Genomic DNA, 55,107 nt, shown 5'->3' on the forward strand with positions numbered 1-55,107 from the left:
GAGAAGCCGTCCAAATGGCCGCCCATTTTGCCGTCTCGTTCCAAGCCAACACCTCCGACGTTCATGCGCACGGAGATTGGCCCGTTCAGATCACCAGCGGCAGGAGGGGATCAGCGTCGCGCTTACCCATAATGTGTAAGATGTAGGACAGAAGTCCTAAAAAATCGTTTCCACATTGCATCTTTTGCGGGAATTGCCTGCATTTTTGCAGGCTGGACACGATAACGCACCGCCGCCACGGGCAGCGATGCGTTGCAGGCCTATTGGCGGGACCCGAAAGCCGGACCCGAAGGTCGGGCTTTGCGGGGCCGGTCAGTGCACGCTGACCGGGCTCAGCTCATTCTGGCGCGCCAGCAGAAAGGCGAGGTTGCGGTCCTTGACCAGCGCCAGACGTTCGCCGTCGATGCCATGCACGGCATAAAGCGCGTCCACGTCGGGCACCTGACGGCGCACCTCGTCGGGCAGGCTGTCCAGCGCGACGCGGCGGATATAGACGGTGTTGCCCGAAGCTTCCGGGCCGAAATCAAACTTTTCGTTCATTGCGATCCCCTTTCATTTGCGGCTGATCGGTATGGTCTGCACGATGCTGTCGGGAACCGAGCGGTGCAGGTCCACGTGCAGCAGGCCGTTCTGCAGTTCTGCGGCGACGACTTCGACGCCATCGGCCAGCACGAAGCTGCGCTGGAAGGCGCGGGCGGCGATACCCCGGTGCAGGAAGACCCGCTCGCTGTCGGTCTCGGCCTGCCGGCCGCGCACGACCAACTGCCGATCTTCCAGCGTGATGCTGAGATCCTCGTCCGAGAAACCCGCCACCGCCAGAGTGATCCGGAACCCGTCCGGGCCCAGATGTTCGATATTGTAGGGCGGATAGCCCTCGGCGCCTTTTGCAGCCCGCTCCGCCAGGCGTTCAAGCTGGTCAAAGCCCAGAAGGAACGGATGCGTGGCCAGCGAAATCTTGGTCATGTGCAGCCCTGTCATCGTCAAGCGACTGTTGCGGCAGATCCCGTGGCGGCGACCTGCCGTGCCCTCTATATGTGGAGGCGGCCCGGCTGAAACAAGGGGCGGCGCGCGGCCGGTCTGGCGTGCCTATCTGCGGCGCAGGCAGCGGCCCATGGCCTGACGCATGGCGGGCTGGGCCCCGTCCAGCGCAAAGCTGGCACTGCCCGCATCATCTTGCACTGTCAGGATTTTTCCCGAAAACATCGCCCGGATCAACGGCGAGCCCAACTGCGCCGGTGCGGTCCGGCGCGGCCCGTGCTGCATGAAGCGCAGCGCCTGCGGCTGGTCGTCGATGCGCAACCGCAGGTTTTCGACGCGGCCGGACATGCCCTCGATCACCAGCATGTCGGGGCCGCCACGCTGGCAAAGATAGGTCAGCCGGTGCGGCGGCTGCGTAATCCGGGCGAATTGCTGGCGCCCGTCATTGCCCTGACCCGCGCTCCATGCGGGGGCGGGGTCGGGCGTGGCGGTTTCGGCCTGCGGTTGGGGTGCGGTCTGGGCCGCGATCTGGGGGGCCGCGGCCAGCAGCGCCGCGCTAGCGGCCAGCGCGGCAAGGGGCAGGTGGGGCATGGCCTTTCCTCTCGGGATCGTTTGGGGGCAAGCTGCGCAAAGCCCGCGCGCGACGGCAAGGATATTTTCGCCCGCAGCCGGTCTCGGGCAGTTGTTAACCACTTCGGCCAAGGCCATTAACAGAATGCAAACACTCGGCTATAACAAGCCAAGTCCAGCCCGAGGCCCGACAGATGAATGCCCAATACGAGATGTCTCACGAGGAAATCGCCCGCGCCAAGCTGGAGGTGCTGCGCCGTGAGCACAGGGATCTGGACGAGGCGATCGCGGCGCTGGCCACGCAATCGCTGACCCATTCGTTGACGTTGCAGCGGCTGAAAAAGCAAAAGCTGGCGCTCAAGGATCGCATCGCCCGGATCGAGGACGAGTTGACGCCGGATATCATCGCCTGATTGCATCGCGCGGTCCTGCAAGATAGGGCAGGGCGCAAAAGGGGGCGTTTGATGGAAAAACCCGTCGGGATCATCATGGGCAGCCAGTCGGACTGGCCCACCATGCGCGAGGCCGCCGTCATTCTGGACGAGCTGGGCATCGGCTATGAGACGCGCATCGTCAGCGCGCATCGCACGCCGGACCGGCTGTGGGACTATGGCAAAAGCGCCGTATCGCGTGGGCTGAAGGTGATCATCGCCGGTGCGGGCGGGGCCGCGCATCTGCCGGGCATGATGGCCAGCAAGACGCGGGTGCCGGTGATCGGCGTTCCGGTGCAGACCAAGGCGCTGTCGGGGGTCGATTCGCTTTATTCCATCCTGCAGATGCCCAAGGGCTATCCTGTCGCCACCATGGCCATCGGCGCGGCGGGTGCGGCCAATGCCGGGCTGATGGCTGCGGGCATTCTGGCGATTTCCGACCCGGACCTGGCGGCGCGGCTGGATGCCTGGCGTCAGGCGCTGTCCGATTCCATTCCCGAGGAGCCGAAAGATGAGTGAACTGCCGCAAGGTTCGGTGATCGGCATTCTGGGCGGCGGGCAATTGGGGCGCATGCTCTCGGTCGCGGCCAGCCGGTTGGGCTATCGCACGCATATCTATGAGCCGGGCGCGGCGCCGGCGGGCGATGTGGCCCATGTCGTGACCACCGCCCCCTATGAGGACGAGGCGGCCCTGCGCGCCTTTGCCGAATCGGTCGATGTCATCACCTATGAGTTCGAGAACGTGCCGACCGCAGCGCTGGACCTTCTGGAATCGCTTCGGCCCATCCGCCCGAACCGCCGCGCGCTGGCCGTGTCGCAGGACCGGCTGACCGAGAAGGATTTCCTGACCGGCATCGGCCTGACCACCGCGCCCTATCGCAATGTCGAGACCGAGGCCGAGCTGCCCGCCGCCCTTGCGGCGCTGGGCGCGCCCGCGATCCTGAAGACCCGGCGCATGGGCTATGACGGCAAGGGCCAGATCCGCTTTGGCGACAAGGACCAGCGCGACTGGACCGGCGCGCCCTCGGTGCTGGAAGGATTCGTTAAGTTCTCGGCCGAGGTCAGCGTCATCGTGGCGCGCGGCGTCGATGGCCAGGTCTCGGCCTTTGATCCGGGCCTGAACGTGCACCGCGAGGGCATTTTGCGCACGACGACGGTGCCCTGCGGGCTGTCGCAGGCGCTGCTGACCGATGCCGTGCTGCTGGCCGCCAAGATCGTCAACGCGCTGGATTATGTCGGCGTGATGGGGGTCGAGCTGTTCGTGACGCCCAAGGGCCTGATCGTGAACGAGATCGCGCCGCGCGTCCACAACTCGGGCCACTGGACGCAGGCCGGTTGCGCGGTCGATCAGTTCGAGCAGCATATCCGCGCCGTCGCCGGTCTGCCCCTGGGCGATGGCCAGCGCTATGCCGATGTCGAGATGGAGAACCTGATCGGCGATGACGTGCTGCGTGTGCCCGAGTTGCTGAAACAGCCGCGCACGCAGGTCCATCTGTATGGCAAGGGCGCGCATCGCCCCGGCCGCAAGATGGGCCATATCAACCGTCTGCTGTAAGCGCGCGGGCCACCCGGTCGAATTCCTCGCGACTGCCGGGGATGCCCAGCCGGATCCAGCGCGGATGCCAGGGGAAGATCCGGCTCCAGATGCCGGCGCGGGCCAACTGGTCGCGCGCGGCTGGCGCATCGGGCGTGTCGTAAAGCCGGAACAGATGCGTGCCGCCGACCAGCGGCCACTGCGGGCCGACGATCTGGTCGAGATGCAGCGCGGCCTCGGAGAGCCAGGTGATCGTGGCCTCGTGCCAGTCCCGGTCGGCCAGCGCCAGCGCGCCGATTTCCAGCGCCGGGCCGCTGACTGACCATGGTCCCGCGCGCTCGGCCATGCGCGCCAGCAGATCGGGCGCGCCGATGGCAAAGCCCAGCCGCAGCCCGGCCAAGCCCCAGAACTTGCCGAATGACCGCAGCACCGTCACATTCGCCGGCCGGTCGGCTGCGACGGACAGATCGGGGCGCGCGTCGGCAAAGCTTTCGTCCACCACCAGATGCCCGACCGTGGCGGCGATCCCGGCGATTTCGGTCGGGGTAAAGCTGCGCCCGTCGGGGTTGTTGGGGTTGACGATCACCGCCAGATCGGCGCCGGCCAGCGCTGCCGGATCGGGCGTTTCGCGCAGGCTCCAGCCGGCGGCGGCAAGGCTGGCCGCATGTTCGTTATAGGTCGGCGACAGCACGGCGGCCTGCCGCCCCGGCAGCACATGCGGCACCAGCTGGATCGCCGCCGATGCCCCGGCCAGCGGCAGGATCTCGCTGCGCGACGTGCCGTAAAGCCGCGCCGCCGCCGCGATCAGCCGGGCGTTGTCCTGCGCCGTCGGCAGCGCGATCAGCGCATGCTCCGAAAGCTGTGGCGCCGGCCAGGGCCTGCGGTTGATTCCCGTCGAAAGGTCGATCCATTCCGCCGCGCCAAAGGCCCGCGCCGCGCTGTCCAGATCGCCGCCATGGTCGCGCATCCGCCCCTCCTGTCCCTGACCTGCGATGGCCGCCTTTCAAGCCTGCGCTGCGGCGGCGGTCAAGGGAATGCAGTTGCAGCGAAACCTGTGCGGGTAACGGAATTTTCTCTTTACACCCTCATGGAACCGGAACACGATATCTAGTAAGCACATTCCGGAAACTACGCCGGGTGTAGTCTTGGCCCACCAGATGCGGGGGGCTTGCCCTACTCTGGAAAGGCAGGGGGAACATGGCGCAGCTTGGTGACTTCATCCACAGTGACGAGATTCATCCCATCGACATCGTCGAGACGGTGGCGGCGCATCGCGACTGGGATTTCGACCGGCTGGCCGAGGATCAGATCGCCATGGCGGTCGAGGGGCAATGGCGTACCTATTCCCTGACCTTGGCGTGGTCGGGCCGCGAAGAGGTGCTGCGCCTGATCTGCACCTTTGACATGGACCCCCCGGCCGAGCGGCTGCCCGCGCTTTACGAGGTGCTGAACCTGGCCAATGATCAGGTCTGGGACGGCGGCTTTACTTTCTGGAGCCCGCAAAAGCTGATGGTCTGGCGCTATGGCCTGGTGCTGTCGGGCGAGGCGATCGCCAGCCCCGAACAGATCGACCAGATGATCCGCACCGCCATCGACAATTGCGAACGCTTCTACCCCTGTTTCCAGCTGGCGTGCTGGGGCGATGCCTCGCCCGAGGCCGCAATGGACATCGCCATGTCCGAGGCTTACGGTCGCGCCTGATCTTTCGGGACGGGATAGCGGGATACCATGGACTTTTCGGATGTGAATGCGCGCGGGCTGGTTCTGGTCGGCTGTGGCCGCATGGGCGGGGCGCTGCTGGACGGCTGGCTGAAGAACGGGCTGACGGCCAGCGCCGTGCAGGTGATCGAGCCCCATCCCCGGCCGGAGCTGGCGGGTTTCGGCGTTTCGGTCAATGGCGCGCTGCCTGCGGATCCCGCCGTGCTGGTCATCGCCGTCAAGCCGCAGATGATGGCCGAGGTGCTGCCGCGCCTGTCGGTGGGGCCTGATACGCTGGTGGTCTCGGTCGCGGCCGGGGTCACGATTGCGTCCTATGAGGCGGCCTTTCCCGCCGCGCCGATCGTGCGCGCCATGCCCAACACCCCCGCCGCCATCGGGCAGGGCATCACCGCCATCATCGGCAATGCCAAGGCCGGCGCCGCGCAGCTGGATCTGGCCGAGGCGCTGATGGCCGCCGTGGGCCGCGTCGTGCGCCTGCAGGACGAAGGGCAGATGGATGCGGTCACGGCGCTGTCGGGCTCGGGGCCGGCCTATGTGTTCCACCTGATCGAGGCCATGGCTGCTGCCGGTGTGGCCGAGGGGCTGGCCCCCGATCTGGCGCTGGCGCTGGCGCGGGCCACGGTGGCCGGGGCCGGGGCGCTGGCGGTCTCGGGCGATGAGGATCCGGCCCGGCTGCGCGAAAACGTGACCTCGCCGGGCGGCACCACCGCCGCCGGGCTTGCGGTGCTGATGGATGCCGGGACCGGCCTGCCGCCGCTGATGCGCGCCACCATCGCCGCCGCCGCCGCGCGCAGCCGCGAGCTGGGCAAGTGATCAGCTACGAGGATTTCGAAAAGGTCGATATCCGTATCGGCCGCATCATCCGCGCCGAGCCCTTCCCCGAGGCGCGCAAGCCCGCGATCAAGCTGTGGCTGGATTTCGGCCCCGAGATTGGCGAACGCAGGTCCTCGGCGCAGATCACGGCGCATTACGCGCCCGAGACGCTGATCGGCAAGCAGGTGCTGGCGGTGGTCAACTTCCCGCCGCGCCAGATCGGCCCGGTGCGATCCGAGGTGCTGGTGCTGGGCCTGCCGGATGCCACGGGGCAGGTGGTGCTGATCACCCCCGACCAGCAGGTGCCCGAGGGAGGAAAACTGTTTTGAAGAAACTTCTGGTGACCCGGCCGATGACGGCCGCAACCGAGGCCGCGCTGCGCGAGCGCTTTGACGTGACCATTCTGGAGCGCACGCAGGGGCTCAGCTGCGATGAGGCAGCGCAGGCGATGCGCGACCATGATGCGGTGATGCCGACGCTGGGCGACCGCTTTGGCGCCGAGGCCTTTCGGGGCGCGCTGCGCTGCAAGGTGATCGCGAATTTCGGTGCGGGCTTCAACCATATCGACGTGGCCGCCGCTGCCGCAGCGGGCATCCCGGTGAGCAATACCCCCGACGCGGTGACCGAGGCCACGGCCGATATCGCGCTGACCCTGATCCTGATGACCGCGCGCCGTGCCGGCGAGGGCGAGCGGCTGTTGCGGCGCGGCGACTGGATCGGCTGGCAGCCGACGCAGCTTCTGGGCCGTCATGTCTCGGGCAAGACGGTGGGCATCATTGGCATGGGCCGCATCGGCAAGGCCATCGCCCGGCGCTGCCATTTTGGCTTTGGCATGGATGTGGTGTTTCACAACCGCTCGACCGTTTCGGCGCTGGACCTGCCGGCGCGGCAATTGGCCAGTCTGGACGAGCTGCTGGCCACGGCCGATTTCGCCGTGGTGGCGGTGCCGGGCGGCGCGCATACCCGCCATATGATCGGCGCGGCCGAGCTGGGCCGGCTGGGCCGCGATGGCATCCTGATCAACATCGCCCGGGGCGACATCATCGATGAGGCGGCGCTGGTCGAGGCGCTGCAACAGGGCCGCATCGCCGGCGCCGGGCTGGACGTCTATGAACATGAGCCGCGCGTCTCGCCGGGGCTGCTGGAGCTGGAAAACGTCACGCTGCTGCCGCATCTGGGCACCGCCGCCGAGGAGGTCCGCACCGAGATGGGGCTGCGTGCCCTGCGCAACCTGCAGGCATGGGCCGAGGGGCGCTCCTTGCCCGACCGGGTGAACTGAGCCTGAATTGACCGCGTGAACCGGCCCGGTGGCGGGCCGGGTGCCGCTATTCCGCCGCCATCGGCATCTGGTCCAGCCCGGTGATACCGGTGATCCCGGCGCGGGCAAAGCGGGCGCAGGCATGGCCTGCAAGGTGGATCAGCCGGCCGGCGCTGATCGTCGCCTCGATCTGGCCGGTCATGCGCGACACCACGATCAGGTCGGCGCGGCAGCCCAGATCCAGCCGACCGCGATCGGCCAGACGCATGATCTCGGCCGGGCGCTCGGACAGCAGCGGCCAAAGCTGCGGCAGGCCCGCAAGGTCGGGCCCGGCCAGATCCAGCACCAGAGGCAGCAGGCGCTGCGGCGCCCCGCCCGACACCAGCGCATCGCCCAGCCGGCTGCGCAGCAGGTCGCGCAGCCGATCCTCTTGCGCGGCGGGCAGCAGCACCGGATCACCCATGGCGCGGGCGGCGGCGGCGGCGGAAAAGCCGCCGGGGCAGGCGGCAAGACTGGCACCGATCATCGAATGCATCTCGCGCGTGATGCCGCAGGGATCGCCGATGCTGCCATAGCGGGCGCCGATGTCCTCGAAACATTCGGCCAACCGACACAGGTGGCGCGGCCGTTCGCGCCGGCTGCGCGCGGCCTGATCCAGCAGGTGCTGCAACATGGCGGCGCTCATGCCCTGCGCGGCGGCGGCCTCGGGCAATGCCTGCGGCGCCTGACGCAGCCGTTCCTCCAGCGCGTCGGCGCGGTTTTCCAGATAGACCAGTTCGGGGCGCAGGTTGCGGCACAGCGCGACCAGCGCGTCGGTGCAATCGCTGCGGCTGCTTTCAATGCGCAGGCCGGGGCGCAGGTCCGGCCGCAGATCGGGCGCCTGCGCCAGCGCATGCAGGAATGCCTGCGCGGCTGCCGGCGGCTCGTTGCTTTCGGGCCATGACCACAGAGGCGCCAGCCATGCCGTGGTGATGCCGGCCCGCGCCGCTGTGGCCGCAGCCTCGCGCAGCCGCGAGGCCGGCGTGCCGGCCGAGGGCGGCAGGAACAGCAGATCGATGATGCCGGGCAGAATCAGATAGCCTTCCAGATCGACCGCCGGCAGCGGGCCCTTGCCGATGCGGCCGCGCTGAATCGCGACCGAGCGTTGGCGCAGAGCGCCGTCGCGCAGGATGGTGGCGCCAGTCAGGCGGATCGGGGGCAGGTCGGTCATAGCGGGCCTCGGCCGGATTTGCGGGCATTATGGCTGTGCGGTGTGAAAACCGCATGACATGGGGGCGGGGCTTGACGCTGACCCGCCGACTGCGCAGTTTGCGCCACAACAGGCCAGACGGAGAGAATCCGATGCTCTATGCTTATGTCAGCACCGGTGCCGGTCTGTCGCCCATTCCCAGCGATGCCGAGCTGACCTCGGCCATCTGGATCGACCTGTATCGGCCGCTGGATTCGCAGGTCGCCTCGGTCACGGCCATGGGCTACGAGATCCCGACGCTGGCCGACATGGAAGAGATCGAGATCTCGAACCGGCTTTATACCGACAATGGCACGCTTTACATGACGGCGGTGCTGCCGGGGCAATTGCCCGACGGCGAACATGCCGCGATGCCGGTGACCTTCATCCTGAACCAGCAGCGGCTGGTCACCGTGCGCCACCATGCGCCGCGCCCCTTTGAGACCTTTTCCGTCCGCGCCGACCGCTCTTCGGCCGGTTGTTCCAGCCCCGAGCGGGTGTTTCTGGGGCTGGTCGAGGAAATCGTCGGCCGGCTTGCCGATATTTCCGAGGCGGTGGGCAAGGTGCTTGATGCCACCGCCGGGCGGGTGCTGGGGGTGCAGGCGCCCGATGACGACGACCTCAAGACCGCGCTGGTCACCATCGGCCATCAGGCCGAGCTGATGGGCCGGGTGCGGATGGGGCTTTTGTCGATGGACCGCATCCTTGTCTATCAGGCCGCGGGTTCCGCACAGCGGGCCGAGTCGGGCAGCACCCGTTCGCTGCGCGCCGCGACCCAGCGCGATATTCAGGCGCTGGAGGTGCATGCCGATTTCCTGACCTCGCGCATCGGCATGACCATCGACGCCACCATGGGCATGATCGGGTTGCAGCAGAACGAAAGGGTGCGGATCCTGTCGGTGATCACCGCGCTGTTCCTGCCGCCAACGCTGATCACCAGCTTTTACGGCATGAACTTCGACGTGTTCCCGACCACGCATTGGAACATGGGGCTGGGGCTGGCCGCCGGGCTGATGGTCAGTTCCGTGATCGGGGTGCTGATCCTGCTGAAGATCAAGAACTGGCTTTAACTGTCGCCTGCAAGACATTGATTAGTCGGCTATCTGACCCAGAAGCGGGATTTCCTCGATCTGGTGGAAACGCCCCTCGGCATCCTCGCCGACCAAAGCGACGGCCTTGACCGCCATCGGCTGGGCCAGCAGCGGCGCCAGCGGGGCCTGCAAGGCCTGACACAGCGCCTTCGCGTCCTCGGCCGCCAGCTGACCTGACAGCGTCAGGTGATACTGAAACAGCTCCAGCACATGGGGATAGCCCCAGTGATCCAGATGCCGGCGCGCCGGTTCGGGCAGCAGGTCGGGGCGGCGGCGGTCGCGTTCCTCGGGGCTGAGCGGCGCGCGCAGATCGTCGAGCCGCGTCACCAGCGCCTGCTCCAGCGCCTGCAACTGCGGTGGCTGCTGTCGCGGGCGCAGCGCGACAAAGCCATAATCGCGCGCCAGTTCCAGTTGCAGGTCAAAGGGCGTCAGATGGTCGCAGACCAGCCGCGCCCGCCGCGCCACGTCCTGCACCTCATGGCCGGGCGCCAGCCGGAACGGCGCCTTCAGCGTGGCGTGAAAGCCGTAGCGCATCGGCACGGCGGTCAGGGTCTCGGCCTCGTCGGGCAGATGCGGCAGCTCGGGTCGGGGCAGGGTCGCGCCGCGCCGGGCGTCCCAGCCCAGCCAGGCCGCGCCGAATGCGCCCAGGGGCCCGTCGGGCAGGTGGTAAAGCGCGAGGCGGCGAAACGGCATGGCGGGCTCCTTGCATGGACCGCGCGGGTGCCGATCCGAAAACGCCGGTGGCTGGCTTGCCCCGGCGCGACGCCAAGTCTAGGACTCGGATCAGCGCTGCTCAACCGGATGATGTCAGATGAAATCGACGCTCGGCTATCTGTCCTGGGCCTTTGCCGTTACTGTCCTTGGACTGGCCCTGGCGGGCTGGGTCGGCTGGGAATACACCGGCAGCGGGCAGGGGATCCTGTCCTTCGTGATGATCGCGGCGGTGCTGGCAGTGCTGGAAATCTCGCTCAGCTTCGACAATGCGATCGTCAACGCGCAGATCCTGAAACAGATGACGCCGAAATGGCAGCGCCGTTTCCTGACATGGGGCATCCTCATCGCGGTCTTTGGCATGCGGGTGCTGTTTCCGCTGCTGGTCGTGGTTATCGCTGCCCGTCTTGGCCCGGTCGAGGCGCTGCGTCTGGCCGCGACCCGGCCGCAGGACTATGCCGAGATCATCCACAGGGCGCATCTGCCCATCGCGGGCTTTGGCGGCGCCTTTCTGATGCTGGTGGCGCTGAACTATTTCTTTGATCAGGGCAAGGACGTCGACTGGATCAAATGGATCGAGGAGGCGCTGCGCAAGCTGGGCGAGATCCGGGGCATCGAGATCGGGCTGGTGCTGCTGTGCATGATGATCATCCTGCGCTTTCTGCCCGATCAAAGCGATCCCGCCTTTGCCATCTCGGCGATCTGGGGGATCCTTGCCTATCTGGGCGTCGATGCGCTGGGGCATGTGCTGGACCGCTGGGGCGGTGCGCCGTCGCAGGGCGATCTGGCGCGGGCGGGGCTGGGCGCGTTCCTTTACCTTGAAATCCTTGATGCCTCGTTCAGCTTTGACGGGGTGATCGGGGCCTTTGCGCTGACGCAGAACCTGTTTCTGATCGCCATCGGGCTGGGCATCGGCGCGATGTATGTGCGTTCGATGACGGTGATGCTGGTCGACAAGGGCACGCTGGCGCAGTTCCGCTATCTGGAGCACGGCGCCTTCTGGTCGATCCTGACGCTGTCGATCCTGATGTTCGTGCAGACGCTGCGGCCGGTGCCGGAATATGTCACCGGGCTTCTGGGCGCCTGTTTCATTGCGGTGGCCTTTGTCAACTCGCTGAGCTGGCGCCGCCGCCATCCCGACAAGACCTGAGCGGGCCTTCGGGCGCCCCGGCAAGGGGGCGCCCAAGGCCTTGCCTCAATGCGCCAGCGGGCGCGTCGCCAGTTCCAGCCAGTCGCGGGTCGGGCCGTCCAGCAGCGGGCCGATCTCGGCGCGGACGCGGGCGTGATAGGCGTCAAGCCACGCAACCTCATCGGCGCCAAGCAGGGTGGTGTCGATCAGCCGCCGGTCGATCGGCGCCAGCGTCAGCGTCTCAAAGCCCAGCATCTGCCGGCCGTCGCTGCTGTCGACCGGGGTGACCACGATCAGGTTTTCAATGCGGATGCCAAAAGCACCCTCGCGGTAATAGCCGGGCTCGTTCGACAGGATCATGCCGGGCTGCAAGGCGATCTTGGACACGCGCGAGATGCGCACCGGACCTTCGTGCACGGAAAGGCCGGCACCGACGCCATGGCCGGTGCCGTGATCGTAATCCATGCCCTCGGACCACAGCGGCGCGCGGGCCAGCGCATCCAGATGGCAGCCGGCGACGCCGCGCGGGAACTGCACCCGCGACAGCGCGATCATGCCTTGCAGCACGCGGGTATAGGGGCGCTTCGCCGCCTCGGGGATCGGCCCCATGGGCAGGGTGCGGGTGATGTCGGTGGTGCCGTCGCCATATTGCGCGCCCGAATCGACCAGCAGCACCTGACCCGGCAGGATGCGCAGGTTGCTGGCCTGCGAGACGCGGTAATGCGGGATCGCCGCATGCGGCCCGGTGGCCGAGATGGTGTCGAAGCTGATGTCGAGGATGCCTTCATCGCGGCGCAGCGCCTCCAGCTTTTGCGCCACGTCGATCTCGGTCAGGGGCTCACCGTCCAGATCGGCGGCGCGCTGGTCCAGCCAGCACAAAAGCCGCGTCACCGCCACGCCATCGCGCAGATGCGCGGCACGCATGCCGGCGATTTCGGCGGGGTTCTTGCAGGCCTTGGGCATGATGACCGGATCGGCGCCCTCGGCAATGTCGGTGCCCATGCTTTCCACCAGCCGGAACACGGCATCGGGGGCGCTGGCCGGATCGACCAGCACCGGACCGGAAAGATTGGTCAGCGCCACGCCAAAGGCCTCGACCGGCAGCACCGTTACCTCATTGCCAAGTGCCGTCCGCACCTCGGCGCCGAATTTCTGCGGATCGGCAAAGACGGCGGTGCGACCGTCCTCTTCGATGATGGCAAAGCTTTGCACCACCGGATTCTTTGGCACATCCGCGCCCCGGATGTTCAGCAGCCAGCTGATCGAATCGGGCAGGGTCAGCACGGCGGCGTGGTTATCGCCCGCGCGCAGCAGCCCGGCGATGCGGGCGCGTTTCTGGGCGGCGGTCTCGCCGGCGACGGCATCGGGCCACAGCCGGACCGGACCCAGCGGCGGCTCGGGCTGGTCTGGCCAGATCGCGTCGATCGGATTGTGTTCGACCGGGACCAGCGCGATGCCCGAACCGCTCAGCCCCTTTTCCATCTCGCGGATTTCGCGGCGCGTGTGCAGCCAGGGGTCATAGCCCATGCGCCCGCCTTCGGGCAGGGCCTCGGCCAGCCAGGCCGAGGGGCGCACCTCGGGCCATGGCACCGGGGTAAAGGCTGCGGGGTCGACCTCGGCCTTGACCTGCACCCGGTAGCGGCCATCGATGAACACGCCGGCGCGGTCGGGGGTGACGATGCAAAAGCCGGCGCTGCCGGTAAAGCCGGTCAGCCAGGCCAGCCGTGCGTCGCGGGCGGCGACATATTCGCCCTGATGCGCATCGGCGCGCGGCACCAGAAACCCATCCAGCCCGCGCCCGGCCAATTCGCGCCGCAGGGCGTCCAGCCGAGGAGGATGCAGGGCGGGGTTGGACTGGCTGTCATAGGTCTGGAACATGGGCTTTCCTGTCATCGCTGGCCGCGCGGGCGCGGATCGGATCTGTCATATCGCCGCGGCCGGGCATGGCCAAGCGTGACGCCGTGGCGCGATTGGGGGCAGGGCGATGCGGGTGGCGCCAGCCGCCCCCGGGGCAAGGTCAGCCGGCGCGGCGCTGGGTCATGGCGCGGGCGCGTTTGCGCGGGTCGGATTCGAACAGCGCGGCCAGCTGTTCGGTCATGGCGCCGCCCAGCTGTTCGGCATCGGTGATCGTCACCGCGCGCTGGTAATAGCGCGTCACGTCATGGCCGATGCCGATGGCCAACAGCTCGACCTGCTTTTTCTTTTCGATCATGGCGATCACGTCGCGCAGGTGCTTTTCAAGGAAGTTCGCCGGGTTCACCGACAGCGTGCTGTCATCGACCGGGGCGCCGTCGGAAATCACCATCATGATGCGGCGCTGTTCGGGGCGGCGCACCAGACGGCGATGCGCCCATTCCAGCGCCTCGCCGTCGATGTTTTCCTTGAGCAGCCCCTCTTTCATCATCAGGCCAAGGTTCGGGCGCACCCGGCGCCATGGCGCGTCGGCGGCCTTGTAGATGATATGGCGCAGGTCGTTCAGCCGGCCCGGCTGGGCGGGGCGACCATCGGCCAGCCATTTTTCGCGGCTCTGGCCACCCTTCCATGCCCGGGTGGTAAAGCCAAGGATTTCGACCTTGACCTGCGAGCGTTCCAGCGTGCGCGCCAGCACATCGGCGCAGATCGCGGCAATGCTGATCGGGCGACCCCGCATCGAGCCCGAGTTGTCCAGAAGCAGCGTCACCACCGTGTCGCGGAACTCGGTGTCCTTTTCGACCTTGAAGGACAGCGGCGTCGTCGGGTTCGCGACCACGCGGGCCAAGCGCCCGGCGTCCAGAACGCCCTCTTCCTTGTCGAATTCCCAGCTGCGGCTTTGCTGCGCCTGCAGGCGGCGCTGCAGCTTGTTGGCCAGCCGCGACACCGCGCCGCGCAGCGGTTCCAGCTGCTTGTCCAGATAGGCGCGCAGACGTTCCAGCTCGGCCGGGTCGGCCAGATCCTCGGCGCGGATCTCTTCGTCGAAATCCTGCGTAAAGACCTTGTATTCGGGGCTCGCCTCGCTGACGGGGGGCGGGATGTCGGGCGGGCTTTCGGCCTCGGACATCTCGGCCTCGTCGGCCATTTCATCGTCGGACTGGTCGTCCATGCTGACCTGGGCCTGACGCTCGTCCTGGGTCTGCTCCTGGCTGCGCTCGGGGCTCGCCTCGGCCTCCTCGTCCTGATCCTGATCGTTGGACTGGTCGCTGCCGGCGTCCTCATCCTGTTCGGCGTTGTCGTCGGCATCGTCCTCTTGCGGCTCGTCCGGGTCTTCGCCCAGCTGGTCGCCATAGCCCAGATCCGAGATCACCTTGCGCGCCAGCCGCGCAAAGGCGGCCTGATCGGTCAGCACCTCGCCGACCTGCTCCAGATCGGCGCCGGCCTGTTCTTCGATGAAGGGCCGCCACAATTCGGCGACATGCTGCGCCGCGGCCGGCAACGCCCGTCCCGAGGCCGCCTGCCGCACCAGATAGCCCGCCGCCACCGCCAGCGGCGCGTCGGCTGCGGCCTTGATCTGGCCATAGCCCTTGCGCTCGGCCTCATGGCCCAGCTTGGCGTCGATATTGGACAAAGCCCCCGGCATGTCGCGCGCGCCAAGCGCCTCGCAGCGGGCGGTTTCCATCGCCTCGTAAAGATCGCGCGCCATCGGGCCTGCGGGCGCATAGCGCGCATGGGTGGCCGCGTCATGGTGACGCAGCTTCATCGCCAACGCATCGGCGGTGCCACGGGCCAGCAGCACCTCGTCGCGGGTCAGGCGGCGGCTGACCTGCGGCAGGCGCATGGTATCGCCCGAAACGCCCGAGGGGTCGGCGCTGAAGGTCACGTTCAGCTCGTGTTCCTGCGCCATGGCGCGGGTGGCCTCGGTCAGGGCTTTCTTGAACGGATCGGCGGGGTTGTCAGATTTCTTCATGGCAATCACCATAGAGCACCGGCAGGCGGTCGCGGCAAGGGCAAGATGGGGCGGGCGGGCCTAACCAAAGACCGACCATTCCATGTGCTGGGCCAGCCGCTCGGCGGCATGGCTGCCCATCTGGGAATTGCCATAGCCGTTCAGCCCCGGCGACCAGATCGCGATCGAGGCCCGGCCGGGCGCGATCAGCAGGATGCCGCCGCCGACGCCGCTTTTGCCCGGCAGGCCGACATGAAAGGCGAAATCGCCCGAGGCGTCGTAATGGCCGCAGCTCATCATCAGCGCGTTCAGCCGCCGCGCCTTGGCCGGCGTCATCATCTGTGGCGCGCCCGGCAGGCCGGCGATGCAGCGCCCGACGCGGGCCAGCTGCACGCAGGTCATCTCGATGGCGCATTGGTGGAAATAGGTGCCCAGCACGTGATCGACCGGGTGCTTCAGATTGCCAAAGCTCTTGAGGTAATTCGCCAGCGCGATATTGCGAAACCCGGTCGCCGCCTCCGAGGCCGCGACATGCTTGTCGATATGGATGTCGCTGTCGCCCGCCGCCGCTGACAGAAAGGCAATGATTTCGGACAGGGCATCGCGCGGGCTGCGGCCGGTCAGCAGTTCGTCGGTGGTGACGATGGCGCCGGCATTGATGAAGGGATTGCGCGGCCGGCCCTTTTCCTGCTCCAGCAGCAGGATGGAATCGAAGCGCGACCCCGAGGGCTCGCGTCCGACGCGCGTCCAGATCTGTTCGCCGATCCGGCCCAGCACGCAGGCCAGCGAGAATACCTTGGAGATCGACTGGATCGAAAAGCGTTTCTGCGCATCGCCGGCCTGATGCAGGCTGCCATCGGCAAGGCAGACAGCGATGCCGAATTGCGCCGGGTCGATACGGGCCAGTTCGGGGATGTAATCCGCGACCTTGCCCCAATCCGCGCGGGCGCGGATCTCTTGGTCCAACCGGGCGAGAAAGCTGGACAGGTCTGGCGTCATGATGGGCTCGGTGTGGGGGTAAGGGATCAGGGTTGCGGCGTCGCGCCTGTCACTGTCCGGCGGCGAGGCGTTCCGCAAGGGGCGCTGTAGCGTGGTGCGGCTTCATCGGCCATGGCATCGGCGGTGTCACGGGGCAGGCGCATGGCAACGCCCGAGACGCCCGAGGGATCGGCGCTGAAGGTCACGTTCAGCTCTTGAGCCTCGGCCATGGCGCGGGTGGCTTCGGTCAGGGCCTTCTTGAACGGATCGGCGGGGTTGTCGGGTTTTTTCATGGCTTTACTAGGCATCCTGGAAGTTTCCGAAGAAGGTCAGATTTCAACGGCTGTTAGCATGAAAAAGATGCCGAGCACACGCTCGGCATCTGTAAGCGCCTTCTCGCCAAGCAGACAAAAAGTCTGTGTCGGCGAAACGTCCTAATCAGAGCCCACGAGAAGCAGCGACGACGCCACCAGCAACTAATGCAACAGTGGAAGCCGCCGCCACCACTGTAACGATTGGCGCTGCCGCAACGCCAAGTGCCGGCGCACCAATCGTCCCTGCGAGGTAAAGACCTGCACGAGTAGCGATAAACTTGCCGGCAGAATGCTTGACAGCAGCAATCCCGGCCGTCTTGAGCGCTGCTGTTCCAGCACCACCGGCAAGTGCTGTGGCAGCAGTTTTCTTAGCGGCGGAGAACATGATCGTCGACGGCTTCAACATAACATCACCATTTGTTAACGTTTTAGTTGTGAAGGCTTGTCACACCAGCTTTTCAAGTCATCGCCGCGGTCTTTTAGACCGCCGCCCGCATCACCCCGCCTTGACCGCCGCGCTTTCCGGCAGTTCCTCGTCGAACAGGCGCTGATAGAACTCGGCCACGGTCTGGCGCTCCAGCTCGTCGCATTTGTTCAGGAAGGTCAGGCGGAAGGCATAGCCGATATTGTCGCCAAAGATGCGCGCGTTCTGCGCCCAGGCGATCACCGTGCGCGGCGACATGACCGTGGACAGGTCGCCCTGCATGAAGGCGGTGCGGGTCAGATCGGCCAGCGTGACCATCTGGTTGATGATCTTGCGGCCCTTTTCGGTGTTGTAGGTCGGGTTCTTGGCCAGCACGATCGCCGCCTCGGCGTCATGCGACAGATAGTTCAGCGTCGAGACCAGCGACCAGCGGTCCATCTGGCCTTGGTTGATCTGCTGCGTGCCGTGATAAAGGCCGGTCGTGTCGCCCAGACCGACGGTGTTCGCGGTCGCGAACAGGCGGAAACAGGGATTCGGCGTGATGACTTCGTTCTGGTCCAGCAGGGTCAGCTTGCCATCGGCCTCCAGCACGCGCTGGATCACGAACATCACGTCGGCGCGGCCCGCATCGTATTCGTCGAAGACGATGGCGGTCGGGTTGCGCAGCGCCCAGGGCAGGATGCCTTCGTGGAACACCGTGACCTGCTTGCCGTCAACGAGCTTGATCGCGTCCTTGCCGATCAGGTCGATCCGGCTGACGTGGCTGTCAAGGTTCACCCGCACGCAGGGCCAGTTCAGCCGGGCGGCGACCTGTTCGATATGGGTCGATTTGCCGGTGCCGTGATAGCCCTGGATCATCACCCGGCGGTTATAGGCAAAGCCCGCAAGGATCGCCATCGTGGTGTCGGGATCGAATTTGTAGGTCGGGTCGATCTCGGGCACGCGGTCGGTGCGCTCGGCAAAGCCCTTGACCTTCATGTCGGAGTCCAGACCGAACACCTCGCGCAGGTCGATCTCTTCGGTGGGTTTTGCGTTCACGTCCAGCATCTCGGGCCCTTTCCTCGCATCGGGCATTGATCGCGCATTCCCCGTTCCGGCGCAAGCACCGGGCCCGGCAAATCTGGCCGCGTCGCCGTGCCGCAGGGCGGGGTATCGTCGCGCGCCTGCGCAGGCGGGGGCCGAACCAAGCTTGCCCTCGGCGCGTTCCTTGCGCAGAACTCGGATCACATGCCCGTGACGCCTGATGCGCCGCAGGGCTCCGATGCAGATGAGGGACGGATGAGCGGATTGCTGGCCTTGCTGGACGATGTGGCGGGGATCGCCAAGATTGCGGCGGCCTCGGTGGATGACGTGGCGGGGCAGGCGGTCAAGGCCGGAGCCAAGGCTGCGGGCGCGGTGATCGACGATGCCGCGGTGACGCCGAAATATGTGCATGGCTTTTCCGCCGCGCGCGAACTGCCCATCGTGCTGAAGATCGCGCGCGGCTCGCTGATCAACAAGCTGGTGATCCTGCTGCCCATCGCGCTGTTGCTGTCGGCATTCGCGCCGTGGCTGATCTCGCCGCTTTTGATGCTGGGCGGCGCCTATCTGTGTTTCGAGGGCGCCGAAAAGGTCGCCCATGCGCTTTCCAGCCACAAGGTCAATGAGCCGGTGCTGACCGTCACCCCGGCGGGCACAGCGGGGCTGGAGGAAGAGCGCGTGCGCGGCGCGATCAAGACCGATTTCATCCTCTCGGCCGAGATCATGACCATCGCGCTGGCCGCGATCCCGGATGGCGACTCGATCTGGACCGAGGCGCTGATCCTTGCCGTGGTCGGCATCGGCATCACCGTGGCCGTCTATGGATTCGTCGCGCTGATCGTCAAGGCCGACGATTTCGGCCTGCATCTGGCCGAGCGCGGCGGCGCGCTGGCCGGGCTGGGGCGGGGGATCGTGCATGTCATGCCCGGTTTCATGAAGCTGCTGACCGTGGTCGGCACCGCCGCGATGATCTGGGTCGGCGGCCAGATCGTCGTGCATGGCCTGCACGAGCTGGGCCAGCATCAGCCCTATGAATGGGTGCGCGCGACCTCGCAGGCGGCGGCCGAGGCGCTGCCGGCGGCACCGGGTCTGGCGGAATGGGCCAGCACGGCGTTCTTCGACGGCATCCTTGGGCTTGTGCTGGGCATGGTGCTGATCCCGGTGGCGCAGCACGTCGTCTCGCCGGTGATCGCCGGGATCAAGGGGCTGTTCGGCGCGCGGGTGTGACACCTGCGCCATTGCCCTTTTTGCGCCCCGCGCCTATCTGGGCTGGCATACCAGATCTGGGGAGCTTTCCATGCCCGTTCCCGCCGCCGCCAGCACCGCTCTGGCCGAGCTTCTTGGCGACCGCTATTCCGAGGCGCTGTCCGAACGCGAATTGCACGGCCAGTCCGAGACCTTTCACCGCGCGCCGCCGCCCGATGCCGTGGTCTGGCCGGTCTCGACCGCCGAGGTTTCGGCGATCATGGCGATCTGTCACCGCCACCACGTCCCGGTGATCGGCTGGGGCACCGGCACCTCGCTTGAAGGACACGCGCTGGCCACGCATGGCGGTGTGGTCATGGACATGATGCGCATGGACCGCGTGCTGGAGGTGCGGGCCGAGGACATGCAGGTCTCGGTCCAGCCCGGCGTGACGCGCGAGGCGCTGAACCTAGAGCTGCGCGCCACCGGCCTGTTCTTTCCGGTCGATCCCGGCGCGAATGCCAGCCTTGGCGGCATGGCCTCGACGCGGGCCAGCGGCACCACGGCGGTGCGCTATGGCACCATGCGCGACAATGTGCTGGCGCTTGAGGTGGTGCTGGCCGATGGCCGCATCATCCGCACCGGCACGCGCGCGGCGAAATCCTCGGCCGGCTATGACCTGACCGGGCTATTCGTCGGCGCCGAGGGCACGCTGGGCATCATCACCGAACTGACCCTGCGCCTGCACGGCCAGCCCGAGGAAGTCGCCGCCGCCGTCTGCGCCTTTCCGACGCTGGATGCGGCGGTGGAATGCGTCACCGCCACCATCCAGTCGGGCATCCCGATGGCGCGCATCGAATTCGTCGATGCCGATGCCGCCCGCGCCTTCAACCGGTTCTCGGGCAGCCAGCTGCGCGAACAGCCGCATCTGATGGTCGAATTCAACGGCTCGCCCGTCTCGGTCAAGGAGGACGTGCAGCGCTTTGGCGAGCTGGCGACCGAATTCGGCGGCGAGGGCTTTGACTGGGCCACCACGCCCGAGGAACGCGCCGCGCTGTGGCGGATGCGCCATGGCGCCTATCGTGCCTGTCTGGCGCTGCGGCCGGGGGCGACGGCGGTGGTGACGGATATCTGCGTGCCGATGTCGCATCTGCCGGCGGCGGTGGCGGCCGCGGCCGAGGATATTCATGGCGAGGGGCTTCTGGGTCCGATGGTCGGCCATGTCGGTGACGGCAATTTCCATTCGCAACTGCTGGTGATGCCGGGCGATGAGGCCGAGCTGGCTGCCGCCAAGCGCGTCGCCGGCCGTATGGCCGAACGCGCGCTGGCCGTCGGCGGCACCATCACCGGCGAACATGGCGTGGGTCTGGGCAAGCGCCCGCTGATGCGCGCCCAGCATGGCGAGGCGATCGGCGTCATGGCCGCGATCAAGGCGGCGCTGGACCCCGAAAACATCATGAACCCCGGCAAGATGCTGCCCGAGGCGAACTGAACCCTTGGGGGCGGGGCGGCGGCGCCCGGCCCCTTGCCCGCGCGTCCGGGGGGATGGGCCCGGATCCTGCGCGAAAGCGGCCTTGGCAGCATCGACATGACCGAATCCGGGGGAGAGAAAGAATGGACATCAGCCCGAGGCAGGAAAGCCCTGCCGCGCAACTGCGGCCGGCGGCCTATACGCTGGAAGTGACTGGCAAGGACATCGCGCAGGTCGAGGCGGCCCGCGCCGTCATCCCGCCCGGCACGCCGATCAACATCGCCTTTCTGGGCAATGAGGACCATGCGCAGCGCGTCAATGCCGCCCGCACCATCCGGCGCTGCGGCTTCGAGCCGGTGCCGATCATCTCGTCGCGCCGCCTGCGGTCGCGCGAGGATGGCGATGCGCTGTTGCAGGCCCTGATCGCCGAGGCGGCACCGCAGCGCTTCATCCTTGTTGGCGGCGATCCGTCGTCGCCTGCCGGGCCCTTTCAGGATTCGCTGGCCCTGATGCAAAGCGGCATCGTGCAGCGTCATGGCATCCGCCGTGTCGGCATCGTCGCCTATCCCGAGGGCCATCCCAAGATCGCGCCCGAGGAATTGTGGCGCGCGCTGATCTGGAAGGTCGGCTTCCTGCGCGACATGGGCTGCTCGGTCGAGATCACCACCCAGTTCGGCTTTGATGCCGAGGCGATCCTGGCCTGGCTGCAACGGTTGCGCGCCGAGGGCATCGACGTTCCCGTGCGCATCGGCGTGCCCGGCCCGGCCAGCGTCGGCAAGCTGCTGCGCTTTGCCAGACAGTTCGGCGTCGTCACCTCGGCCGAGATCGCGCGCCGCTATGGGCTGTCGCTGACCAACCTGTTGCAGCGCGTCGGGCCCGAGCGCTTTTTCGACCGGCTGGCCGCGGGGCTCGCGGTGCAGGATCTGGGTCAGGTCCGGCTGCACCTCTATCCCTTTGGCGGGTTCGATGACGGCATCCAATGGATCAACGCCCGCCTGACCGGGGCCGGCGCCGAGGTCTTTGGGCGCCATTAGGCGGCCTGATCCGGCGGGGCCTATCTGGCGCCATGCGTGGCCATCTGCCGGCGGGCCTGCGCCAGCACTTCGTGAATGGCCGCGACCACCGCTTGCGGCTGTTCCAGCGGGATGTCATGGCCGCTGTCGACCCAGACCCGGCTTGCGCCGGGGTTCAGGCGCAGGATGTCGATGCGCTTGGCATTGGCGTCGCGCGCCAGCGCCGAGGTCTCGGCCATCGGCTTTTGGGCCGAGAGCACGATCACCGGCTTGCCCCGCAGCGGCGGCAGTGCCAGCAGCTCGGCGCCGGTGGCGGGCAGGGCGACCAGTTCCTGCTTGGCCGCGTCCGAGGTGATGGCGTCAAAGGCGACATTGGCCCATGCCGGCCAGTTGTCGCGCCCGCCCGCGCCCTGCATCTGCAGGGGATGGGTGGAATCGACCAGCACCAGACCGGCGACCTCATCGGGGTGGCGGCGGGCGTAAAGCTGCATGTAAAGCCCGCCCAGCGAATGGCCGACCAGCACATAGGGCGGCGCGATGCCGCTGGCGCGCAGGTTCTGGCGCAGCTCCTCGACGATGTGATTGCCGTCGCGGGGTGTCGAGGCCACATCGCTGTCGCCGGTGCCGGCGCGGTTATAGGCATAGATGCGGGTTTCGCGGGCGACCTCGGGAAAGACCTTGGCCCACCAGTCCAGCCGCGCGCCAAGGCCGTTTTCCAGCACCACCGCAGGTGCGCCCTGACCGGCAAGCGCATATTCCACGCGCCTGTCGCCGATGCGCGCGATCCGGGCGCCGCCGATATGCGCGCAGGCGGCAAGCCCTGACACAATCAGGACAAGGATGACGGCGAGGCCAGCCTGTCGGCGCGGGAATGTCGTTGCATGGTCGGACATCTGTTCCCCTTTGGCCGGTGCCCTGTCGCGCGGTTGCGCGCAGATGCGGCGGCTGCCGGCCCAAGCTAGCCCGCCCCCGCCCCGAGGCGAAAGCGGGGCCGGCGCACCGGTGCGCGGGTTCCCGTTCCCGACCGCAATCCGGCCCTAGCGCGCCAGACCGGCACGGATCGCGGCGGCATAGGTTCGCCCGACCCGCGCCTCGGACCCGTCCGACAGGACCGCGATCAGGGCAGAGAACGGTGCCGGCCTGAAGCGCAGGATGGCGTCGCGGCGCAGGATCGTGCTGCGGTGGATGCGGATGAATTCGGCCGGGTCCAGCCGCCGCTCCAGCGAGGCCAGATTTTCCTGATAGAGATAATCGGCCCCGGCGACATGGATGCGCACATAGTCGCGCTCGGCCTGAAAGCGCAGCACCGTCTCGGGGGCGAGACGCAGATATTCGCCTTGCGACCTGACCCAGAATTCGGCGCCCCGCTGGTCGCGGCGGTTCAGCGCCCGCTTCAGCGCGGCGATAGTCTCGTGCAGTTCGGCGATGCGGTCATCCTGCGCGCGCGCGGCGGCGGCTTGGCGGGCCCGCGCCATCGCCAGATGGAAGCGCGCGGGCTCGATCGGCTTGGTGACGTAATCGACCGCGCTTGCCTCGAAGGCGCGCAGGGCGTGGTGATCGAAGGCGGTGACAAAGACCACTGCCGGCGGCGCATGGGCCAGCCGTTCCAGCACCTGAAAGCCGGTGCCGCCGGGCATCTGGATGTCCAGAAGCAGGATGTCGGGGCGCAGCGTTTCGGCCTGATCGCAGGCCTGCGGCAGATCGCCAGCCTCGTCGATGCGGCCGATCCAGTCCATCCGTGCCAGCATCCGCATCAGCCGGCGGCGGGCCAGCGGCTCGTCATCGACGACAAGGACCGACAGCGGCGTCATGCCAGCCACCATGGCAGGTCGATAGCGGCCAGATAACGTCCCGAGGCGATGCGGCCCGCAGAAAACCGCCCCGCGCCCTGAAACCGCGCCTGCAGCCGTTCGGCCACATTGCGCAGGCCCAGCCCCATACCTTCGGGCCGGCTATCGCCGGCGTCGGGCGGCATGTCGTTTTCGATGCTGAGATGCAGCCGGTCGCCATCGCGGCGGGCGCGCAGCACGATCTCGACCTTGCCGGTGGTGGCGCCGACGCCATGCTTGACCGCATTCTCGATCAGCGGCTGCAGGATCAGACTGGGCACCAGCGCGCCCCGCACCTCGGCGGGCATGTCGATGCGGAAGGCCATCCGGTCCGAAAAGCGCAGATGCTCGATCTGCAGATAATCCTGTTGTAATGCCACCTCATCGGCCAGCGCCAGATCCTGCATCGGGTCCAGCGACAGCGTGCTGCGCAGAAACCCCGACAGCGACAGCACCATGCGCTCGGCCTGCGCGGTCGCGCCCTCTTCGATCAGCCCGGCGATCGAGTTGAGCGTGTTGAACAGGAAATGCGGGTTCACCTGATAGCGCAGGGCGCGCATCTGTGCCGACAGCGCCTCTTCGCGGGCGGCGGACAGGCGGCGGCCGCGCTCATGCAGTTCAAAGCTGTAGATCAGGCTGATGAACAGGCAGGACCAGCCAAAGAACAGCGCCGCCGCCAGTGCGGTGTCGGCGATGAAACCGTCCCAGCCCCGGCCCGTCAGCTGCGGCAGCGGATGCAGGGCCTGAAGGGCCTGGCCGAAGCCCGCCCAAAGCGGCGCCGCCGCCAGCGCGATCAGGAACGAGGCCACGACAAAGACCGGCAGCGCGCTTTCCGACGGTCCCCGGCGCACCGCCCAGCCGTTCAGCCGCAACAGGACCAGCGAGATCAGGCTGGTCAGGCCCCAGCCCGCGCCATAGCGCAGGAATTTCACCGCGATATAGGCGGCATGACTGGCAAGTCCCGGCGCCGCATCGGCCCTGAGCGCATAGAGCACCGCCGAGGACAGAAAGGCGCCGCCCCAATAGATCAAGCCAAAGCGCAGCTGCGCCTGCCGGATCGAGCAATCAGCCGATTGGGTGGTCACGATGGTCCTCTTGCCTTGTGCGGGCGCGGCTTCAGCATAGGGCCTGCCGGCGGGTCGGGAAATGGCGGATGGCTGCATGGGGCAGGGCAGATGCCGTTCGTCCCCCGGGCGCAGCCATTGGCAGATTTGTCGCGCCCTTGGCCGGGGCGTCCTTGCCGCTGGCAGGTTTGCGGATGCCGTCGCGGCGGGGGCTGCATTAACCTGCCCGGCATAGACAAGGGCGGGCCATCGCAATGCGATGCGGTGGCCGGCAAAGGACAGGGGGCCGAAAACCGATGCTTTATCTGGCCATCGAAACCGATGACATCGGCGTTCTGGCCGTGATCCGCGCCGCCCTGCCGCAGGGCAGTCGGCTGCATGTCGGGCGTGTTCCGGGCCGGGTGCCAGAGGCCGGGCTGACGGCGCGGCAGCGCCAGATCCTCGGCTGTCTGGCCGAGGGCCTGTCGAACAAGGAAATCGGCCGCAAGCTGTCGCTGTCGCATTTCACCGTCCGCAACCATGTCTCGGCGGTCATGCGCCTGCTGGACGCCTCGACCCGGCAAGAGATCGTGGCCCGGATGGCAGAGGCAGCGCCCGACCCCGGCACAGATGATGCGGAGGCAGGGTCGTGACCGGCATGGCGTTTGATCGCGCAGCGGCGAGCCCTTGTCAGCCGCGGGCGCGGCACCGGTGCATCGGCTCCTGAGCGGCCCCGGCGCACCGGTGCGCCCCGGCCGATTGCCGCCTTGCTCGCCCGCGCCGTAACAGCGCTGCACCGGCCGCGATCTGATGCGGCCCCATAACGCAACCCGCCCCGCAATCCCAGCCGGGCAACCGGGCACCTGACCCGCCCGCCGGAGACGCCTTATGATCGGAATTGGAAACGGGCTTCGCGCCGCCATCCTTGCGCTGGCCGGCATGGCCCCGGCGGGCATGGCGCTGGCCCAGGACATGACCACGCCAGAGTTCTGGGACGACGTGGATCGCAACATCCGCGAACAGCAGGCCGAACAGATGCGCCTGAATCAGACGCTGGCCGATGAGGCCATGGCGCAGGCCGACGGGGGCGACGAGGGCGGTGACGAGGGGGGCTATGCGCCGAACTCCTTCGTCTCGTTTCCGCCGCAGGCCTGGGCGGATTGGGCCAACCACGCCCGCGAGACGCATCAGCAAGAGCTGGACGAGCGTTTCGGCAAGGATCCGGCCTATCAGGCCCTGCAGCGCGGGACGTGGACCTATCACGCCTCGGGGCCCCGGCAATCCTTCAAGACCTGCGCCGCGACTTTCTGGACCCGCAATGGCGGCGTTTCCTTCGTGCATCTGGGCGCAGATCAGGATTTCACCCTACTGGGTTTTTTCGGCGCCGCGATCCCATCGGTGCGCCAGCCGCGCGTGCTGCGGCTGCAGCTGATCCAGTCGGGCGAGGCGCAGACGGTGCAGGCGCTCAACGTCAACATGGGCTCGGTCAAATCCATGGGCATGGTGCTGTTCAACGTCCACACGCCCAAGACCCTGATCGATTCGATCGAGGATCGGCAGGATTTCGAGATCAGGTCGAACGGCAAGATGATCGCGCGCGGCGCATGGCACAGCGGGCTGAAGGCGCGCGACCAGATGGCGTCCTGCCTGCGTAGCCAAGGCTATCTGGCGCGGAAATAGCCGGTCCGTGCCGCGGTGATCACTGAACCGGCGGCTCGGTCTCGAATGTCGGCTGCGTGAAGCCCTGCGCGCCACTGGTGGTCATCACCGCGCCGTCGCATTGCCGCCGGCGCTGTTCAAAGCTGTGGCTGGTTTCGATGCCCGGCTGCGGCAGGTCGGGGCGCGGCCGGCCATGGTGATACCAGAGCGTGCCGTCATAGCGCGCCGCCTGCGGATCAAGACGCTCGATCCCCTTGGTCGACAGGCTGACCTCGCGCCGCTCGCCATCCGGCCCCACCGTCAGCGCCGACACCTGCTTGCGGTCGCGCTCCAACGCGGCCTCGAGTGCGGCGACACAGAAACGCGGCCTCGAGTGCGGCGACACAGAACGGGTGCGAAGGAAAGCTTTCGGTTTCGGGCGGAAGCGGCAGATAACCGCTGGCTGCGGTCAGTGCCGGCAGGCCCAAGGCTGCGCAGGCGATCGCGAATGGCTTGGCTTTGCCCATCCGGCCTCTCTGTTGCACAGGTGACCGGCCCGATTGTCAGCCGCCCGCGCCGTGCCGTCAACGCATACCGCAGCACCAAGACGGCCCCGGCGGATCTAGGATCGCGCCGAGGCCGTCAAAATCATTCCCACTCGATTGTGCCCGGCGGCTTCGAGGTGATGTCATAGGTCACGCGGTTGATGCCCTTGACCTCGTTGATGATCCGGGTTGCGGTCTCGCCCAGGAAGTCATGGCCGAACGGGTAGTAGTCCGCCGTCATGCCATCGACCGAAGTCACCGCCCGCAGCGCGCAGGCGTAGTCATAGGTCCGGCCGTCGCCCATCACGCCCACGGTGCGGACGGGAAGAATGGCGACGAAAGCCTGCCAGATCTCGTCGTAAAGCCCGTGCTTGCGGATCTGGTCGATGAAGACCGCATCGGCCTTGCGCAGGATGTCCAGCTTTTCACGGGTGATCTCGCCGGGGCAGCGGATGGCCAAGCCCGGACCGGGGAAGGGATGGCGGCCGATGAACTTCTCGGGCAGGCCGAGTTCGCGACCCAGCGCGCGCACCTCGTCCTTGAACAGTTCGCGCAGCGGCTCGACCAGTTTCAGGCCCATCTTCTCGGGCAGGCCGCCGACATTGTGGTGGCTTTTGATGGTGACCGAAGGACCGCCGCTGAACGAGACCGATTCGATCACGTCCGGATACAGCGTGCCCTGCGCCAGAAACTCGGCGCCGTCGATCTGGTTGGCGTATTTCTGGAACACGTCGATGAACAGCCGCCCGATGGTCTTGCGCTTGACCTCCGGGTCAGAAACGCCCTCCAGCGCGCCGATGAACAGATCGGCCTCATCCGCATGGATCAGCGGAATGTTGTAGGTGTCGCGGAACATGGTCACGACTTCTTCGGCCTCATTAAGCCGCAGCAGGCCGTGATCGACGAAAACGCAGGTCAGCTGGTCGCCGATGGCCTCATGGATCAGCACGGCTGCCACCGAGCTGTCGACGCCGCCCGACAGTCCGCAGATCACCTGCTTGTCGCCCACCTGTTCGCGGATCTTGCGGATCGCCTCGTCCTTGTAGCTGGCCATGGTCCAGTCGCCGGTAAAGCCGGCCAGCCGGACAAAGTTCTCCAGCATGGTGCGGCCATTGGGCGTGTGATGCACCTCGGGGTGGAACTGCACGGCATAGAAACCGCGCGATTCGTCGGCGATCATCGCATAGGGCGCATTGGGCGAGGTGCCGATGACCTCGAAGCCCGGCGCAAGCGCGGTCACGCGGTCGCCATGGCTCATCCAGACCTCTTCACGGCCGGTCTCGAACAGGCCGGCGAAGATGCCATCGCCCTTGTGCCCGTCGTCCGGCGCGATGAAGGCGCGGCCATATTCGGCATGGTGGCCGGATTCGACGCGGCCGCCCATCTGCTCCATCATCACCTGCTGGCCATAGCAGATGCCAAAGACCGGCACCTTCATGTCGAACAGGCTCTGCGGCGCCCGCGGCGAGCACGCCGTGGTCACCGAAGCCGGCCCCCCCGACAGGATCACGGCCTGCGGAGCAAAGCTTTTCAGAAAGGCGTCATCCACCGCGTTGAAGGGATGGATTTCGCAATAGACGTTCAATTCGCGCAGGCGACGCGCGATAAGCTGCGTGACCTGGGAGCCGAAGTCGATGATGAGAAGGCGCTGATGCTGGGTCATGGCAAGGCTTTAGGCCGCGGCACGCATCTTCGCAAGAGGGCGGGCGCCGGCACGCGTGGCATGGGGCGCATGGGTATTTAAGAAATGGTGAAATCCACGGTTGGACGCCCCAAGGCATTGCCGTTCGCACGACCCACCTGTATTCACCATTTCTTAAATACCCATGCGGCTCTGCGGGCAGGCGCTGTCAGCGCCAGAGATGCCCCAGCGTTTCCACCGGATCCGGCTCGGACCAGATTTCGGGGCCGAGCGCGATGAAATCGCTGATCGGCGCGAGCTGGCCGATGAGTGCCGGGGTCAGAGCGCCCTCGGCCACGACCGGCACCTCGATCATTTCCGACCACCATTGGAACAGGTCCATTTCGGCATGGGTGCCGTGTCCCAGCGCCGAGGCGCCGCAGGGGCCAAAGCTGACGTAATCGGCACCGGCTTCGGCGGCGTTCATGCCGTCATGGCGCGAGGCGCTGCAGAAGGCGCCGACGATGGCGTCCGTGCCCAGTTCCTTGCGCGCATAGCGCACGGTGCGGGCGCCATCGGTCAGGTGGACGCCGTCCAGCCCATGGCGCAGGGCCAGCTGGACGTGGTCCTCGATCACCACCGCCACGTCGCGGGCATGGGCGATCTCGCGCGCCAGATCGGCCAGGCGGCCAAGGTCGTCCTCGGAGCCGGCGCCGGGGATGCGCAGGCAGGCGACCGGAAAGCGGTCCATGACATCGGCCAGCAGCGGACCAACCGTCGAGGCAGCCGCTCCGACCGGGGTGATCAGGTAGAGTTGCGGCGAATTGGTTTCGTCTGTCATGGTGCTGTCATCCTTGGGGTCCGGCATCAGATAGCCTAGTGCCGCGCGCCTTGCCAGTGCCTCGCGCGAAGGATATGGCCGCGCCCATGGAACCCGCGATCATTCTCGTGCGCCCGCAGATGGGCGAGAACATCGGCGCCGCAGCACGCGCCATGCTGAATTTCGGCCTGACCGACATGCGGCTGGTGGCGCCGCGCGACGGCTGGCCGAACCCGCGCGCCATTGCCATGGCCTCGGGCGCGGCGGGGCAGGTTCTGGACCGGGCGCGGGTCTATCCGACGCTGGCCGAGGCCATGGCAGATGTGGACTATGCCTATGCCACGACCGCGCGTGGGCGCGAACTGACCAAGCCCGTGCTGACGCCTGCGACCGCGATGGCCGATGCGCGTGCGCGCCATGCCGCCGGCGGGCGCACCGCAATCATCTTCGGCCCCGAGCGCGCAGGCCTTGAAAACGACGACGTGGCCAGGGCCAGCGCCATCATCACCGTGCCGGTCAATCCCGATTTCCCCTCGCTGAACCTTGCGCAGGCGGTGCTGTTGAACGGTTATGAATGGGCGCGCGAGACGCTGCCGGCGCAACCCGCGCCGCAGGGGCGCCGCCCCGAGGGCGAGGCCCCGGCCACGCGGATCGAGATCGAGAAGCTGGCCGATCATTACGAAGAACGCCTCGACGCCGCCGGGTTCTTCTTTCCGCCCGAAAAGGCGCCGGCGATGAAGCTGACCCTGCGCAATCTCTGGTCGCGCATGGCGCTGACCCAGGCCGATACCCGGATCTTCCACGGCATGTTGCGGCAGCTGGTCCGCCGCGGCTGAGGCCTGATCCGGTCCATTGAAAAGGCCGCGTGTCCAAGGCAAGGTCGCGGCCAAAGGCAAGGAAGCTGACATGGCAAGACGTCCCGTCTTTCAGGAAGTCACCGACACCACACCGCGCACTACGCCGCCGCAGGGCGGCATGATCGACGCCGGACACCGGGGCGCGCGTGGTGCGATCCGGCTCTGGCTGATCCTGCTTTTCGTCATGGTTGCGGCGATGATCGCGCTGGGGGGCGCCACCCGCCTGACCGGCTCGGGCCTGTCGATCACCGAATGGAAGCCGGTGACCGGCGCGCTGCCGCCGATGGACACCGCCGCCTGGACGGCCGAGTTCGACAAATATCAGCAGATCCCGCAGTTCCGGCTGGAGAATCCGGACATGGATCTGGCGGGCTTCAAGCAGATCTATTGGTGGGAATGGTCGCATCGCCTGCTGGGCCGCATGGTCGGTCTGGTCTGGGCGCTGGGCTTTTTCGGCTTTCTCTTGGCGCGCCGGATCCCGACCGGCTGGGTGCCGCGCCTGCTGGCGCTGGGCGTGCTGGGGGGGGCGCAGGGCGCGATCGGCTGGTGGATGGTGCATTCGGGCCTCTCGGGCGAGATGGTGCGGGTGGCCTCGTATCGGCTGGCGGTGCATCTGGGGCTGGCCTTTGCCATTCTGGGGCTGATCGCGTGGTCGGTGCTGTCTCTGGGCCGCTCCGAGGCCGATCTGCTGCGCGCCCGCCGCGCTGGCGAGGCCAAGCTCTTTTCGATGACCACCGGGTTGATGCATCTGGCCTTTGTGCAGATCCTGATCGGTGCGCTGGTCGCGGGCATCGATGCGGGGCGGATGTATACCGGCTGGCCGACCATGGGCGGTGAATGGATCCCTGCCGGGCTGTGGGACGCCACGCTGGGCTGGCGCAATTTCTTTGAAAACCCGGCGCTGGTGCAGTTCACCCATCGCATGGTGGCCTATCTGCTGACCATCTTTGCCGTGGTGGTCTTCCTGCGCGCCCGCCGCTCGCCGCATCCGGTGACGCGCGGGGCCTATGTCGTGATGATCGCGGCGTTGGTGGTGCAGGTCTCGCTGGGCATCATGAATGTCATTCACGCCTCGCCGCTGCCTTTGGCGCTGGCGCATCAGCTGGGTGCCGTGGCACTGTTCACCCTGATCCTGCGGGCAAGGCACCACGCCCGCTATCCCTATGAAACCTCGGTCAGGGGGACCATCCGATGAGCGCTTTCGACGATCTTCTCGCGTTCCAGCGCCAGACCGAGGCGCTGTCCTCGGTGGCCGAGCGGCTGGGCTGGGACCAGGAAACCGTTATGCCGCGCGGCGCGACCGAGCAGCGCAGCGAAGAAATGGCCGCGATGGAATCGGTGCTGCACGAGCGGCGCACCGATCCGCGCATCGGCGAATGGCTGGATCAGGCCGAGCCCGAGGATACCGAGGACCAGCGCGTCCTTGACCTGATCGCCCGCGATTTTCGCCGCGCCTCGCGCATTCCGGCGCGGCTGGCAATGGAACTCGCGCGGCAGACCTCGCTGTCGCAAGGTCTCTGGGCCGAGGCCCGTGCCAATGACGCGCCGCAGGATTTCCTGCCGGTGCTGAACGACATCCTGATGCTGAAGCGCGAAGAGGCCTCGGCGCTGGCCGATGGCGGCGATCTCTATGACGCGCTTCTCGATGATTACGAACCCGGTGCGACCCAGGCCGAGATCGCCGCGCTCTTCGATGCCATGCGCCCGCGTCTGGTCGCGCTGCGCGAGGATGTGCTGGGCGCCGATCATCAGCCGCAGGCGCTGTCGGGGGATTTCCCGCAGGAAACCCAGCTGTGGCTGGCCCGCACCTGCGCCACGGCTTACGGCTATGACTGGACGCGCGGGCGCATGGACATTGCCGTGCACCCGTTCAGCTCGGGGCGCTGGCAGGACAGCCGCATCACCACCCGCGTGGTCGAGACCGATCCCTTCAACTGTATCTACTCCACCATCCATGAGGTCGGCCATTCCAGCTATGAGCTGGGCATCGACCCCGATTACGCCTTCACGCCTCTGGGTCGGGGCGTGTCGATGGGCGCGCATGAAAGCCAGAGCCGGATCTATGAAAATCAGATCGGCCGTGGCCGCGCCTTTACCGGCTGGCTCTATCAGCGCATGTCGGACGCTTTCGACGGGCTTTCGGTCCCCGATGCCGAGGCCTTCTACGGCACCGTGAACCGCGTTACCCCGGGCTTCATCCGCACCGAGGCCGATGAGGTGCAATACAACCTGCACATCATGCTGCGCTTTGACCTCGAACGCGACCTGATCGCCGGCCGGCTGGATGTCGAGGATCTGGTCGAGGCTTGGGACGCGCGTTTCCTCAAGGATTTCGGTGTGGCGGTGGACCGCCCGGCGAATGGCGTCTTACAGGACGTGCATTGGGCGGTGGGATTGTTCGGCTATTTCCCGACCTATGCGCTGGGCAATGTCTATGCCGGCTGTCTCAATCAGGCGCTGCGCAGCGCCGTGCCCGGTCTCGACCGTTTCTTGGCGGCGGGGGATGCCGCTCCGGCGGTCGAATGGCTGCGCGAGAACATGCAGCGCCACGGCGGTCTTTACCCGCCACGCGAGCTGATTGAACGCGCCATTGGCGGCGAGATCAGCGAAGCGCCGCTGCTCGACTATCTGGAAGACAAATTCACCGGCATTTATCGGCTGTAGCCGCCGGATTTGGGTATTTGGAAAATGGTGAAGGACCGCGCGCCGCGCTTCGTCCTTCACCATTTCTTAAATACCCATCCAGCGTTTCCACAGGCGCAGGCCGATGCCGTTCTGGCTGCGCAATGTCAGCCGCATGATCGGGACCGGCGGTGCCGCGCCCGGTTCCAGCCGGTAGCTGGCCAGCAGCGCGGCAAGGATCAGCGGGCCCTCGATCATGGCAAAGCCGGCGCCGGGGCAGGCGCGGGCGCCGGCCGAAAAGGGGATGAAGGCCTGGCGCATGCAGGTCTTGCCGTTTTCGCTGTCCCAGCGGCCGGGGTCGAACCCGTCGGGGTTGTCCCAGAGGCGCTGGTGGCGATGCAGGTGCCAAGGCGAGAGCACGAGTTGAGCGCCGCGCGGCGCCTTGCGGTCGCGCAGGGTTTCGGCATGGGCGCATTGGCGGACCGTCATCGCCACCGGTGGATAAAGGCGCAGCGCCTCGCGGAAGGTGGCGCGGGCCAGCGGCAGCGCCTTGATCACGGCGAAATCCGGGGCAAGATTGTCGCGGGCCTCGCGCGCCACGCGCTCTTGCCAGTCGGGATGCGCGGCCAGCAGGTAGAGGGCCCAGGCGAGTGCCGAGGCTCCGGTCTCATGCCCGGCGAGAAAGAAGGTCGCGACCTCGTCGATCATCTCGCGCTGGGAAAAGAGGGCGCCGGTCTGCGGGTCGGCGGTGGTCATGATCTTGGTGGCGAGATCAGGCGGGGCCTCGCCGCCGCGGATCTGTTGGCTACGCCGGTCGACCAGCGCCCGGATCAGGTCGCGGATGCGGCGGGCGCTGCTGCGGACGCGGCGATTGTGCAGCCGGGCCCAGCGGGGCAGCGCCAGCAGCCCGCCGAGGTTGACCATCGGCTGGGCGTCCTGATGTTCGCGGAAGGCCTCGAAGACCTGACCGGCGATCTGGTCCTCGATCGGGATCGAGAACAGGGTGCGAAAGATCACGTCGGCGGCGATATGGCTGGTCAGGGGCTCGATGTCATGTTCGCTGCCGTCGGCCAGCGCGGCAAGTCGGTTCACGCCCGATTGCGCCGCATCCCACATGGCGGGAAAGGCCTCGCGCAGGCGGCCGCCCTCGAAGGCGGGGTCGATGATGCGGCGCTGGTGCAGCCATGTCTCGCCGTTCGAGATGAAGCTGGAATTGCCCAGAAGCGGTTGCAGCCCGGCGGCCATGCGCGGGGATTTCGGGAAATCCATCGGCCGCTGCTTCAGGATCAGATCGACGAGCTTGGGGTCGTTGCAGGTAAAGCTGTGGATGAAGGGGCCGCGGAATTCGGCCATCCACGCGCTGTAGAGCCTTTCGGATTGTGCCGACAGGATATCGCTGCGGAAATCGCGGATGAAGCGCCAGACCGAGCTGCGGCCTTGGCGCGAGCGGGGCTTGGGCGGGATCATGTCGCGGTGAAGCCGTTGACGGCGCGGGCGATGCGGCCGGGGGAATGCTGCCGGCCCGCGAACCGCGCTGCCAAGGGCAGGGGGCCGGCGGTGATCGCGAAGTAATCGTAGTCGCCCGGGCGGTCGAAGGCACAAAGGTATTGGAAATGCAGCCGGAACCAGCGCCCGCGCAGGCTGCGGCGCTTTTCGGGCGACAGTGTGTGGTTGAAGGCTGCCGACAGCACCAGTGGCTGGCGGCGGTCGGAGGGCTCGACGCCCGAAACCGCCACCGGATCGCACAGGCCGAAAGAGCAGGCATCGCCGGGCGCGGTGACGTCGATCCAGTCAAGCTCGGGGCGGGCCGAAAGATAGCGCAGATCGGCGCGCAACCGGTTGGCACGCGGCAGGAACGCGGCCATTGGCACGACATGGCCCAGCGACAGATAGGCCAGCCGCGCCCCACCGGGCACTCGATCCGCGCGGATCAGATCGGCCAGCACCGAAACGCCCAAATAGGCGCCCGAACTATGTCCCACCACCAGAACCTCGTCCCAACCGTCGGCCAGCACCTGCGCGACGCGGTCCGAGAACTGCGCCAGCCGTGCTTCAAGCGCCGCCGGATAGGCGCCACCGCCCTGCGCGGTGAAGGCATAGTCATGCATCAGGTAATAGGCAAAGATGCGGCCGTCGATGCGGCGCCAAAGGTGCAGCGCGGCCCATGTCACGGCCAGAAACACCGGCAGCGCCAGCAGTGAGATGCCGCTGAGCCGGGCGGCGAGCCAACCCAGCCCCGCCGCGACCAGCATCGCCACCAGCGCTTGCGCCAGCAGCACAACCACAGGGTAAAGCGCCGCGATCACCGGCCCGCGCCGCAGCCGCATCAGCCGGAACAGCGCCCCCGAGCCGATATAGGCCCATGCGGTGCGCCCAAGCTGGCCATAGGTTGCCGCAATCGATTGGCCCATCGAGCCCGAGACGATATCGGCCCAGACCAGCACCTCGATCTCGGATTCGCTGCGCAGCCCGTTGATTTCGCTGTTGACACCCCAGCCAAAGCCGCTGCGGTCGCTTCGCGGGCCGAAATCCAGACGATAGCCCGAGATGCGCGCCTGCTCGGCCCCCTCGCGCTTGTAAAGCTCGCGGTAGCGGCGCGGCGGGATCGGATCGTAGCCGGGGATGTATAGGACGCGGCGGCGAAAGGTCATCTGAACTCGACGGTTTTTCAGATGCAGCATAAACCGCAGGTAGATTCAGGCAATCCCCCATCGCGCTTCCAGCTTTTCGATGGCGGCGATCCGCGCCTTGGTGTCGGGATGCGAGGCGAGCCATGCCGGCGCATTGCCGCGCCCGCCCGCCAGCGCGTCCAGTTTGCGAAACAGGCTTTTCTGCGGCCCGGTGCCAAGGCCCGCCTTGACCATCAGCGCGCTGGCAAACGCGTCAGCCTCGAATTCGTCCTGCCGCGACAGGCGCGCGGCGACGGCGCTGGCCACCAGATGCGCCAGCCAGCCGCCGATGAAAGGGATGAAGCGGCCCAGCACCCCGCCCAGCACCGCGCGGATCACGTTCTGGCCGGCGAAATCGACCATGCGGCGGCGCGTGTGCCCATGCGAGACATGGCCCAGCTCATGCGCGATGACCGAGGCCAGCTCTGCCTCGGTCACGGCGCCGGCGTCCAGCTTGTCGATAAAACCGCGCGTCAGGAAGATGCGGCCGTCGGGCGCGGCCAGCCCGTTGATCGGCGCGATCTCATAGACATGGGCGCGGATCGGCGGCAGGTCCATGGCACGGCCCAGCCGCTCCAGCATCGGTGTCAGGCGGGGGTGGGTCAGGGGCGTGGCATTGCTGTCAAGCTGCGCCTTGAGCCGCCAGAGTGAGAAATACCACATCGCGGCGGCATAAAGCAGGATCAGCAGGATCGGGGTCAGGCGCAGCATCAGATCAATATGGGGGCGGCGGGGCGATCAGCCAAGCAGGCGCATGGCCTGCGTCAGCCCCTCCAGCGTCAGGGGCTGCATGCGGCCTTCGAAAATCTGCCCGATCATCTGGATCGAGCGGGTATGGCCCCAGTCGCGTTGCGGCACCGGGTTCAGCCAGACCTGATCGGGCCATGCCTCGCGCAGACGCCTCAGCCAGGTCTCGCCCGATTCGGGGTTCCAGTGTTCGTTGGCACCACCGGGCACGGCGATCTCATAGGGCGACATCGAGGCATCGCCGACGAAGATCGCCTTGTAGTCACGGCCAAAGCGGTTCAGCACCTCCCATGTCGGCGTGGTCTCGGTCCAGCGCCGGCGGTTGTCCTTCCACACGGCCTCGTAGATGCAGTTGTGGAAATAGAAATGCTCCAGATGCTTGAACTCGGCGCGGGCGGCTGAAAACAGCTCGTCCACCAGACGCGAATGGTCGTCCATGCTGCCGCCGGCATCCAGAAACAGCAGCACCTTGACCGCATTGCGCCGCTCGGGGCGGGTCTGCACGTCGATATAGCCGTGCTCGGCGCTGGCGCGGATGGTGCCGGGCAGGTCCAGTTCGTCGGCAGCACCGTGGCGCGCCCATTGCCGCAGCCGCTTCAGCGCCACCTTGATATTGCGGGTGCCAAGTTCGACGGAATCGTCGAAATCGCGGAATTCGCGCTTGTCCCAGACCTTGGTGGCGCGGCGGTGCCGGCTTTCGTGCTGGCCGATGCGCACGCCTTCGGGATTGTAGCCGTAGGCGCCAAAGGGCGAGGTGCCGGCGGTGCCGATCCATTTGTTGCCGCCCTGATGGCGGCCCTGCTGTTCGGCCAGCCGGTCGCGCAGGCGGCGCATCAATTCCTCGAAACTGCCGGCGCCTTCGACAGCGGCGCGCTCCTCGGGGGTCAGCAGCTTTTCGGCCAGCTTCTCCAGCCAGTCGCGCGGGATCGAGACCTCATCGACCAGCGCCTCGACCGGAATGTCGTCAAGCCCGGCAAAGGCCTCGGCAAAGGCGCGGTCGAATCGGTCGATATGGGTTTCGTTCTTGACCAGCGTGGTGCGGGCGAGGTGATAGAACCCCTCGGGCGACCAGTCCGACAGGCCGGCCTGCATCCCCGCCAGCAGGTCCAGATATTCCCGCAGGCTGACAGGCACCCCATGCCTGCGCAGACTGTCGAGAAAGGGCCTGAACATCAGCCCATCCGGGCCAGAATGATGGTGATGAACACGCCCAAAGCGGCAAAGGCAAGGGCATGGGCTGCGGCATATTGCAGCCGGTCGGCCCGTGACCCGCCCAGCCGTGCCGCGCGCATCCAGCCGATCACTGCCCCAAGAAGAATGGCGACGAGAACGATCATGCCCCCGCATAGCCCGACTGTCGCGGCCTGTCGAGAACCGTCGCGTCGCAGGCTTTGGGCGGGGCTTGGCCCCTTGAACCGCCGCAGGGCGCAGGTTACGTTCGTTTCAACTTGTTATCGGAGGGCGTGCACATGGCGCCCAGGCGTCCTGCGGGTGCGGACGCGTTCCCGAGAGAAACGGTCGAGCCTTTCGTCACCCGCCCGGCCGAGGACGGGCCGCTTTATGCGGCCTTGGATCTTGGCACCAACAGCTGCCGGATGCTGATTGCCCGACCCTCGGGCAGTCAGTTTCAGGTGGTGGACAGTTTCTCCAAGCCGGTCCAGCTGGGACACGGGTTGGAGGCATCAGGCAAGCTGTCGCGTCCTTCGATGGCGCGGACGGTTCATGCCTTGCAGGTGTGCCGGCGCAAGCTTGAGGTGCACAAGGTCTCGCGTATGCGCCTTGTCGCGACCGAGGCCTGCCGGCGCGCGCGCAACAGCCGCGATTTCCTGCGCATGATCCGGCGCGAGACCGGCCTGCCGGTCGAGATCATCGACGCCGAGGAAGAGGCGCGGCTGGCGGTGATTTCCTGTGCGCCGCTGGTCAGCCAGCGCACCGAGCAGTTGCTGGTGGTCGATATCGGCGGCGGCTCGACGGAACTGGTCTGGATCGACCTGGAAGATGTCGAGCCGGCGGAACGGCCGCGCGCGATCATGCGTCTGGCAGATGGTTTCGGCAATCCGCGCCCGGGCGGCGCGCGGGTGGTGGACTGGATCTCGGTGCCGCTGGGGGTGGCGACGCTGCGCGACCAGTTCGAGGATGTCGAGGACGATCAGGGCCGCTTTGCCCTGATGTCCTGGCATTTCGAGGAAATGCTGGCCGATTTCAGCCCCTATTCGCTGAGCCGCACCATCGACGACACGTTTCAGGTCATCGGCACCTCGGGGACGGTGACGACGGTGGCGGCCAGCCATCTGGGCCTGCGCCGCTATGACCGGACCAAGGTGGACGGGCTAAGCATGACCTCGGGGCAGATCGACCGGGTGATCCGCGATTACCTGTCGCTGGGCCCGGACGGGCGGCGCGCCGATCCGCGCATCGGGCGCGAACGCCATGCCCTGATCATGTCGGGCGCGGCGATCCTGCAGACGCTGATGCGGGTCTGGCCGACGACGCGGCTGTCGGTTGCGGATCGCGGTCTGCGCGAGGGGCTGCTATATGCCCAGATGGTCAAGGATGGGGTGCTCGCCCCGGATGGTTTGAACGGGGTGGCATGATGGGAAAAAGTCCGGGAGAGAAGAAAAGCTCTGGCCGTGGCCAGCGCGATCTGCGCGTGCGGGTGAAATCGGCCAAGGGGCGCAAGCTCTCCAGCACGCTGTGGCTGGAGCGGCAACTGAACGATCCCTATGTCGCCCGCGCCAAGCGCGAGGGCTATCGCGGTCGCGCGGCTTTCAAGATCCTTGAACTGGACGACAAGTATCGCTTCCTCGTACCCGGCGCCCGGGTGGTCGATCTGGGCTGCGCGCCCGGCGGCTGGTGTCAGGTCGCGGTCGAGCGGGTGAACGCCCTGGGCGAGAAATCCGGCAAGCGGATCGGCCGCGTGCTGGGGGTGGACCTGCAAGAGGTCGATCCGATCGCCGGGGCCGAGATCCATCAGCTGGACTTTCTGTCCGAGGGCGCCGATGCCAAGGTCAAGGACTGGCTGGGCGGAAATGCGGATGTGGTGATGTCGGACATGGCGGCGGCCTCGTCCGGGCACAAGGGCACCGACCACCTGCGCATCGTGGCGCTGGTCGAGGCGGCGCTGCAATTCGCCTTTGACGTGCTGGAACCGGGCGGCACCTTCGTCGCCAAGGTGCTGGCGGGCGGGGCCGAAAACGACATGCAGGCGATGCTCAAGCGCAATTTCCGCAAGGTGGCCAATGTCAAACCGCCGGCAAGCCGCTCGGATTCGTCGGAAAAATTCGTCGTGGCCCAAGGCTTTCGCGGCCGTGATGGCGCGGGCGACGGCGAGGATCAGGACGATGCCGATGCCGGGGACGGCCCCGACACCGATCCGCTGGACTAAGCCGCGCCGCCCGCCGGGGCGGGCGATTTGCGGTCTGAACGGCGGGCGGGCAGGGACCGGCCAATCCTTGGGCAAAGCCTTTGCCAAGGTCCGGCATTGCGGTTACAAGCGATAAAAATTCAATGCAGAGGCTAGTGCGGCATGTCCGACGAGATCGAGATCGACACCGATGACCTGGAACGGCGAATGAAGGGCGCGATGGAATCGCTGCGCACCGAATTCGCCTCGTTGCGCACCGGTCGCGCTTCGGCCAGCATGGTCGAGCCGATCATGGTCGACGCCTATGGCTCGCCGACCCCGATCAACCAGATCGGCACCGTGAACGTGCCCGAACCGCGCATGGTCACGATCAACGTCTGGGACAAGGCGCTGGTCGGCAAGGCCGAGAAGGCGATCCGCGATTCGGGACTGGGGATCAACCCGCAGCTGAACGGCACCATCATCATGCTGCCGATCCCCGAGCTGAACGAAGAGCGCCGCCGCGATCTGACCCGCGTTGCCGCGCAATATGCCGAACATGCCCGCGTCGCCATCCGCAACGTGCGCCGCGACGGCATGGACCAGATCAAGAAGGCCAAGGGCTCGGGCATGTCCGAGGATGACCAGAAATTCTGGGAATCCAGCGTGCAGGAACTGACCGACAAGATGATCGCCGCCGTCGATCAGGCGCTGGAAGGCAAGCAAGCCGAAATCATGCAGGTCTGACCCAGATGGCCGATCCCGCAGCGCGCCTGCCCAAGGCCAACGGCTCTGGCCAGAGGCCACGTCATGTCGCCATCATCATGGATGGCAATGGCCGCTGGGCGGTCAACAAGGGCTGGCCGCGGCTGGTCGGGCACCGGCGTGGCGCCGAGCGGGTCAAGCAGATCGTGCGAGCCTGCCCCGACATGGGCGTGAACTGGCTGACGCTTTACGCCTTTTCGACCGAGAACTGGAAGCGCACCGCCGAGGAAGTGCTCGGGCTGATGGGCATTTTCGCCCGCTATATCGAGCGCGAGGCCGATGGCATGTCCGCCGAGGGCGTGCGCATGCGCTTTATCGGCGCGCGCGAGCGGCTGGACCATCGCCTGCAACGGCTGATGGCCGGGATCGAGGCGCGCACCGCCGGCAATAGCCGGCTGAACCTGACGGTCGCGATCAACTATGGCGGCCGCGACGAGATCGCCCGCGCCTCGCGCCGTCTGGCCGAGCGCGTCGCCCGTGGCGAGATCGTGAACCCGACCGAAGCCGATTTCGCCAGTTGTCTGGATACCGCCGGCCAGCCCGACCCGGATCTGGTGATCCGCACCTCGGGCGAGACGCGGGTGTCGAATTTCCTGCCGTTTCAGGCCGCTTATGCGGAATATGAATTCACCCCGACGCTTTGGCCGGATTTCACGCCCGAGCATCTGGCGCAGATCCTTGACCGCTTTGGCATGCGCGACCGGCGCTTCGGGGGCGCATGACTGGCGTTTCCCGCCAGCGGTTGCGCGACAGGCTGAAGCCGGGCAAATGGTCCGATCTGCGCAGGCGGTTCGGATGGGGCGCGCTGCTGCTGGTGCTGGGGATCATCCTGCTGTTGTCCACGGGGTTGTGGATGCGGGGCGGGGTCTCGGTCATCATCGGGCTGATGATGTGGGAGCTGGCGCGGCTGACCGGCTGGCGCCATCCCGAATTCCATAGCCCGCGCCATCCGGCGCTGATCGGCCTTTTGGGCGGGTTGGTCCTGTTCACCACGCTGGTGCTGCCGGGGGACTGGCCGCTGGTGCTGGTGGCGGTGCCGATCCTTGCCGGGCTGCCGGGCACGCATGCCCATGAGCGGCCGGCCTTTGTCCTGTTCACCATCGCCATCATCTGTGCCGGCTATGCGCTGGTCGCGATGCGCGAGGCGATGGGCCTGCCGACGGTGTTCTGGATCGTCGCCACCGTGGTGCAATCGGATGTGTTGGGCTATTTCGTCGGCCGCAAGATCGGCGGGCGCAAGTTCTGGCCCTCGATCAGCCCCAAAAAGACATGGAGCGGCACGCTGGCCGGCTGGGTCGGGGCGCTGGCGCTGGCGCTTGGGCTGGTCGTGACGGGCGAGGCGGGTTGGCCCGCGCTGATCGTCGGGCCGTTGCTGGCGGTGGCCGGGCAGTTCGGTGACATCGCGGAAAGCTGGCTCAAGCGCCGGGTGGGGGTCAAGGACAGCTCGCAGCTGATCCCGGGTCATGGCGGGGTGCTGGACCGTTTTGATGCCATGGCCGGGGCGCTGCTGCTTGCGCTTGTGCTGATGCTGGCCCATCTGTTGCCGGTAATCGGAGGCTAAGGGGAATCATGCGCAGCGTTTCGGTGCTGGGGGCCACGGGGTCCATCGGCGAAAGCGCATTCGATCTGCTGATGCGGGCGGGTGGGCCAGAGGCCTTTCGTACCGTCGCGCTGACCGGTGCCGCCAATATCACCCGACTGGCCGAAATGGCGCGCGCGCTGCGCGCCGAGATCGCCGTGACTGCGCTGCCCGAAAAGCTGGGCGCGCTGCGCGAGGCGCTGGCCGGTTCCGGCATCGAGGCCGCCGCCGGCCCAGAGGCCGTGGCCGAAGCGGGCGCGCGTCCCGCCGATTGGGTGCTCTCGGCCATCGTCGGCGCCGCCGGGCTGCCGCCGGGATTGGAAGTGCTGCGCCGGGGTGGCACGCTGGCGCTGGCCAACAAGGAATCGCTGGTCGCCGCCGGCCGGCTGGTCATGGATCAAGCGGCGCAGAACGGCGCCCGCATCCTGCCGGTCGATTCCGAACATTCGGCGGTTTTTCAGGCACTTCAGGGTGAAAACCTCGACAGCGTCGCCGCCGTCACCATCACCGCCTCGGGCGGTGCCTTCCGCGACTGGCCGCTGGAGCGGCTTGCGCGCGCCAGCGTGGCCGAGGCCAGCGCGCATCCGAACTGGGCCATGGGCCAGCGCATCACCATCGACAGCGCCAGCATGTTCAACAAGGCGTTGGAAGTCATTGAGGCGCACGAATTTTTCGGTCTGTCTTGCGACCGGATCAAGGTTCTGGTGCATCCGCAGTCGATCATTCATGCCATGGTCAGCCATCATGACGGCGGCAGCATCGCCCATCTGGGTGCGCCCGACATGCGCCATGCCATCGGCTATGCGCTGCATTGGCCGCAGCGCCGTGCCCTGCCGGTGGCGCCGCTGGATCTGGCCAGCCTTGGCAGTCTGACCTTCCGCGCGCCGGACGAGACGCGCTGGCCGGCGCTGCGGCTGGCGCGCGAGGTGATCCTGGCCGGCGGGGCGGCGGGTGCGGTGCTGAACGCGGCCAAGGAACAGGCGCTGGACGATTTCATCGCCGGGCGCTGCGGCTTCATGGACATGGCCCCGGCGGTCGAGCGCGTGCTGGCCGCCTGCGCAGGTCAACCGGGCTTTGCCACCAGCCCCGGCGATCTGGCGACGGTGCTGGAATGGGACGGGATGGCGCGGCGGCTGGCGGCGGTGCGGCAGGCGGGCGCGGCATGATCGGGCAGATTGCAAACCTTGGCTGGACCATCGGCGCCTTTGTTCTGGCGCTGTCGATCATCGTCACCGTGCATGAATATGGCCATTACATCATCGGCCGGCTGTCGGGGATCAAGGCCGAGGTGTTCTCGCTGGGCTTCGGTCCGCGCCTGATCTCGCGCCGTGACCGGCATGGAACGCTGTGGCAGGTCGCGGCGATCCCGCTGGGCGGCTATGTCCGCTTTCTGGGCGATGCCAATGCCGCCAGTGCCGGCTCGGTCCCGGTCGATCCGGCGCGCGCGCGCCAAAGCCTGACCGGAGCGCCGCTTTGGGCGCGGTTCGCGACCGTGGCGGCGGGGCCGATCTTTAACTTCATCCTGTCGATTCTGGTCTTTGCCGGCATGGCGATCTGGCAGGGCATGCCCACCGCCGAGCCGCAGGTGGGCCGCCTGCATCCGACCCCGCCGGGCGTCGTGAGCGGGCTGCAACCGGGCGACGGCATTCTGGCGGTGCAGGGTCAGCCGGTCGCCGATTGGCCGGCATTGGCCCGCGTCGCGGCGGACCTGCCGCCGGCGCCGGCCTATGACTGGACCGTGCGGCGCGCGGGCGCGCAGATCACCGTTCCGGGCCCTTCGCCGATGCCGGCGCTGATCACCGGCGTTGCGCCGCGCAGCGCCGCCGCTGCGGCGGGGCTGAAGGCGGGCGATGTGGTGCTGGCGGTCGATGGCGACGCGGTGGCGCGGTTCGACGATTTGCGCGATCTGGTGACCCGCGCCGATGGCAAGCCCGTTCTGCTGCGCGTCTGGCGCGAGGGGCAGGGCGAGGCCGATTATACGCTGGTCCCGCGCCAGCAGGATCTGCCGACCGCCACCGGCTACGAGAAACGCTGGATGATCGGCGTCACCGGCGGCGGCACCTATTTCGACCCCGCCACCCGTCCGACCGGCCCGGTCGAGGCGCTGGGGCTGGGTGTTGGCCGCACATGGGACATCATCGCCTCGTCGGTTTCGGGGCTTTGGGCGATGGCCAGCGGCCAGATCGGCAGTTGCAATCTGGGCGGCGCGATCAGCATCGCCGAAAGCACCGGGCAGGCGGCGGCAGCGGGCGGCAGCGATTTCATCTGGTGGATCGCCGTGCTGTCGGCGGCAATCGGTTTTCTGAACCTTTTGCCGGTGCCGGTGCTGGATGGCGGCCATCTGATGTTTTACGTCTATGAGGCGGTGGCCGGGCGGCGTCCCTCGGACCGGGTGCTGGAAGTGCTGTCGGCGCTGGGCATGGCGCTGGTGCTGGCGCTGATGATCTTTGGTCTCACCAACGATCTTTTCTGCCGCTGAGCGGGCGTTGCCTTTTGACAGTCTGGCCCGCTTCGCTGTATCCCCTTTGCATAAATATGGCGGGATGAACCCGCCCCATCGGAACGATGCGAGGGCAGCGATGACGGACAGGAAACTCGGCAAGGGCGCGCTGGCGCTGATTTCGGCGCTGACGGTGGCCGCCCCACTTGCCGCCATCCCGGGCGCCGCTGCGGCCTATGTGTTCAGCAATGTCAGCATTCAGGGCAACCAACGCATCGAGCCGGCGACGATCCTGTCCTATCTGGATCTGCCGCGCGGCCAGAACGTCTCGGCGGGCGATCTGAACGCGGCGCTGCAGCGGCTGCAGGGCTCGGGCCTGTTCGAAACCGTGCAGTTGGTGCCCTCGGGCGGCACGCTGACCGTGAAGGTCGCGGAATATCCGACGATCAACACCATCGCCTTCGAAGGCAACAAGAAGCTCAAGGACGAGAACCTCGCCGAGATCGTCAAGTCCAAGTCGCGCCGGGTCTATTCGCCGGCGCAGGCCGAGGCCGATGCCGCCGAGATCAGCAAGGTCTATGCCTCGCAGGGCCGGCTGGCGGCGCGGGTCGATCCCAAGATCATCAAGCGCGACGGCAACCGGGTCGATCTGGTCTTTGAAGTCCGCGAGGGCGATCTGACCGAGATCGAACGCATCGGTTTCGTCGGCAACCGCGCCTTTTCCGACCAGAAGCTGCGCAACGTCCTGCAAACCAAACAGGCCGGCATCCTGCGCACCTTCATCAAGCGCGACACTTTCTCGCCCGATCGGCTGCCGGTCGATGAAAAGCTGCTGACCGATTTCTACCGCTCGCGCGGCTATGCCGATTTCAAGGTTCAGGCGGTCGCGCCCGAAGTCGCGCGCGAACGTGACGCCTTCTACATCACCTTCAAGATCCAGGAAGGGCCGCGCTACAGCTTTGGCAAGGTCAATACGATCAGCGAAGTGCCCGGCGTTGATGCCGCCGAGTTCCAGGCCCAGAACCGCGTCAAGCAGGGCGAGATCTACAACCCCACCACCATCGACACCACCATCCGCCGGATGGAGGCCTTGGCGCTGCGCAAGGGGCTGAACTTTGTCAATGTCGAGCCGCGCATCACCCGCAATGAGCGCAACCAGACGCTGGACCTGACATTCGCCCTGACGCGCGGCCAGCGCGTCTTTGTCGAGCGCATCGACATCGAGGGCAACACGACCACGCTGGACGAGGTGATCCGCCGCCAGTTCGCTACGGTCGAAGGCGACCCCTTCAACCCGCGCGAGATCCGCAACTCGGCCGAACGGCTGCGGGCGCTGGGCTATTTCTCGGACGTGCAGGCCGAAACCCGGCAGGGCACCAACCCCGATCAGGTCATTGTCGACGTGAACGTCGAGGAGCAGCCGACCGGCAGCCTGAGCTTTGGCGCCAGCTACGGCGTTTCGGCCGGCGTCGGCTTCAACCTGTCGCTGTCGGAAAAGAACTTCCTTGGCCGTGGCCAGCAGGTGAACCTGTCCTTCGCGACCGGCTCGGGCTCGAAATCCTCGGGGCTGACCTTTGTCGAGCCCTATTTCCTGGGCCGCGATCTGAAGGCGCGGGTGCAGCTGTGGTATAACACCACCGACCGGCTGAACGCCGATTACAACACCCGCTCGGTCGGTTTCCAGACCGGGATGGAGTTCCCGATCTCGGAAAGCTCGCGGCTGGAGCTGCGCTACAAGCTCAGCAAGGATACGCTGTCTGACGTGGAAAAGATCCATGTCGATCCCGAAAGCGGCGAACGCGTCGGCTCGTCGCCGATCCTTTATCTGGAACAGGGCGGCTATTTCACCTCGGCGCTGGGTTACACCTACAGCTATGACAGCCGCACCGCCGGCCTGGACCCGCTCAACAGCTATCGCCTGCGTTTTTCGCAGGATTTCGCCGGGGTGGGCGGCGATGTGAAATCGGTGACGACCAGCATCTATGCCGGTGCCGAAAGCAATGCCTGGCGCGAGAACGTCACCTTCCTGGCCGAATTCGAGGCCGGCGCCGTGCATATGCTGAGCGACCAGAACAGCCGCTTCCTCGACCGCTATTCGGGCAATGGCAAGATCCGTGGCTTTGAGCCGAACGGCTATGGCCCGCGCGATCTGAACGCCCCGAACGAGGACGCTCTGGGCGGCAACTATTTCTGGGCACTGCGCACCGAGGTGCAATTCCCGCTGGGCCTGCCCGAAGAATATGGCATCAAGGGCGGCCTGTTCGCCGATGCCGGTTCGGTCTGGGGGCTGAACAATGTGAACGGCGCCACCGACGAAAGCGGCAACGGGCGCTCCAACATCGTCGATGACGGCATGCATGTGCGCGCGGCGGTCGGGGCCTCGCTGTTCTGGACCACGCCGATCGGGCCGCTGCGCTTCAACTTTGCCAAGGCGCTCGCCAAGGAAGACTATGACAAAGAGCAGGCCTTCGACCTGACGATCTCGACCAAGTTCTGATGCGGGTGCGGGCGGCCATCGCGATCCTGCTGGCGGCGGCTTTGCCGCTGGCCGCGCAGGAGGCCGGTCCCGACGCGATCGAGGCGCCGGGTCTGGGCCCGGCGCGCGGCATCGGCAAAGCCGCGGCCGGTGGCGCGCTGCTGGTCGATACGCCGCAGGACCAGAGCGCGGCGCCGATCCTGACCATCGACCCGCAGCTTTTGTTCCTGCATTCCGCTTGGGGCCAGCGCGTCAACACCAGCGTCAATGCCGAGGGTGAGCGGATCGAGGCCGAGAATGAGCGGCTGGCGGCCCAGTTCTCGCGCGAAGAACAAGAGCTGACCGATCTGCGCCGCAGCCTGCCTGCCGACGAATTCCGCCGCCGGGCCGATGATTTCGACAAGCGTGTGGTCGAGATCCGGCGCGAGCGCGACGGCTTGTTGCGCACTCTCGATGCCCGCGTCGAGTCCGAGCGCAGCGCCTTTTTCCGCGCGGCCCTGCCGATTCTGGCCCAGCTGATGAAAGAGCGCGGCGCGCAGGTGGTTCTGGACCAGAATGCGATCTTTGTTGCGGCGCAGGCGGTGGATGTCACCGATGATCTGGTCGCGCGGCTGGACCGCGAGATCGGCGCCGGCCCGGCGACGCCACCCGGCCCCGATGCCGGGGATGCGGCGCCGGGGGATGCGCCCGGCCCCGATGCCGGCTCGGACACCAGTCCCACGACCGCCCCGGTCCCGCCCGAAAAGCCCACGCCCCCCGCGCAGTAACGGGCCGCGCCGGTCAGCGGTCCAGCGCGGTCAGCCGTTCGGTCAGCAGCGCCAGAAACCCCTCGCGGTCGATATGGCGCAGGAACATGGCGTTCGGTGCCCGCCCCGAGACGCGCCACCAGTCGGCCACGGTCATGCCGGTGGTGAACTCGCCCTGCGTCTCGATTTCCACGTTGATATGGCGGCCTTGGAACAGGTCGGGGCGCAGCAGCCATGCGATGGTGCAGGGGTCGTGCAGCGGCGCGCCCTCGCTGCCGTATTTCTCGCGGTCGTAGCGTTCGAAGAAGTCCGTCCAGCCGGCAACGGCGCGGCCGACCGGGCCCGAGGCGCGCATGGTCTCGATCCAGTCGCGGTTGGTCAGCGCGTCATGGGTTACGTCCAGCGGCACCACGGTCAGGGGCGCGCCGCTGGCAAAGACGATCTTGGCGGCTTCGGGATCGACAAAGATGTTGAATTCGGCCGCCGGGGTGATGTTGCCGACCTCGAAATAGGCGCCGCCCATCAGCACGATTTCCTGCACCCGCGCGATGATGTCGGGGGCGCGCTGAAAGGCAGTGGCGATATTGGTCAGCGGCCCGATCGGCACCAGCGTGACGCTGCCCGCCGGTTCCTCGCGCAGGATGCGGATCAGGGCATCGACGGCATGGCCATCGGCCAAGGGGGCCGCCGGCTCGAAAAGGTCGATCCCGTCTAGGCCGGTCTTGCCATGGACATGTTCGGCGGTGACCAGCGGGCGCGCCAGCGGCGCGTCGCAGCCGGCATAGACCGGAATATCGCCGCGCCCGGCGATCTCGAGCACGATGCGGGCATTGCGCCGGGTCTGGTCCAGCGGCACGTTGCCGGCAACCGTGGTCAGGGCCAGAACCTCAAGCTCGGGTGATCCCAAGGCGAACAGGATGGCCACCGCGTCGTCCTGACCGGGATCGGTGTCGATGATGATCTTGCGTGCCATGGTTTTCCCCCGTTCGTGCTGGTCCAGATTGATCGGCGCGCCCGGCGCCATGCAAGCCGCTTCCCGCGCGGGACTACGGCGCCGGTTGCAGATGCGTCACGCCCTCGGCGGCGGCGCGGGCCAGCGCCGGGTCCAGCGACATGCGGATATATTCGCCCCGGCGCCACAGTTCGGACAGGTCGTCATAATGGCGCGACAGCGGATGGCCCGATTGCCCGGTCGAGGTGATGAACACCGAACTGTCGGGATCGGCCAGATCATAGACGCCGCGATAGGCCGCGCCGGTGGTGTTCAGCCAGGGGTTCGGGCCATAGCCAAGGCTGCCCGCCAGCGCCACCGTCGAGCCCGAGCCCGAGGTCGATTGCAGGAGGTTCACCAGATAGGAAATGCCGCTGAGCTCGCCCAAGGCGGGATGGACATGGCGGGCGCGGTGCATGTCGCCCCAGCGCCAGCTGGCCAGATCCGGGCCAAAGCGGCTGGTCAGATCCAGCAGCGCCGCATCCAGCGCCTGCCGGGCGATCTGGGTGCAGGTCTCGACCGGGGTGGACTGGCGCACGTCGCACCAGACCCCGGCGCCATCGGTGTTGCGGAACACCTTTTCGATGAAGCGGGGGTAAAGCTCGGTCAGATCGTCGGCCAAGGGGCCCAGCTCGTCCTGCACAATCCGGTTTTGCAGGGCGCGCATCCATACGGAATAGATCAGCGGCTCGGGCAGATGCTCGCTCATGGCGCCGTCCCAATTCGCCAGAAGCGTCAGCGCATCCTGACGCTGGCGCTCGGGCGTGCCCTGCGCGGCGGGCTCACCCGTGAACCACAGATCGGCGCCGACAAGCGGCAGCAGGGTGCGGGCGACCGGGCTGACGATGTCGTTCTGCGCGGCGATGAAACTGTCGCGGGAATGGATCTCGCGCGCGCCGATCAGGTGCTGCAGCCGCGCCTGACGGAAGCTGTCGCCCCGATCATAGCCCAAGAGCGGCTCATTGGGTTGCACCGCGCCGGTGGTGGCGACGATCCCCGATTTCGGCGCCAGATCGACCAGCGCCGATGAGGCCGGGGCCATGCCCTGCCAGCGGTCGGCGGGGTTCCAGCCCGGCGAGGGCAGGCGGCCCTGGGTCTGCGCCACCGGCAGGCGCACCGGCACGGCGCCGGCCAGCACCTGACCCACGCCCTTGTCATCGGCCAGTGTGACGCTGAGCGCAGGGGCGACCATCTTGCCCAGCACCCGCGCCGCCGCCGTGCGGTCCTGCGCGTGCATCAGCCCGACCAGCGCTGACATCGAGCTGTCCTCGCCCTGACCGCCGGTCCAAGCCAGCGTCGCGACATGGCCGGCGGGCAGGATGCTGTCGATGCCCAGATGGCCGCCGGGCAGGACCGGGCCGTTTTCGGTTTCGCGCAGGGTCAGCGTCAGATCGTCGCCCCCCTTGACGCGCAGCGTCTCGCGCCGGGTGCCAAAGGCGGTCCAGCCCTCGGCGCCGCGATAGCGGCTGGAATCGCCGGGCTGCACCTCTTCGATGAACAGATCCTGATCGTCGATCTGGGCCGGGGTGATGCCCCATGCCAGATGCGTGTTGCGACCCGACAGAATGGCGGGAATGCCCGGAATCGTGCCGCCGATCACCCCGCCCGAGCCCAGCTCCAGCCGCGCCAGATACCACAGGCCCGGTGCGGTCAGGGCAAATTGCGGGTCATTGGCCAGAAGCGCGCCACCGGCGGCCGTGCGCTCGGGCGCCGCCGCCCAGCCATTGGCCGAGGCGCCAAGCGCGGGCGCCAGATAACCGGCCAGCCCAAGGCTCCAGCCGGGGCGCGCGGCGCGCCGCTCGGAGCCGGCAAAGCGGCCGCCGGGAAACAGCGAGGCATAGCTGGGCAGCGGCGGCTCGCCCGGTTCGGCCATGATGTCCTGTCCCCGCTGCGGGGCGGCCAGCGACAGGCGGGCGCGCAGCACCTCGCGTCGGATCTGCACGGTCGAACTGGCCGCCAGCAGCTTGAGGATGGCCAGCGAATCCGCCGGCTCCCAATAGGCGATGTCATCGGGGAACAGAAAGAATTCGGGCGCGCCGCGGCCGCGCGCGTCCAGATTGACCTGCCGGATCCAGGCGTTGACGCCTTGGGCATAGGCCTCAAGCGCGGCGCGGGTCTCGGGGTCCTGGGCATCGACCGAGGCGCGGGCATTGCGGTAAAGCTGCAGCCGCCGCGCCAGCTCATCCGAGGCCAGCACGGCGGGGCCATAGATCTCGGCCAGCCGGCCCTGTGCCGCGCGGCGCAGCACGGTCATCTGGAACAGCCGGTCCTGCGCATGTGCCAGCCCAAGGGCAAAGAACACATCCGCATCGGATTTGCCAAAGATATGCGGCACGTCATCGGTCGAGCGCACGATCTCGACCGGGGCCGAGATGCCGGGCACCTCATAGGTGGCATTGTAATCGGGCAGCGAGCGGACGACGAAATACCAGGCCAGCAGCAAAAGCGCGATCCCGACCCCGATCAGACCGACCGTCAGGCGCACCAGCCAGCGGAAAACTGTGACCATGCCTGTGCCTGCCCGGTTTGCGGCGCAGGTGTTGACCCCCGCGCCGGGTGATGGAATTCATCGGGGTGAATAGGACAGGGCGTGGTTGGGTTCAACGCGCCTTTCGCAAGCATGGGGAGAAAGTGATGGCGCGCGTTGCATTTCTGGGACTGGGGGTCATGGGCTATCCGATGGCCGGGCACCTTGCCGCCAGGGGCCATGAGGTGGCGGTGTGGAACCGCACCGCCGCCAAGGCCGAGGCATGGGCCGCGCAGCACGGCGGCCGCGTCGCCCGGACCGCGCGCGAGGCGGCGGCAGGGGCCGAGTTCGTCATGGCCTGCGTCGGCAATGACGACGATCTGCGGCAGGTGTGCCGGGGCGCGGATGGCGCCTTTGCCGGGATGCAGCCGGGCGCGGTCTTTGTCGATCACACCACGGTTTCGGCCGCCGTCACCCGCGAGCTGGCCGCCGAGGCCACCGAGGCCGGGCTGGGTTTCGTCGATGCCCCGGTCTCGGGCGGGCAGGCGGGGGCCGAGAATGGCCAGCTGTCGGTGATGTGCGGCGGCACCCCCGGAGATTACGCCCGCGCCGAGCCGGTGATCGCCGCCTATGCCAAGATCTGCCGGTTGATGGGTGCCTCGGGCGCGGGACAACTGACCAAGATGTGCAACCAGATCGCCATTGCCGGCGTGGTGCAGGGCCTGGCGGAATCGCTGCATTTCGCCGAAAAGGCCGGGCTGTCGATCGCCGATGTGGTCGAGGTGATCAGTCAGGGCGCGGCGGGCAGCTGGCAGATGGCTAACCGTTATCAGACCATGGCCGAGAATCGCTTCGATTTCGGCTTTGCCGTCGATTGGATGCGCAAGGATCTGGGCATCTGTCTGGCCACTGCCGACGAGACCGGCGCCTCGCTGCCGGCGACGGCGCTGGTGGATCAATTCTACAAGGATGTGCAGAATATGGGCGGCGGCCGCTGGGATACCTCGTCGCTGATTGCGCGGCTGCGCAAATAGGGCTATTGCGGGCCGGTGCGGCGGCTGATGCTTGCCAAATCGGCCCGGCTTCGGCTATCACGCCGGGCAAGGCGGGCGGTTAGCTCAGTTGGTAGAGCGCTTCGTTTACACCGAAGATGTCGGGGGTTCGAGTCCCTCACCGCCCACCATACTCCTGCCAAACTGCCGAATATATTGCGGTTTTGCCGCCGTTTGCCGCAGAATTGCGCATATTCCATTATTTTCGGCCGCGTCGGGAGCCTGCGTTATGTGAAGAGCGCAGGTTTTGCGAACCGGACGTATCACGGCGCACACGTGGAAAAAAATTCTCCTATTTACCCCCTTGTCAGATCAAGTGTCATTTTGGAGTAATTGACTTAATGGACATGTTTAACGCCTATAGGTTTATCGGAAAAACAGCCGTTCGCCTTGGGTGACGGGGCAACTGGCCATTTAACAAGTAAGTTTTCCCGATGTGCGCAGTTCAGGCGTCTCGGGAGAGGGGGATTGATGGTAATGACGAAGACCCTGCCTGTTATCCGCGGGCGGAAATTTCTTCAGGTCATCGAGGGCGCGCGCGCGATCTTCATGCGTGATGGTTTCGAAGGTGCGACGGTCGATGATATTGCGCGGCAGGCGGGGGTCTCCAAGGCGACGCTTTACAGCTATTTTCCCGATAAACGTGTGATGTTCAAAGAGGTTTTTCGGGCCGACCTGTCGCGCGAGGTCGCCGATGCCGGTGCTTTGTTGCAGGTCGACATGCCGGTCGACCAGATTCTGCCCTTTGTCGTTTCGATCATCTCGGCGCAGCTGGTTTCGGAATTCGGCGTGCAGATGTATCGCGTCAGCGTCGGTGAGGCCGAGCGTTTTCCCGGTCTGGCGCGCGAATACTACGAATCGGGTCCGCTGTTGATGCGTCAGCAGCTGGTGACCTATCTGCAGCGCTGCGTCGGGCGCGGCGAGCTGCGAATCGACGATATGGAGCTGGCAGCAGATCAATTGATCAGCCTTGCCAGTGCCACGGTGCGCAATCAGGCGCTGTTCATCGGCGTGAACTCGATCGACAAAGAGCGCCTGCTTGCTGTCTGCGCCGGGGCGGTGCGGATGTTCCTTGCCTGCTATGGCGCCGAAAAATCCACTTGCTGCTGCTGCACCGAACATTGAGCGGGTGCAGATGATCTGAAGCGAGGCCCGTGGGCGTTTCTCGTCCGGCTGGGGGTAGGCGCTGTGCGCCTGCCCAAGGGCCCGCCGTCAGGGGCGAAGGCTTGACCTGCCGCATGGCTCGCCTTGGCTTTCGGATTCGGCGTCATTCCGGGGCGCCGGGCTTCGTGTCGCGGCTCATGTTCTCCGATTATGCGCGCGACAGGCGAGACGCGAGAGTTCCCGGCGCAGCAGGGTTGATCAGGCTTTGCAGCCCGGAACGGCCGGCGCCGGGCCGGGTGGTGGGGAAATTTCCTGCATTCGCAGCCGTTTTATGCTTTTCCCGCGCCGGCCGAGCGGCTAGATAACCCAAGGTTCGGGGCGTAGCGCAGCCTGGTAGCGCGACGGTTTTGGGTACCGTAGGCCGGAGGTTCGAATCCTCTCGCCCCGACCAGAAAAAAATTCTCCACCGAATCACATCTAGGTTTGCTGCGCGGGATCGCTGGCCGCCGCGGCGCAATTTCGCCCCATATTCCAGCAGCGCGGCACCTGTAGCGCGGCTCTGCCGAGACACCGGAACCGGCCCGAGCGATGCGGGCCGGCTGGCGCGGTCAGGCCATCTTGCGCAGATAGGTCCAGGTGGGCACGCGGGCATCGCGGGCGACCGACCAGCTTTCGGCGTCGCCGAGATATTCGAAGCCCGAATTGGTCAGAACCCGGGCCGAGCCGGGGTTGTCCTGAAACGCCTCGGCAAACAGGGTGCGCGAGCCATGCGGGTTCGCCGCGACCAGCGCCGCCACCGCCTCGCTGGCAAAGCCCGTGTTCCAGAATCCGGCGCCGATCCAGAAGCCCAGCTCGGACTGATCGGCCTCGAGCCGGGTCAGCGACACCACGCCCAGAAGCTCGGCCAGCTTGTTGGCCGAACCGTCGATGGCCCAGACATCCTCTTCGCGGTCGGTGGCCATGGCGCGTTTGACATAGGCCTCGGCCGCGCCGGGGGGCAGCGGGTGGGGGATCGAGCGCGTGCCTTCGGCAACGCGGCGGTCTTGAGTGTAATGTGCGATCAGTCCGACATCCGATGCCCTGAGTGGGCGCAGGACAAAGCGTTGCGTCGCGATCTCGGGCTGCGTGTGCAGCACCGGCGCGATCAGCTGGTTCATGGTCTTCCTCCCTCGTACTCGGAAAACATATGGTTACGATCCCCGGAATAGCGAAGGGGACCGGCTTGCGCCGATCCCCTTTTTTAACACCTGCGTGTTAAGAACGGCTTACTCGGCAGCCTCGACATTCGCGGGCAGCACGGAAATATAGGTGCGGCCCTTGAGGCCCTTGCGGAAGCTCACCTGGCCATCGGTCAGGGCAAACAGAGTGTGGTCGCGGCCCATGCCAACGTTGTCGCCGGCCCACCAGGTGGTGCCGCGCTGACGCACGATGATGTTGCCGGCGATGGCCGACTGGCCGCCGAACAGTTTCACGCCAAGACGGCGACCGGCCGAGTCGCGACCGTTGCGGGACGAACCGCCTGCTTTTTTATGTGCCATGGGTCAGTCTCCTCAGTTGGCGGTTTCGACGCGGGTGCGGGCGCCGACAGCGGCTTTCACGTCGGTCTTGTCACCGCCGTTTTCCAGCAGGTCGGTGATGCGAACCAGGGTCAGTTGCTGACGGTGGCCACGGGTGCGCTGCGACGAGTGTTTCCGGCGGCGCTTGACATAGGTGATGACCTTGTCGGCCTTGATGGTGTCGATGACTTCGGCCTGCACGGCGGCGCCGGCAACCAGCGGGGCGCCAATGGTGGCGCCGATCATCAGCACGTCGTTGAACTGGATCTTGTCGCCGGCTTCGGCGTTCAGTTTTTCGACGCGCAGCACGTCACCGGATTGAACCCGGTATTGCTTGCCGCCCGTTTTCAGAACTGCGAACATTCGCTTCTTCCTTGTTTCCCGCGTCCTGCGGCCTCTGCCCAGCAGATGTTCGGAGGGTTTCCCCGCCTTCGGACGGCGCACCCTTGTCCGGGTGAGATTTCAAAATAA

At 66.9% G+C, this 55,107-nt stretch carries 55 protein-coding genes, 2 tRNA genes and 1 pseudogene; 30 read left to right on the forward strand and 28 right to left on the reverse strand.

Annotated elements, in window-relative coordinates; all coding sequences use genetic code 11:
• Nucleotides 1-312: 312 nt before the first annotated feature.
• The 3 genes from GL279_RS13590 to GL279_RS13600 all read right to left on the reverse strand — a co-directional run bounded on the left by GL279_RS13590 (nt 313) and on the right by GL279_RS13600 (nt 1,569).
• Complete coding sequence (locus GL279_RS13590) at nt 313-540, reverse strand: DUF1150 family protein (protein WP_155065188.1); 228 nt, start codon at nt 538-540, stop codon at nt 313-315.
• A gap of 12 nt (nt 541-552) precedes the next feature.
• Complete coding sequence (locus tag GL279_RS13595) at nt 553-963, reverse strand: Hsp20 family protein (protein ID WP_155065189.1); 411 nt, start codon at nt 961-963, stop codon at nt 553-555.
• 123 nt (nt 964-1,086) lie between these two features.
• Nucleotides 1,087-1,569, reverse strand: coding sequence for a hypothetical protein (locus tag GL279_RS13600; protein ID WP_155065190.1), 483 nt, complete (start codon nt 1,567-1,569; stop codon nt 1,087-1,089).
• A 173-nt stretch (nt 1,570-1,742) separates the two neighbouring features.
• On the opposite strand from GL279_RS13600, the gene GL279_RS13605 reads away from it, so the two are divergent.
• The 3 genes from GL279_RS13605 to GL279_RS13615 are packed head-to-tail and all read left to right on the forward strand — an operon-like array spanning nt 1,743 to nt 3,534.
• A complete protein-coding gene (locus GL279_RS13605) occupies nt 1,743-1,961 on the forward strand; it encodes a YdcH family protein (protein ID WP_155065191.1) in 219 nt (72 codons plus the stop codon).
• Nucleotides 1,962-2,012: 51 nt separating this feature from the next.
• Nucleotides 2,013-2,498 (forward strand): 5-(carboxyamino)imidazole ribonucleotide mutase, encoded by a 486-nt coding sequence (gene purE / locus GL279_RS13610; RefSeq protein ID WP_425495608.1) that lies wholly within the window; start codon nt 2,013-2,015, stop codon nt 2,496-2,498.
• Nucleotides 2,491-3,534 carry a 5-(carboxyamino)imidazole ribonucleotide synthase gene (locus GL279_RS13615; RefSeq protein ID WP_155065193.1) on the forward strand — a complete coding sequence of 348 codons (1,044 nt, stop codon included), beginning with the start codon at nt 2,491-2,493 and terminating at the stop codon, nt 3,532-3,534. The genes purE and GL279_RS13615 overlap by 8 nt, the downstream gene beginning before the upstream one ends.
• Here the strand turns inward: GL279_RS13615 and cobD are convergent.
• The gene (gene cobD / locus GL279_RS13620; protein ID WP_155065194.1) at nt 3,518-4,480 is read right to left on the reverse strand and encodes a threonine-phosphate decarboxylase CobD; all 963 of its coding nucleotides are present in this window, start codon (nt 4,478-4,480) and stop codon (nt 3,518-3,520) included. The genes GL279_RS13615 and cobD overlap by 17 nt on opposite strands.
• A gap of 230 nt (nt 4,481-4,710) precedes the next feature.
• Between cobD and GL279_RS13625 the strand changes: the two genes are divergently transcribed.
• From GL279_RS13625 to GL279_RS13640, 4 genes are read left to right on the forward strand one after another with little or no spacing between them, the layout of a single operon-like run.
• Nucleotides 4,711-5,214, forward strand: a complete 504-nt coding sequence (locus GL279_RS13625) for a type III secretion system chaperone family protein (protein ID WP_155065195.1) — start codon at nt 4,711-4,713, stop codon at nt 5,212-5,214.
• A gap of 27 nt (nt 5,215-5,241) precedes the next feature.
• Nucleotides 5,242-6,045, forward strand: a complete 804-nt coding sequence (gene proC, locus GL279_RS13630) for a pyrroline-5-carboxylate reductase (protein WP_155065196.1) — start codon at nt 5,242-5,244, stop codon at nt 6,043-6,045.
• Complete coding sequence (locus tag GL279_RS13635; protein WP_343039816.1) at nt 6,042-6,374, forward strand: tRNA-binding protein; 333 nt, start codon at nt 6,042-6,044, stop codon at nt 6,372-6,374. The genes proC and GL279_RS13635 overlap by 4 nt, the downstream gene beginning before the upstream one ends.
• A complete protein-coding gene (locus GL279_RS13640; protein WP_281348982.1) occupies nt 6,371-7,324 on the forward strand; it encodes a 2-hydroxyacid dehydrogenase in 954 nt (317 codons plus the stop codon). Before GL279_RS13635 ends, GL279_RS13640 begins: the two co-directional genes overlap by 4 nt.
• Before the next feature lie 46 nt (nt 7,325-7,370).
• On the opposite strand, the gene GL279_RS13645 is transcribed toward GL279_RS13640, so the two are convergent.
• Entirely contained in the window at nt 7,371-8,513 is a 1,143-nt protein-coding gene (locus GL279_RS13645; protein WP_155065197.1) for an amidohydrolase family protein, read from the reverse strand.
• Between the two features lie 131 nt (nt 8,514-8,644).
• On the opposite strand from GL279_RS13645, the gene GL279_RS13650 reads away from it, so the two are divergent.
• Nucleotides 8,645-9,601: a CorA family divalent cation transporter gene (locus GL279_RS13650; RefSeq protein ID WP_155065198.1), complete on the forward strand. Its 957-nt coding sequence runs from the start codon at nt 8,645-8,647 to the stop codon at nt 9,599-9,601.
• Between the two features lie 21 nt (nt 9,602-9,622).
• On the opposite strand, the gene GL279_RS13655 is transcribed toward GL279_RS13650, so the two are convergent.
• Nucleotides 9,623-10,315, reverse strand: coding sequence for a DUF1045 domain-containing protein (locus GL279_RS13655; protein WP_155065199.1), 693 nt, complete (start codon nt 10,313-10,315; stop codon nt 9,623-9,625).
• A gap of 118 nt (nt 10,316-10,433) precedes the next feature.
• Here GL279_RS13655 and GL279_RS13660 point away from each other — a divergent pair, with 118 nt between their 5' ends.
• The gene (locus GL279_RS13660; protein ID WP_155065200.1) at nt 10,434-11,483 is read left to right on the forward strand and encodes a DUF475 domain-containing protein; all 1,050 of its coding nucleotides are present in this window, start codon (nt 10,434-10,436) and stop codon (nt 11,481-11,483) included.
• 45 nt (nt 11,484-11,528) lie between these two features.
• Here GL279_RS13660 and GL279_RS13665 read toward each other — a convergent pair whose 3' ends face one another.
• The 6 genes and pseudogenes from GL279_RS13665 to cobS form a co-directional block, all read right to left on the reverse strand.
• The gene (locus GL279_RS13665; protein WP_155065201.1) at nt 11,529-13,340 is read right to left on the reverse strand and encodes an aminopeptidase P family protein; all 1,812 of its coding nucleotides are present in this window, start codon (nt 13,338-13,340) and stop codon (nt 11,529-11,531) included.
• A gap of 139 nt (nt 13,341-13,479) precedes the next feature.
• The gene (gene cobT, locus GL279_RS13670) at nt 13,480-15,342 is read right to left on the reverse strand and encodes a cobaltochelatase subunit CobT (RefSeq protein WP_155065202.1); all 1,863 of its coding nucleotides are present in this window, start codon (nt 15,340-15,342) and stop codon (nt 13,480-13,482) included.
• A gap of 60 nt (nt 15,343-15,402) precedes the next feature.
• On the reverse strand, nt 15,403-16,320 hold the full coding sequence (locus GL279_RS13675) for a glutaminase (protein WP_155065203.1): 918 nt from the start codon (nt 16,318-16,320) through the stop codon (nt 15,403-15,405).
• A 107-nt stretch (nt 16,321-16,427) separates the two neighbouring features.
• Nucleotides 16,428-16,592 (reverse strand): annotated as a pseudogene (locus GL279_RS13680) (hypothetical protein); the annotation flags it as partial.
• A 145-nt stretch (nt 16,593-16,737) separates the two neighbouring features.
• On the reverse strand, nt 16,738-17,019 hold the full coding sequence (locus GL279_RS13685; RefSeq protein WP_155065205.1) for a hypothetical protein: 282 nt from the start codon (nt 17,017-17,019) through the stop codon (nt 16,738-16,740).
• Between the two features lie 90 nt (nt 17,020-17,109).
• Nucleotides 17,110-18,084, reverse strand: a complete 975-nt coding sequence (cobS, locus tag GL279_RS13690) for a cobaltochelatase subunit CobS (protein WP_155065206.1) — start codon at nt 18,082-18,084, stop codon at nt 17,110-17,112.
• Nucleotides 18,085-18,315: 231 nt separating this feature from the next.
• Between cobS and GL279_RS13695 the strand changes: the two genes are divergently transcribed.
• The 3 genes from GL279_RS13695 to GL279_RS13705 all read left to right on the forward strand — a co-directional run bounded on the left by GL279_RS13695 (nt 18,316) and on the right by GL279_RS13705 (nt 21,747).
• Nucleotides 18,316-19,284 (forward strand): DUF808 domain-containing protein, encoded by a 969-nt coding sequence (locus GL279_RS13695; RefSeq protein ID WP_155065207.1) that lies wholly within the window; start codon nt 18,316-18,318, stop codon nt 19,282-19,284.
• Between the two features lie 70 nt (nt 19,285-19,354).
• The gene (locus GL279_RS13700; protein ID WP_155065208.1) at nt 19,355-20,734 is read left to right on the forward strand and encodes an FAD-binding oxidoreductase; all 1,380 of its coding nucleotides are present in this window, start codon (nt 19,355-19,357) and stop codon (nt 20,732-20,734) included.
• 122 nt (nt 20,735-20,856) lie between these two features.
• Nucleotides 20,857-21,747 (forward strand): methylenetetrahydrofolate reductase, encoded by an 891-nt coding sequence (locus GL279_RS13705; RefSeq protein WP_155065209.1) that lies wholly within the window; start codon nt 20,857-20,859, stop codon nt 21,745-21,747.
• A gap of 20 nt (nt 21,748-21,767) precedes the next feature.
• On the opposite strand, the gene GL279_RS13710 is transcribed toward GL279_RS13705, so the two are convergent.
• From GL279_RS13710 to GL279_RS19675, 3 genes are all read right to left on the reverse strand, one after another.
• Nucleotides 21,768-22,619 carry an alpha/beta fold hydrolase gene (locus GL279_RS13710; RefSeq protein ID WP_155065210.1) on the reverse strand — a complete coding sequence of 284 codons (852 nt, stop codon included), beginning with the start codon at nt 22,617-22,619 and terminating at the stop codon, nt 21,768-21,770.
• Between the two features lie 144 nt (nt 22,620-22,763).
• Nucleotides 22,764-23,537, reverse strand: coding sequence for a LytR/AlgR family response regulator transcription factor (locus GL279_RS13715; protein WP_155065211.1), 774 nt, complete (start codon nt 23,535-23,537; stop codon nt 22,764-22,766).
• Nucleotides 23,534-24,640, reverse strand: a complete 1,107-nt coding sequence (locus GL279_RS19675) for a sensor histidine kinase (RefSeq protein WP_211371318.1) — start codon at nt 24,638-24,640, stop codon at nt 23,534-23,536. Before GL279_RS19675 ends, GL279_RS13715 begins: the two co-directional genes overlap by 4 nt.
• 275 nt (nt 24,641-24,915) lie before the next feature.
• Here GL279_RS19675 and GL279_RS13725 point away from each other — a divergent pair, with 275 nt between their 5' ends.
• The gene (locus tag GL279_RS13725) at nt 24,916-25,251 is read left to right on the forward strand and encodes a helix-turn-helix domain-containing protein (protein WP_211371319.1); all 336 of its coding nucleotides are present in this window, start codon (nt 24,916-24,918) and stop codon (nt 25,249-25,251) included.
• A 235-nt stretch (nt 25,252-25,486) separates the two neighbouring features.
• Nucleotides 25,487-26,278, forward strand: coding sequence for a hypothetical protein (locus GL279_RS13730; protein ID WP_155065214.1), 792 nt, complete (start codon nt 25,487-25,489; stop codon nt 26,276-26,278).
• A gap of 19 nt (nt 26,279-26,297) precedes the next feature.
• On the opposite strand, the gene GL279_RS13735 is transcribed toward GL279_RS13730, so the two are convergent.
• The 3 genes from GL279_RS13735 to GL279_RS13745 form a co-directional block, all read right to left on the reverse strand.
• Nucleotides 26,298-26,591 (reverse strand): hypothetical protein, encoded by a 294-nt coding sequence (locus tag GL279_RS13735; RefSeq protein ID WP_155065215.1) that lies wholly within the window; start codon nt 26,589-26,591, stop codon nt 26,298-26,300.
• Between the two features lie 293 nt (nt 26,592-26,884).
• Nucleotides 26,885-28,444 (reverse strand): glutamine-hydrolyzing GMP synthase, encoded by a 1,560-nt coding sequence (guaA, locus tag GL279_RS13740; RefSeq protein WP_155065216.1) that lies wholly within the window; start codon nt 28,442-28,444, stop codon nt 26,885-26,887.
• Between the two features lie 187 nt (nt 28,445-28,631).
• Nucleotides 28,632-29,243, reverse strand: coding sequence for a thiamine phosphate synthase (locus tag GL279_RS13745; protein ID WP_155065217.1), 612 nt, complete (start codon nt 29,241-29,243; stop codon nt 28,632-28,634).
• A 74-nt stretch (nt 29,244-29,317) separates the two neighbouring features.
• On the opposite strand from GL279_RS13745, the gene GL279_RS13750 reads away from it, so the two are divergent.
• The 3 genes from GL279_RS13750 to GL279_RS13760 all read left to right on the forward strand — a co-directional run bounded on the left by GL279_RS13750 (nt 29,318) and on the right by GL279_RS13760 (nt 32,743).
• The gene (locus tag GL279_RS13750; protein ID WP_155065218.1) at nt 29,318-30,058 is read left to right on the forward strand and encodes an RNA methyltransferase; all 741 of its coding nucleotides are present in this window, start codon (nt 29,318-29,320) and stop codon (nt 30,056-30,058) included.
• Between the two features lie 70 nt (nt 30,059-30,128).
• The gene (gene ctaA, locus GL279_RS13755) at nt 30,129-31,274 is read left to right on the forward strand and encodes a heme A synthase (protein WP_155065219.1); all 1,146 of its coding nucleotides are present in this window, start codon (nt 30,129-30,131) and stop codon (nt 31,272-31,274) included.
• Nucleotides 31,271-32,743 (forward strand): carboxypeptidase M32, encoded by a 1,473-nt coding sequence (locus GL279_RS13760; RefSeq protein WP_155065220.1) that lies wholly within the window; start codon nt 31,271-31,273, stop codon nt 32,741-32,743. The genes ctaA and GL279_RS13760 overlap by 4 nt, the downstream gene beginning before the upstream one ends.
• A 66-nt stretch (nt 32,744-32,809) precedes the next feature.
• On the opposite strand, the gene GL279_RS13765 is transcribed toward GL279_RS13760, so the two are convergent.
• From GL279_RS13765 to GL279_RS19160, 5 genes are read right to left on the reverse strand one after another with little or no spacing between them, the layout of a single operon-like run.
• Nucleotides 32,810-34,168, reverse strand: coding sequence for a cytochrome P450 (locus GL279_RS13765; RefSeq protein WP_155065221.1), 1,359 nt, complete (start codon nt 34,166-34,168; stop codon nt 32,810-32,812).
• A complete protein-coding gene (locus tag GL279_RS13770) occupies nt 34,165-35,352 on the reverse strand; it encodes a hypothetical protein (RefSeq protein ID WP_170293980.1) in 1,188 nt (395 codons plus the stop codon). The genes GL279_RS13765 and GL279_RS13770 overlap by 4 nt, the downstream gene beginning before the upstream one ends.
• Nucleotides 35,353-35,397: 45 nt before the next feature.
• Entirely contained in the window at nt 35,398-36,081 is a 684-nt protein-coding gene (locus GL279_RS13775; RefSeq protein ID WP_155065223.1) for a M48 family metallopeptidase, read from the reverse strand.
• Between the two features lie 27 nt (nt 36,082-36,108).
• Complete coding sequence (locus tag GL279_RS13780; RefSeq protein ID WP_155065224.1) at nt 36,109-37,290, reverse strand: vWA domain-containing protein; 1,182 nt, start codon at nt 37,288-37,290, stop codon at nt 36,109-36,111.
• A complete protein-coding gene (locus GL279_RS19160) occupies nt 37,290-37,454 on the reverse strand; it encodes a hypothetical protein (protein WP_170293981.1) in 165 nt (54 codons plus the stop codon). Before GL279_RS19160 ends, GL279_RS13780 begins: the two co-directional genes overlap by 1 nt.
• Nucleotides 37,455-37,586: 132 nt before the next feature.
• Here GL279_RS19160 and GL279_RS13785 point away from each other — a divergent pair, with 132 nt between their 5' ends.
• The 9 genes from GL279_RS13785 (at nt 37,587) to GL279_RS13825 (ending at nt 47,487) form a co-directional block, all read left to right on the forward strand.
• The gene (locus GL279_RS13785) at nt 37,587-38,711 is read left to right on the forward strand and encodes a Ppx/GppA phosphatase family protein (protein ID WP_155065225.1); all 1,125 of its coding nucleotides are present in this window, start codon (nt 37,587-37,589) and stop codon (nt 38,709-38,711) included.
• Nucleotides 38,711-39,502: an RlmE family RNA methyltransferase gene (locus GL279_RS13790; protein WP_246175321.1), complete on the forward strand. Its 792-nt coding sequence runs from the start codon at nt 38,711-38,713 to the stop codon at nt 39,500-39,502. Before GL279_RS13785 ends, GL279_RS13790 begins: the two co-directional genes overlap by 1 nt.
• A 141-nt stretch (nt 39,503-39,643) precedes the next feature.
• Entirely contained in the window at nt 39,644-40,207 is a 564-nt protein-coding gene (gene frr / locus GL279_RS13795; RefSeq protein ID WP_155065226.1) for a ribosome recycling factor, read from the forward strand.
• A 5-nt stretch (nt 40,208-40,212) separates the two neighbouring features.
• Nucleotides 40,213-40,947: a polyprenyl diphosphate synthase gene (gene uppS / locus GL279_RS13800; protein WP_155065227.1), complete on the forward strand. Its 735-nt coding sequence runs from the start codon at nt 40,213-40,215 to the stop codon at nt 40,945-40,947.
• Entirely contained in the window at nt 40,944-41,786 is an 843-nt protein-coding gene (locus tag GL279_RS13805) for a phosphatidate cytidylyltransferase (protein ID WP_155065228.1), read from the forward strand. Before uppS ends, GL279_RS13805 begins: the two co-directional genes overlap by 4 nt.
• An 8-nt stretch (nt 41,787-41,794) precedes the next feature.
• Entirely contained in the window at nt 41,795-42,970 is a 1,176-nt protein-coding gene (gene dxr / locus GL279_RS13810; protein ID WP_155065229.1) for a 1-deoxy-D-xylulose-5-phosphate reductoisomerase, read from the forward strand.
• Nucleotides 42,967-44,283, forward strand: coding sequence for an RIP metalloprotease RseP (rseP, locus tag GL279_RS13815; RefSeq protein WP_155065230.1), 1,317 nt, complete (start codon nt 42,967-42,969; stop codon nt 44,281-44,283). The genes dxr and rseP overlap by 4 nt, the downstream gene beginning before the upstream one ends.
• 100 nt (nt 44,284-44,383) lie before the next feature.
• Nucleotides 44,384-46,741, forward strand: a complete 2,358-nt coding sequence (bamA, locus tag GL279_RS13820) for an outer membrane protein assembly factor BamA (protein WP_155065231.1) — start codon at nt 44,384-44,386, stop codon at nt 46,739-46,741.
• The gene (locus GL279_RS13825; RefSeq protein WP_155065232.1) at nt 46,741-47,487 is read left to right on the forward strand and encodes an OmpH/Skp family outer membrane protein; all 747 of its coding nucleotides are present in this window, start codon (nt 46,741-46,743) and stop codon (nt 47,485-47,487) included. Before bamA ends, GL279_RS13825 begins: the two co-directional genes overlap by 1 nt.
• Before the next feature lie 13 nt (nt 47,488-47,500).
• Here GL279_RS13825 and GL279_RS13830 read toward each other — a convergent pair whose 3' ends face one another.
• Nucleotides 47,501-48,439: a nucleoside hydrolase gene (locus GL279_RS13830; RefSeq protein WP_155065233.1), complete on the reverse strand. Its 939-nt coding sequence runs from the start codon at nt 48,437-48,439 to the stop codon at nt 47,501-47,503.
• Nucleotides 48,440-48,512: 73 nt separating this feature from the next.
• Nucleotides 48,513-50,966 (reverse strand): penicillin acylase family protein, encoded by a 2,454-nt coding sequence (locus tag GL279_RS13835; protein WP_155065234.1) that lies wholly within the window; start codon nt 50,964-50,966, stop codon nt 48,513-48,515.
• Nucleotides 50,967-51,088: 122 nt separating this feature from the next.
• Here GL279_RS13835 and GL279_RS13840 point away from each other — a divergent pair, with 122 nt between their 5' ends.
• From GL279_RS13840 to GL279_RS13855, 4 genes are all read left to right on the forward strand, one after another.
• Nucleotides 51,089-51,958, forward strand: a complete 870-nt coding sequence (locus GL279_RS13840) for an NAD(P)-dependent oxidoreductase (protein WP_484555860.1) — start codon at nt 51,089-51,091, stop codon at nt 51,956-51,958.
• A 73-nt stretch (nt 51,959-52,031) separates the two neighbouring features.
• Nucleotides 52,032-52,107, forward strand: a tRNA-Val gene (locus GL279_RS13845).
• Nucleotides 52,108-52,453: 346 nt separating this feature from the next.
• Nucleotides 52,454-53,101 carry a TetR/AcrR family transcriptional regulator gene (locus GL279_RS13850; RefSeq protein ID WP_155065236.1) on the forward strand — a complete coding sequence of 216 codons (648 nt, stop codon included), beginning with the start codon at nt 52,454-52,456 and terminating at the stop codon, nt 53,099-53,101.
• A gap of 353 nt (nt 53,102-53,454) precedes the next feature.
• Nucleotides 53,455-53,531 (forward strand) — tRNA-Pro (locus GL279_RS13855).
• Between the two features lie 157 nt (nt 53,532-53,688).
• On the opposite strand, the gene GL279_RS13860 is transcribed toward GL279_RS13855, so the two are convergent.
• From GL279_RS13860 to rplU, 3 genes are all read right to left on the reverse strand, one after another.
• The gene (locus GL279_RS13860) at nt 53,689-54,237 is read right to left on the reverse strand and encodes a GNAT family N-acetyltransferase (RefSeq protein WP_155065237.1); all 549 of its coding nucleotides are present in this window, start codon (nt 54,235-54,237) and stop codon (nt 53,689-53,691) included.
• 108 nt (nt 54,238-54,345) lie between these two features.
• Nucleotides 54,346-54,618: a 50S ribosomal protein L27 gene (gene rpmA, locus GL279_RS13865; RefSeq protein WP_155065238.1), complete on the reverse strand. Its 273-nt coding sequence runs from the start codon at nt 54,616-54,618 to the stop codon at nt 54,346-54,348.
• A gap of 12 nt (nt 54,619-54,630) precedes the next feature.
• Nucleotides 54,631-54,999 carry a 50S ribosomal protein L21 gene (gene rplU / locus GL279_RS13870; RefSeq protein WP_155065239.1) on the reverse strand — a complete coding sequence of 123 codons (369 nt, stop codon included), beginning with the start codon at nt 54,997-54,999 and terminating at the stop codon, nt 54,631-54,633.
• Nucleotides 55,000-55,107 lie beyond the last annotated feature (108 nt).

The sequence above is a fragment of the Paracoccus limosus genome (assembly GCF_009711185.1).
GTDB classification, from domain to species: Bacteria; Pseudomonadota; Alphaproteobacteria; order Rhodobacterales; family Rhodobacteraceae; genus Paracoccus; species Paracoccus limosus.

Coding starts and splice junctions, on each gene's coding strand:
- uppS (WP_155065227.1), top strand. CDS start 40,213: ATGGCCGATCCCGCAGCGCGCCTGCCCAAGGCCAACGGCTCTGGCCAG.
- purE (WP_425495608.1), top strand. CDS start 2,013: ATGGAAAAACCCGTCGGGATCATCATGGGCAGCCAGTCGGACTGGCCC.
- GL279_RS13805 (WP_155065228.1), top strand. CDS start 40,944: ATGACTGGCGTTTCCCGCCAGCGGTTGCGCGACAGGCTGAAGCCGGGC.
- GL279_RS13835 (WP_155065234.1), bottom strand. CDS start 50,966: ATGGTCACAGTTTTCCGCTGGCTGGTGCGCCTGACGGTCGGTCTGATC.
- bamA (WP_155065231.1), top strand. CDS start 44,384: ATGACGGACAGGAAACTCGGCAAGGGCGCGCTGGCGCTGATTTCGGCG.
- GL279_RS13600 (WP_155065190.1), bottom strand. CDS start 1,569: ATGCCCCACCTGCCCCTTGCCGCGCTGGCCGCTAGCGCGGCGCTGCTG.
- GL279_RS13780 (WP_155065224.1), bottom strand. CDS start 37,290: ATGTTCAGGCCCTTTCTCGACAGTCTGCGCAGGCATGGGGTGCCTGTC.
- cobD (WP_155065194.1), bottom strand. CDS start 4,480: ATGCGCGACCATGGCGGCGATCTGGACAGCGCGGCGCGGGCCTTTGGC.
- GL279_RS13790 (WP_246175321.1), top strand. CDS start 38,711: ATGGGAAAAAGTCCGGGAGAGAAGAAAAGCTCTGGCCGTGGCCAGCGC.
- GL279_RS13695 (WP_155065207.1), top strand. CDS start 18,316: ATGAGCGGATTGCTGGCCTTGCTGGACGATGTGGCGGGGATCGCCAAG.
- GL279_RS19160 (WP_170293981.1), bottom strand. CDS start 37,454: ATGATCGTTCTCGTCGCCATTCTTCTTGGGGCAGTGATCGGCTGGATG.
- rseP (WP_155065230.1), top strand. CDS start 42,967: ATGATCGGGCAGATTGCAAACCTTGGCTGGACCATCGGCGCCTTTGTT.
- GL279_RS13700 (WP_155065208.1), top strand. CDS start 19,355: ATGCCCGTTCCCGCCGCCGCCAGCACCGCTCTGGCCGAGCTTCTTGGC.
- GL279_RS13605 (WP_155065191.1), top strand. CDS start 1,743: ATGAATGCCCAATACGAGATGTCTCACGAGGAAATCGCCCGCGCCAAG.
- GL279_RS13750 (WP_155065218.1), top strand. CDS start 29,318: ATGGCCGCGCCCATGGAACCCGCGATCATTCTCGTGCGCCCGCAGATG.
- GL279_RS13715 (WP_155065211.1), bottom strand. CDS start 23,537: ATGACGCCGCTGTCGGTCCTTGTCGTCGATGACGAGCCGCTGGCCCGC.
- cobS (WP_155065206.1), bottom strand. CDS start 18,084: ATGCTGGACGTGAACGCAAAACCCACCGAAGAGATCGACCTGCGCGAG.
- GL279_RS13615 (WP_155065193.1), top strand. CDS start 2,491: ATGAGTGAACTGCCGCAAGGTTCGGTGATCGGCATTCTGGGCGGCGGG.
- proC (WP_155065196.1), top strand. CDS start 5,242: ATGGACTTTTCGGATGTGAATGCGCGCGGGCTGGTTCTGGTCGGCTGT.
- GL279_RS13825 (WP_155065232.1), top strand. CDS start 46,741: ATGCGGGTGCGGGCGGCCATCGCGATCCTGCTGGCGGCGGCTTTGCCG.
- GL279_RS13625 (WP_155065195.1), top strand. CDS start 4,711: ATGGCGCAGCTTGGTGACTTCATCCACAGTGACGAGATTCATCCCATC.
- GL279_RS13830 (WP_155065233.1), bottom strand. CDS start 48,439: ATGGCACGCAAGATCATCATCGACACCGATCCCGGTCAGGACGACGCG.
- GL279_RS13760 (WP_155065220.1), top strand. CDS start 31,271: ATGAGCGCTTTCGACGATCTTCTCGCGTTCCAGCGCCAGACCGAGGCG.
- GL279_RS13770 (WP_170293980.1), bottom strand. CDS start 35,352: ATGACCTTTCGCCGCCGCGTCCTATACATCCCCGGCTACGATCCGATC.
- GL279_RS13850 (WP_155065236.1), top strand. CDS start 52,454: ATGACGAAGACCCTGCCTGTTATCCGCGGGCGGAAATTTCTTCAGGTC.
- GL279_RS13655 (WP_155065199.1), bottom strand. CDS start 10,315: ATGCCGTTTCGCCGCCTCGCGCTTTACCACCTGCCCGACGGGCCCCTG.
- GL279_RS13860 (WP_155065237.1), bottom strand. CDS start 54,237: ATGAACCAGCTGATCGCGCCGGTGCTGCACACGCAGCCCGAGATCGCG.
- ctaA (WP_155065219.1), top strand. CDS start 30,129: ATGGCAAGACGTCCCGTCTTTCAGGAAGTCACCGACACCACACCGCGC.
- dxr (WP_155065229.1), top strand. CDS start 41,795: ATGCGCAGCGTTTCGGTGCTGGGGGCCACGGGGTCCATCGGCGAAAGC.
- GL279_RS13725 (WP_211371319.1), top strand. CDS start 24,916: ATGCTTTATCTGGCCATCGAAACCGATGACATCGGCGTTCTGGCCGTG.
- GL279_RS13595 (WP_155065189.1), bottom strand. CDS start 963: ATGACCAAGATTTCGCTGGCCACGCATCCGTTCCTTCTGGGCTTTGAC.
- GL279_RS13765 (WP_155065221.1), bottom strand. CDS start 34,168: ATGATCCCGCCCAAGCCCCGCTCGCGCCAAGGCCGCAGCTCGGTCTGG.
- GL279_RS13685 (WP_155065205.1), bottom strand. CDS start 17,019: ATGTTGAAGCCGTCGACGATCATGTTCTCCGCCGCTAAGAAAACTGCT.
- GL279_RS13710 (WP_155065210.1), bottom strand. CDS start 22,619: ATGTCCGACCATGCAACGACATTCCCGCGCCGACAGGCTGGCCTCGCC.
- GL279_RS13785 (WP_155065225.1), top strand. CDS start 37,587: ATGGCGCCCAGGCGTCCTGCGGGTGCGGACGCGTTCCCGAGAGAAACG.
- GL279_RS13730 (WP_155065214.1), top strand. CDS start 25,487: ATGATCGGAATTGGAAACGGGCTTCGCGCCGCCATCCTTGCGCTGGCC.
- guaA (WP_155065216.1), bottom strand. CDS start 28,444: ATGACCCAGCATCAGCGCCTTCTCATCATCGACTTCGGCTCCCAGGTC.
- GL279_RS13705 (WP_155065209.1), top strand. CDS start 20,857: ATGGACATCAGCCCGAGGCAGGAAAGCCCTGCCGCGCAACTGCGGCCG.
- GL279_RS13590 (WP_155065188.1), bottom strand. CDS start 540: ATGAACGAAAAGTTTGATTTCGGCCCGGAAGCTTCGGGCAACACCGTC.
- GL279_RS13665 (WP_155065201.1), bottom strand. CDS start 13,340: ATGTTCCAGACCTATGACAGCCAGTCCAACCCCGCCCTGCATCCTCCT.
- GL279_RS13645 (WP_155065197.1), bottom strand. CDS start 8,513: ATGACCGACCTGCCCCCGATCCGCCTGACTGGCGCCACCATCCTGCGC.
- cobT (WP_155065202.1), bottom strand. CDS start 15,342: ATGAAGAAATCTGACAACCCCGCCGATCCGTTCAAGAAAGCCCTGACC.
- rpmA (WP_155065238.1), bottom strand. CDS start 54,618: ATGGCACATAAAAAAGCAGGCGGTTCGTCCCGCAACGGTCGCGACTCG.
- GL279_RS13650 (WP_155065198.1), top strand. CDS start 8,645: ATGCTCTATGCTTATGTCAGCACCGGTGCCGGTCTGTCGCCCATTCCC.
- GL279_RS13660 (WP_155065200.1), top strand. CDS start 10,434: ATGAAATCGACGCTCGGCTATCTGTCCTGGGCCTTTGCCGTTACTGTC.
- GL279_RS13675 (WP_155065203.1), bottom strand. CDS start 16,320: ATGACGCCAGACCTGTCCAGCTTTCTCGCCCGGTTGGACCAAGAGATC.
- frr (WP_155065226.1), top strand. CDS start 39,644: ATGTCCGACGAGATCGAGATCGACACCGATGACCTGGAACGGCGAATG.
- GL279_RS13745 (WP_155065217.1), bottom strand. CDS start 29,243: ATGACAGACGAAACCAATTCGCCGCAACTCTACCTGATCACCCCGGTC.
- GL279_RS13775 (WP_155065223.1), bottom strand. CDS start 36,081: ATGCTGCGCCTGACCCCGATCCTGCTGATCCTGCTTTATGCCGCCGCG.
- rplU (WP_155065239.1), bottom strand. CDS start 54,999: ATGTTCGCAGTTCTGAAAACGGGCGGCAAGCAATACCGGGTTCAATCC.